Raw genomic sequence first — 55,338 nt, 5'->3', positions numbered from 1 at the left:
CGGAACTCGCGCTGCATGCCGGGGACCACGCCCAGGTAGCTCAGCCCGAGCAGCACGACCAGCGTGCCGATGACGATCTCCAGCGTCCGCTCGTGGTCGAAGAAGACGCGGCCGAAGCTGGCGAAGAGGATCGCGGTGGCGGTGAAGACGACGGTGAAGCCGGCGATGAAGAGCAGCGTTCCGGCGAGCACCCGCCCCTTGACCGCCGCCGCCGGCCGGGCGGCCACGGGCGTCGCGACGGCCACTCCGCCGCCGGCCGCGCCCGCGTCCCCGGGGGCCGCGTCGCCAGCCGGGGGCTCCTCGGCCCGCGCCCGCCCCTCCAGGTCCGCGCCGGCGAGCCCGGTCACGTACGACAGGTAGCCGGGCATCAGCGGCAGCACGCACGGGGAGAGGAAGCTGACCAGTCCGGCGAGCGCCGCCGCCCCGATCGCCAACAGCAGCGGACCCGACTCGGCGACCTGGCGGAACGTCTCGCCCATCAGCGGGAACCGGCGGGCGGCTGCTCGGCCGCGATCCGCTCGACGATCGGTTGCAGGCCGTCCTGCTTGACGGCCGCCCGGATCACGGTGGCGACCCGGCCGTCGCGGTCGAGCACGACGGTGGCCGGGACGGTGTTCGGCGGGATCTCCAGGGCGAGCGCGAGCCGGCTCGCCGGGTCGAACAGGCTCGGGTAGGTGACCCGACCCTCCTCGAAGGCGACCGCCTTGTCCCTGCTGTCCTGCACGTTGATGCCGAGGAAGGTCACCCCGGCGGCCTTGGTGGCCTGGTAGGTGGCCTCCAGGTCGTCGGCCTCGGCCCGACAGGGCGCGCACCACGAGCCCCAGAAGTTGAGCACGACCACCTGGCCACGGGCCTCGGAGACGTCGTACCGGCCGCCGGTGAGCAGCTCACCGGCGATCTTCGGGGCGGCCGAGCGCTGGTCCGGCGCGCACGCGACGATGCCGCCGTCGTTGGCGCAGCGGCTCTCCCCGTTCTCCGCGGAGCAGCCGACCAGCGCCGCCCCGGCGGTGACGGCGGCGAGCAGGACGGCGATCGGCCTCCGGGAACGCATCAGGCCCCCTTGGCCGTCCGGGCTGTCGTCGACATCGCGATCAGGTGCGCGGCGGGCTCGCTGTAGCCGATCCCGGTGACCTTCGCGCCGTCGAAGTGGAACGAGGTGAGGCTGGCCAGGCCGCACTGCCGGCGGCGCGGGTCGTGCCAGAGCCGCTTGCGCTCGACGTGGCGGCGCAGCGTCCAGATCGGCAGCTGGTGGGAGACCAGGACGGCCTCGCGCCCCTCGGCGGCGACCCGGGCGGCGTGCAGCGCGGCGAACATCCGCTCGGCGATGGCCTGGTAGGCCTCGCCCCAGGAGGGGGTGACCGGGTCGCGCAGCACCCACCAGTTGCGCGGGTCGCGGAACGAGCCGTCGCCCGGCGAGACCTTCTTGCCCTCGAACCAGTTGGCGCTCTCGATCAGCCGCTCGTCGACCCCGACGGGGAGCCCGAACTGGGCGGCGATCGGCTCGGCGGTCTGCTGGGCGCGCTCCAGCGGGCTCGCCACCACGTGCACGATCTCCCGCTCGGCGAGCGCCTGCGCCGCCGCCTTCGCCATCTGGATGCCCAGCTCCGACAGGCGGAAGCCGGGCAGCCGCCCGTACAGGATCTGGTCCGGGTTGTGCACCTCGCCGTGCCGCAGCACGTGGACAACCGTTGCGCTCACGTTCCCTACCCCCCGTGCCCCGCCGCTGCCGCCGCGTTCGCCGCCGTCGGCAGCGCGGCCGCGATCTGCTCCAGTGCGGCGTCGTCGATCGCCGCCGAGACGAACCACGACTCGAACGCGCTCGGCGGCAGGTAGACGCCGGCGGCGAGCATCGCGTGGAAGAACGCCTTGAAGGCGGGCACCTGCTGGGTGCGGGCGCTGTCGTAGTCGCGCACCTCGGCGTCGGTGAAGAAGATCGAGAACATGTTGCCCGCGGACGACAGGCGGTGCGGGACCCCGGCGGCGGCCAGCGCGTCGGCGGCGAGCCGGCCCACGGTGGCGGCCGTCTGGTCGAGCCGGCGGTAGAGCGCATCGTCGGCGAGCCGCAGGGTGGCCAGGCCGGCGGCGCAGGCCAGCGGGTTACCGGAGAGGGTGCCGGCTTGGTAGACCGGGCCGGCGGGGGCCAGTCGATCCATGATCTCGGTGCGCCCACCGAACGCGGCGGCGGGCAGGCCGCCGCCCATGACCTTCCCGTACGTCCACAGGTCGGCGTCGGACGGGTCGAGCCCGTGCCAGCCGGCGCGGGAGACCCGGAAACCGGTCATCACCTCGTCGACGATGAGCAGCGCGCCCTCGGCGTGGGCGATCGCGGCGAGCCGCTGGTTGAAGCCGTCGCGCGGGGCGACCACGCCCATGTTGCCGGCGGCGGCCTCGGTGATCACCGCGGCGATGTGCCGGCCCTCGTCGGCGAAGACCTTCTCCACCGCCGTGATGTCGTTGTACGGCAGCACGATGGTGTCGCCCGCCGCCGCACCGGTGACGCCGGGCGAGTCGGGCAGGCCGAGGGTGGCCACGCCGGAGCCGGCGGCGGCGAGCAGCCCGTCGGAGTGGCCGTGGTAGCAGCCGGAGAACTTGATGATCTTCGAACGGCCGGTGAAGCCGCGGGCCAGCCGGATCGCCGACATGGTGGCCTCGGTGCCGGAGTTGACCAGCCGGACCTGCTCCACCGGGGTGCGGTCGACGATCTCCGCGGCCAGCTCGACCTCGCCGGGCGTCGGCGTGCCGAAGCTGGTGCCCTTGCCGGCGGCCTCCCGGATGGCCTCGACCACCTCGGGGTGGGCGTGACCGAGGATCAGCGGGCCCCAGGAGCAGACCAGGTCGACATAGCGCCGGCCGTCGACGTCGTAGAGCCAGGGGCCCTCCCCCCGGACCATGAAGCGCGGGGTGCCACCGACGGCACGGAAGGCGCGCACGGGGGAGTTCACCCCGCCCGGCACGATGGCCTTGGCGCGGTCGAACAGGGCCTCGGAGGCCGGCGCGTCGGCCGGGTAGCGGCCGGATCCGGCGGAAAATATGTCGGTCACGATGTCGCCATTGTGTCAGCGCCGAACGGCCAATCGGCAGCCACCCCGGGGCGGGGTTACCAGACTCACCCCGGCGCGCGCGCCCGGCGGCCGAAGAGGTCTCACCGGGCCAGGGCGTCGAGATCGCGATAGGGTGGCCGGGTGGATCGTGCCGAACTGTCCATCACGGTACACCGGACGGGCGATGAAGTGGTGCTTCGCCTGGCCGGTGAGATCGACATGCTCACGGCCGGCCAGCTGTCGACCGTCGTCAACGAGGTGCTCGCCGACCCCCCGCCGCGGATCGTGCTCGACCTGGGCGGCGTGACGTTCTGCGATTCCCAGGGGCTCGGCACCCTGGTCGTGCTCAGCCGCAAGGCCAGCCACGCGCGGACCCTGCTGGTGCTCAGCAACGTCGGTGACTTCCTGCTCCGCGTCCTGGACATCACCGGGCTGCGCTCCGCCCTGATGATCCGCAACGAGACCGCCCCCTGACCGTCGCCGCGACCCTGAGGTGGACGGCTCAGCCGCCGCCCACCTCACGACCGCATCAGATGGTCGGGACGTCGCGGCGGCGGAAGCCGGTCAGGCCCGCCACGGCCAGCAGGACGGCCAGGGCGGTGAGGGCCAGCAGCGGGGTGGCGGTCCACGAGCCGCCGAGCACCTGCGGGGTGTGGGTGAACGGGGAGACGTCCAGCAGCCACTGGCTCAACTCCAGCACCGCGCCGATCTGACCGAGCAGCACGCAGACCACGAGCACCCCCCAGGCCACCAGCGCGAACCGGGGCAGCAGCCCGTAGAGCAGCACCGCCAGGCCGGCCAGCACCCAGGCCGCCGGCACCTGCGCCAGCCCCGCGCCGAGCATCCGGGGCAGCTGGCCCGGCACGTCACCCACGCTCAGCCCGTAGGTGAGCCCGGTGGCGAGCCCGGAGACGGCCAGCACCACCACCGGCCCGACCAGGGCGAAGAGCAGGTGCGAGGCGAGCCAGCGGGACCGGTGCACCCCGGTGGCCAGCAGCGGCTCCGCCCGACCGGCCGCCTCCTCCATACGCATCCGCAGCGCGGCCGCGATGCCGTAGCCGGCGGCGGCCAGGCCGACGAAGGCGAGCGTGCTGCCCAGGTACGCCTCGGCGAGCGCGGACGACCCGCCCAACCGGGCCATGATCTCCTCGAGCTGGGCGTTGCCCTCGACCGACCGGCCGGCCGCCTCGGCCGCGCCGCCGAGGATCAGCCCGAGCAGCCCGAAGCCGACCGACCAGCCGAGCAGCGCACCCCGGTGCAGTCGCCAGGCCAGCCCGAACGGTCCGGACAACCCACCTCCGGCGTGCGCCGGACCGAGCCGGGGTGGCAGCAGCCCGGCACCCAGGTCACGGCGCACCGACAGCGGGTACGCGAGTGCGCCGAGCAGCCCGGTCAGCGCGACGGGCAGCGCCAGCACCCACCAGCGCTCGCCCTCGTACGCCTGGATGCGCGGGGCCCAGCCCAGCGGCGAGAGCCAGCTCGGCCAGTCCCGCTCCGCGGTGTCACCGGCGAGCCGGAGCGCGAAGGCCAGGCCGAGCACCCCGACGGCGATCCCCCGCGCGCCGCCGGCCGTCTCGGTGAGCTGGGCGGCGAGCCCACCCACGGTGGCGAAGACGACCCCGACCAGCGCGGTCGACAGCCCGTAGGAGAGCGAGCCGGCCGCCGGGAGGCCGGTGGCGGCCAGGCCGGCCGCGGTGAGCAGGCCGAGCAGCAGGTTCGCCGCGTAGGTGACGGTCAGCGCGGCGGTCAGGCCGGCGTACCGGCCGAGCACGGTGGCGCCGAGCAGCTCGCCGCGGCCGGCCTCCTCCTCGGTGCGGGTGTGCCGGATGACGGTGAGCAGGCTGATCAGCCCGACGATCAGGGTGAGGAAGCCGCCCCGCTGGGCGGTGAGCGCGCCGACGCTGTCGCCGTACACCGGGCCGAGCAGGGCGACGATCGAGGGGTTCGTCGCGGTGCCGGTGGCGTACGCGGCCCGGTCGGCGGCGGTCGGGAAGAGCTCGAAGAAGCTCGTCGCGTACGTCATCGGCAGCACCGCCAGCACCAGCACCCAGAGCGGCAGCAGGATGCGGTCCCGGCGCAGGATCAGTCGGACGAGGTGCCGGGTGCCGGTGAGGGTGCTCATCGGTTCGCCCCGGCCGGCTCGTCGGCCGTCCCGTAGTGCCGCAGGAACAGCTCCTCCAGCGTCGGCGGTTGGCTGACCAGGCTCCGTACGCCCAGCTCGGCCAGCCGGCGCAGCGCGGCGTCCAGCGCCGGGTTGTCCACGTCGAAGCGCACCCGGCTGCCCTCCACCCGCAGGTCGTGCACGCCGGGGAGGTCCGCCAGGCCGTCCAGCGGGGCGGAGATCTCGGCGTCGATGGCGGTGCGGTGCAGGTGGCGCAGCTCGGTCAGCGTCCCGGTCTCCACGTTCCGCCCGTTGCGGATGATGGTGACCCGGTCGCAGAGCGCCTCCACCTCGGCGAGGATGTGGCTGGAGAGCAGCACCGTCCGGCCGTCCTGCTTGGCCCGGCGCACCCACTGCTGGAAGACCTCCTCCATCAACGGGTCCAGCCCGGAGGTCGGCTCGTCGAGGATGAGCAGCTCGACGTCGGAGGCCAGCGCGGCGACCAGGCCGACCTTCTGCCGGTTGCCCTTCGAGTAGGCCCGGCCCTTCTTGCGTGGGTCCAGCTCGAAGGATTCCAGCAGCTCGGCGCGGCGCTTCGGGTCGAGCCCGCCGCGCATCCGGCCGAGCAGGTCGATCACCTCGCCGCCGGAGAGGTTGGGCCAGAGGGTCACGTCGCCGGGGACGTACGCCAGCCGGCGGTGCAGCGCGACCGCGTCGCGCCACGGGTCGCCGCCGAGGAGCCGGACGGCCCCCGCGTCCGCCCGCAGCAGGCCGAGCAGCACCCGGATGGTGGTGGACTTGCCGGAGCCGTTGGGCCCGAGGAAGCCGTGCACCTCTCCGGCGCGGACGCTGAGGTCGAGGCCGTCGAGCGCCCGGATCCGGCCGTAGGTCTTGACCAGGCCGGTCACCGCGATGGGAGTTTCCATACATCAGAAGCTACACTCGTTTCACAAACTCGTGAAGACTGTGAGATCCGAGGCATAGTCGACGTCCGACCCGCAGTGAGGAGCACCCACCGATGACCGACGACCGCTGCGCCGCCCCCGACGTCGAGGAGGTCCACCTCTTCGTCGAACGGATGGCGATGGCCTTCGCCGAGGTCGGGTTCCCCCGGATGGCCGCCCGGGTGCTGTTCACGGTGATGAGCGCCGACGAGCCGCTGACCGCCGGCGAGATCGGCGAACGGCTGGGGGTGAGCGCGGCGGCCGTCTCCGGCGCCGTCCGCTACCTCACCCAGTTCGGCATGCTGCTGCGGGAGCCGGTGCCCCGCTCCCGCCGGGACCGCTACCGGGTGCCGGACAACCCCTGGTACGAGGCCACCATCACCAAGACCGGCATCTACAAGAACCTCATCGACGTCGCGACCGCCGGGGTCGACGCCCTGCACGGCCCGGCCACCCCGGGCGGCGAGCGGGTCGCCGAGATGCGCGACTTCTTCGTCTTCGTCCAAGAGGAGATCGACTCCCTCGGCGAACGCTGGCGCGCCCGCCGCGCCGCCACCGGCCACCCCCCGCGCTCCAACTGACCGCACTTACCGAGAAAGAGTGGCCATTCGCGCGGGAACGGCCACTCTTTCCGAGAAAAGTGCGCGGATCTTCGAGGGGTCAGGCGGTGTTGCCCCAGCGGGCCTGCTCCAGGATCTCCACCGCCCGGTCGCGGGTCTCCAGGTCGTCGTTGGCGCGCAGCAGCGAGGACGCCTCGTCCACCGCGTCGGTGAGCACCCGCCACTGGGCGTCCCGCTCCCGCACCAGGTCGGACTGCGCGGCGAGCTGCCGGGTCTTCACCCACAGCTCCACGAAGACCGACACCTTGGCCCGCAGCACCCACGGGTCGAAGGGCTTGGTGAGGTAGTCGACCGCGCCCACCGCGTAGCCGCGCAAGGCGAGCTGCGCATCCTTGTCGGCGGCGGTGAGGAAGATGATCGGCACGTGCCGGGTCCGCTCCCGCCGCTTGATGTGGCTGGCGGTCTCGAATCCGTCCATGTCCGGCATCTGAGCGTCCAGCAGGATCACCGCGAAGTCGTCCACCAGCAACTGCTTCAGCGCCGCCTCACCGCTCTCCACGGCGACCGACTGCACCGGAAGGCCCTGGAGAATGGCCTCCAGGGCCATCAGGTTCTCCCGCCGGTCGTCCACCAGCAGCGCCTTGGCTGTCTGCGTCACGAACTCTCCTCGCCTCGGCTGCCGCTGATCCACGACGCCATCCGCTCGATCAACTCGTCCAGGTCGACCGGCTTGGTGATGTAGTCACTGCCCCCGGCCGCCAGTGCCGACTCCCGGTCACCCGGCATCGCCTTCGCCGTCAGGAAGACGATCGGCAGGTCCGCGAAGCGGTGGTTGCGGCGGATCTGCCTGGTGGTCTCGTATCCGTCCTGATCCGGCATCATCGCATCCATCAACACGATGTCCACCTCCGGATGTTCGGCCAGCAGGCGGACCCCGTCCGCCCCGTTGTCCGAGTACAACACGGCCATGCCGTGCAACTCCAACGCGGAGGTCAGCGCGAACACGTTCCGTACGTCGTCGTCGACGATCAGCACCGTGGCGCCGTCGAGCTGCCGGGTCGCCGGGGCCTCCGCCGGCTGGGGCAGCAGCTCCATCGGCGGCATCAGCAACGACGAGGGCAGGCCGGCGCGCTGCGGCGACGGGGGCTGCGGCGCCACCACCGCGTCCGGCGCCAGCACGTCGGGTACGAAGAGGGTGAACGTCGAGCCCTGACCGGGCGCCGACGTGACGGTGATCGTGCCGCCCAGCAGGCGGGCCAGGTCCCGGCTGATCGACAGCCCCAGCCCCGTCCCGCCGTAGCGGCGGCTGGTGGTGCCGTCGGCCTGCTGGAACGCCTCGAAGATCAGCGACAGCTTGTCGTCCGAGACGCCGATGCCGGTGTCGATCACGGTGAACGCGATCACCTGCCGCGCGTTGGTCAGCGCCGGCACGTCGAACACCGCGTTCTCCGGCGCCGGCGCGATCCGCAACGTCACCGCGCCGTTGTCGGTGAACTTGATCGCGTTGGAGAGCAGGTTGCGCAGCACCTGCTGCAACCGCTGGGCGTCGGTGACCAGCGCCGGCGGCAGCTCCTTGGCCACCCGTACCTGGAAGTCCAGGCCCTTCTCCTCGGCCTGCGGGGCGAACGCCTGCTCGACGTACCCGCGGATCTCGTCGAACCGGATCTCGGTCGGCTGGACGTCCATCCGGCCCGCCTCGATCTTGGACAGGTCCAGGATGTCGTCGATCAGGGAGAGCAGGTCCGAGCCGGCGCTGTGGATGGTGCGGGCGAACTCGATCTGCTTGCGGCTGAGGTTCTGCTCCGAGTTCTCGGCCAGCAGCCGGGCCAGCAGCAGCAGCGAGTTCAGCGGTGTCCGCAGCTCGTGGCTCATGTTGGCCAGGAACTCCGACTTGTACGCCGAGGCTCGGGTGAGCTGCTGCGCCTTCTCCTCCAGGCCGAGCCGGGCCAGCTCGATCTCGCGGTTCTTGGTCTCGATGTTGCCCTTCTGCTCGGAGAGCAGCTTGGCCTTGTCCTCCAGCTCGGCGTTGGTGCGCTGCAACTCCGCCGACTGGTCCTGCAACTCCAGGGCCAGCCGCTGCGACTGCGCCAGCAGCTCCTCGGTCCGCCGGTTGGCCTGGATCGTGTTGACCGCGATGCCGGTGGTCAGCACCAGCCGCTCCAGGAACGCCAGGTGCAGCTCGGAGAAGCGGGCCACGCTGGCGAACTCGATCACGCCGAGCAGTTCGCCCTCGAAGAGGACCGGGAGCACGACCAGGTCGGCCGGGGGCGTCTCGGCCAATCCGGAGCGCAGGGTGAGCCGCCCGTCGGGCAGCGCGTTGACCCGGATCGTGCGGCGGGACAGCGCGGCCTGACCGACCAGCCCCTCCCCGGGGCCGAAGGTCACGTCGTGGCCGCGCGCCACGTAGCCGTACGAGGCGGTCAACCGCAGCCGCATCACGCCCTCGGAGGTGTCCGCCAGGAAGAACGCGCCCAGTTGCGCGTCGACCAGCGGGGTCACCTCCATCATGATCATGCGGCAGACCTCGCCGAGGTCCCGCTGGCCCTGGAGCAGGCCACCGATCCGGGCCAGGTTGGAGTCGAGCCAGCCCTGCTCGGCGTTCTTCTTGGTCGTCTCCCGGAGGGTGACGATCATCTGGTTGATGTTGTCCTTCAGCTCGGCGACCTCGCCCTGCGCCTTGACCGCGATCCGCTGGGTCAGGTCGCCCCGGGTCACCGAGGTGGACACCTGGGCGATCGCCCGCAGCTGGGTGGTGAGCGTCGAGGCGAGCTGGTTGACGTTCTCGGTGAGGTCCCGCCAGGTGCCGGAGACGCCCTTCACCTGGGCCTGACCGCCGAGCTTGCCCTCGATGCCGACCTCGCGGGCCACCCGGGTCACCTCGTCGGCGAACGAGGAGAGCTGGTCCACCATCGTGTTCACCGTCGACTTCAGCTCCAGGATCTCGCCCTGCGCGTCCACCGTGATCTTCTGCGACAGGTCACCCTTCGCCACCGCCGTGGTGACCGAGGCGATGTTGCGCACCTGCGACGTCAGGTTCGACGCCATCGAGTTCACGTTGTCGGTCAGGTCCCGCCACGTACCCGAGACGCCCTTGACCTGGGCCTGACCACCCAGCTTGCCCTCGGTACCCACCTCGCGGGCCACCCGGGTCACCTCGTCGGCGAACGAGGAGAGCTGGTCCACCATCGTGTTCACCGTGGACTTCAGCTCCAGGATCTCGCCCTGCGCGTCCACCGTGATCTTCTGCGACAGGTCACCCTTCGCCACCGCGGTGGAGACCTGGGCGATGTTGCGCACCTGGGCGGTCAGGTTCGACGCCATCGAGTTCACGTTGTCGGTCAGGTCCCGCCAGGTGCCGGCCACGCCGCGCACCTGGGCCTGACCACCCAGCTTGCCCTCGGTACCCACCTCACGGGCCACCCGGGTCACCTCGTCGGCGAACGACGACAGCTGGTCCACCATCGTGTTCACCGTCGACTTCAGCTCCAGGATCTCGCCCCGGGCGTCCACCGTGATCTTCTGCGACAGGTCACCCTTGGCGACCGCCGTGGTGACCGAGGCGATGTTGCGCACCTGCGACGTCAGGTTCGACGCCATCGAGTTCACGTTGTCGGTCAGGTCCCGCCACGTACCCAGGACGCCCTTGACCTGCGCCTGACCACCCAACTTGCCCTCGGTACCCACCTCGCGGGCCACCCGGGTCACCTCGTCGGCGAACGAGGAGAGCTGGTCCACCATCGTGTTGACGGTGTTCTTCAGCTCCAGGATCTCGCCCTGCGCGTCGACGGTGATCTTCTGGCTCAGGTCACCCTTCGCGACCGCCGTGGAGACCTGCGAGATGTTGCGGACCTGGCTGGTCAGGTTGCCGGCGAGCTGGTTGACGTTCTCGGTGAGGTCCCGCCAGGTGCCGGAGACCCCACGCACCTGGGCCTGGCCACCCAGCTTGCCCTCGATGCCCACCTCGCGGGCCACCCGGGTCACCTCGCCGGCGAACGACGACAGCTGGTCGACCATCGTGTTGACGGTGTCCTTCAGCTCCAGGATCTCGCCCTGTGCCGCAACGGTGATCTTCTGCGACAGGTCACCCCGGGCCACCGCCGTGGAGACCTGGGCGATGTTGCGCACCTGGGCGGTCAGGTTCGACGCCATCGAGTTGACGCTGTCAGTCAGGTCCTTCCAGGTGCCGGCGACGTTCGGCACCTCCGCCTGACCGCCGAGATTGCCCTCGGTGCCCACCTCGCGGGCCACCCGGGTCACCTGCTCGGCGAAGAGCCGCAGGGTGTCGGTGAGGGAGTTCATCGTGTCGGCCAGCTCGGCCACCTCGCCGCGCGCCCCGACGGTGATCTTCTGGGACAGGTCGCCCTTCGCCACCGCCGTCGCCACCTGGGAGATCGACCGCACCTGGCCGGTCAGGTTCGACGCCATGGTGTTCACCGAATCGGTGAGGTCCTTCCAGGTGCCGGCGACGCCCCGGACGTCGGCCTGGCCGCCGAGCTTGCCCTCGGTGCCCACCTCCCGGGCCACCCGGGTCACCTCGTTGGAGAAGGACGAGAGCTGGTCGACCATCGTGTTGACCGTGCGGCCGATGCGCAGGTACTCACCGCGCAGCGGGCGGCCGTCGATCTCCAGCGCCATATGCTGGGAAAGGTCGCCGTCGGCCACCGCCACGATCACCCGGGCGATCTCGGTGGTCGGCCGCCCCAGGTCGTCGATCAGCGAGTTGATCGCCCGCTGCCCCTCCGCCCAGGAACCGTCGAACCCCTCCTCGTCGAGGCGTTCGGTGAGCCGGCCGTCCCGGCCGACGATCCGGCTGATCCGGCGCAGGTCCAGGTGCTGCCGCTCCTGGATCGACACCACGTCGTTGAAGGCGTCCGCCACCTCACCGGCCGCACCCGCGCGCCGGGGCAGCCGGACCTTGAAGTCGCCGCCCCGCACCCGACGCAGCGCCTCCGCCAGCTCGACGAGAAGCGCCGCGTGCTCGGAAGCGGACGGATCCGCGGTCACCGACTGTTTCGCGCTCATCATTCCTCGCTCAGCTCGGGGCCACCGGCGCTTGCCGACACGCCGCCATCCCATCATTGTGCCCGCGCGGGTGTCGATGCCACGGACGCGAAGTGCGCCGCGCGCCCGGTGTGGCGCCGTCCGTGTCGCGCCGTCCGGCTTGGCACCCGGCCGGCGGCGATGGAGGATACGAGGGTGTCAGCGGAGACGGGGCCCGCGTCGGACGGGGGCCGGGACGAGCACGTCCGGCGCGTCCGGCTGCCCGCCGACCGGCGTACGCCCGCCGCCGCCCGGGCGCTGGTCCGCTCGGTGCTGGCCGAGGCCGACCTCGACGACCTGCTCAACGAGGCGCTGCTGCTGACCACCGAACTCTCCACCAACGCGGTGGAGCACGCCCGCACCGAACTGGACATCGAGGTCGTCACCGACCCGGTCGGGCTCACCGTGACCGTCTCCGACTTCGCCACCGGCCCGGTGGACGAGCTGGTGGTCGGCATCCGCAGCGACACCGAGAACATCGACGAGGTCTCGGAGCGGGGCCGCGGGCTGCTGCTCGTCGACCACTTCGCCAGCCGCTGGGGGACGACGTACCTGCCCACCGGCAAGGGGGTCTGGTTCCGGCTGGACCGCCCCGGCGCCGCCCCGGCCGGCCCGGTGGCGCTGGAGCACGTCCCCGCGAACGGCGGGGAGGGCACCGTGGCGGCGAGTTCCGCGCCGAGCGCCGCCGCGATGAGCGAGCTGACCCAGACCAGCCCCGACCCGAACGCCGACGACCCGCTGCCCGACTTCGCCGCCGACCTGCTCACCCGGGTCGCCGAGATGGTGGGCGCGGCCGGCGGGGTGATCCGGCTGGACCGGGGCGACGGGCAGGGCATCCAGCCACTTGCTCGCTACGGCCGCCAACCCCGCCCGGGCGACGAGCTGCTCCAGGTGCCGTTGGCGGTGCACCGCCCGTACGCCGGGGAGCTGGAGCTGGACGCGGCCCCCTCGGCGTACGCGCGACCGCTCGCCGTGCTCGCCGCCGAACGGCTGTCGCTGCACCTGGAGAACGACCGGCTGCGCCGGGCGGACGTCCGCCGGCAGGCGTGGCTGACCTTCCTCGCCGAGGCGAGCGAGCTGCTCGCCCAGTCGCTGGACGTCGAGCTGACCATGGCGCTGGTCCCGCAGCTGGTGGTGCCCCGGCTCGGCCAATGGTGCGCCGTGCACACCACCGACGAGTGGGGCCGGCTGCGGCTGGCCGCCTCCAGCCACGCCGACGAGGCGATGCTGCCGCAGCTGCACAAGGTGCTCCAGGAGGTCGGCCCGGACTCGGTCCAGGCCCGGCTGCGGGAGGCGTCCCGCAGCGCCGCGCAGGTGCCGCTCGGCCCCCCGATGGAGGGCTTCGCCGTGCCGTTGATCGCCCGCGGCCAGCGGCTGGGCACCCTGGCCGTCGGCCGGCACCTGCGGCACCGGCACGACCCGGACGAGGTCGCCGTGCTGGAGGACGTGGCCCGCCGGGCCGCCCTCGCCATCGAGAACGCCCGGATCCACGCCGAGCGGCGCCGGGTGGCCCAGACGCTCCAGCAGTCGCTGCTCCCGCCGGTGCTGCCGGTGGTCGAGGGAATCGGCTTCGCCGCCGAGTACGTCCCGACCGGCGACGACGCCGAGGTCGGCGGCGACTTCTACGACGTGCTGCCGCTGCCCGACGGGCGCTGGCTGGTGGTGATCGGCGACGTCTCCGGCAAGGGCGTGCAGGCGGCGGCGGTCACCGGGCTGGTGCGGGACGTGATCCGGGTGCTGGTCGGCGACGGCAAGCCGCTGCCCGAGGTGCTGGCCCGGCTGAACGAGACCCTGGTGGAACGCGGCGGCGGCCGCTACTGCACCCTCGCGCTCGCTGCCGTCGGGCCGGGCCGGTACGGGCAGCTCGACGTCTCGCTGCACCTGGCCGGCCACGACCGCCCGGTGCTGCTGCGCGGCACCGGGGGCGCCGCCTTCGTCGGCACCGGCGGCACCGCGCTGGGGCTGATCGACACGATCACCTCGCCGACGGCGGAGATCCCCCTCGGGGCCGGCGACTCGCTGGTCTTCTACACCGACGGGGTGACCGAGCGCCGGCGCGGCCGGGAGCTGTTCGGCGTCGACCGGCTCCGGGACGCGGCCGCCCCGCTGGCCGGGTACTCGGCCGACGTGGTCGCCGCCCGGCTGCGCGCCACCGCCATCAACTTCTCGGTGGAGGCGCCCCGGGACGACATCGCCATCCTGGTGCTCCGCAACGACGCCCTCTGAGCCCGTCGCCCGGCCGCCGGGCCGGTAGATCAACGGCGAGGGACATTGCACGCATGTCGATGCGAGTACCGTGACGGCATGTCGGATGTCGCGGGTGTCAGCGAGGAACGCCGGCCACGGGTCGGCGCCATCCTCACCGGGCACCTCGTGCTCGCCGGGGCGCTCGTCGTGCTGGTGGCGGCCTACCTGGGTCGGATGGCCAGTGCCGGGGTGGGCCCGGCGGAGATGGTCACCGGGCAGTACGACCCGAAGGACATGGTGCCGTTCGGCATCAGCGGGGCGAACCCGTTCGCCTGGCTCTACCTGGCCGTGTCCCTGCTGTACCTCGCGGGAGTCGTGCTCGGGCCGGCGCTGGCCCTCTACACCGCGGCGGTGCTGGCCCGGGATCAGGACCGGCTGCCGCCTCGCGCCCGGGCCCTGCTGCTCGCCGCCACGCTCACCACGCTCGCCCTGACGGTGCTGCGCTTCACCCCGGTGCTGCACGACATGCACCGGTGGTGGCTGGACTGACCCCGGCGCTCAGAGACCGCCGGGCAGGCGGCCCGGGGCGAGCCGCCGGTGCGGGTCGAGATGGTCCTTGGCCGCCCGGAGCCGGGGAATCACCGCCGCCTCACCCCACACGTCGACGGCCTGCCGGACGGGCTCGGGTGCGTTGACCACCACGCACCGCCCCCGGCGGGCGAGCAGCACCCCGCGGACGGCGGCGAGGATCGAGGCGACCCGCTCGCCGGACAGCGCCCCGGGCAGGGCCGCGTGCACCACGCCCAGGCCGGCGGAGCCGCGCACCGGGACCGGAGCGCCGGCCGCGTCCCGCAGCGCGTAGACCGCGGCGTGCAGGTCGGTGATCGGCACCTCGATGCGCAACGCCGTGTCGCCCGGCCCGAACGGGTAGCGCCGCCACCACGACGGGGCCGCGTCGAGCACGCTCGCCTGGCCCTCGAAGAGCGCCACCAGCCGCTCGGCCCGCTCGGTGACGTCGGCCGGGCCCCCCTCCAGCAGCACCGCCAGAGTGCCGGCGCCGCCGCGCGCCGCCGGCTGCTCGCCGCGCCGCCCGGCCATCGAGGGGTGGTTGGCGCGGGCCGCCGCCCGCGACGGGTGCACCGGCCGGTGCGACCGGGACCCGGCGGTGGGCAGGTCGAGCTCGACGGCGGCCGGGTCGAGGCGGGCGGCGAGCACCGCGCACACCAGGTCGTGCACCTCCAGCGGCGTCCACACCGGCCGGGTCACCCAGACCCGGCTGGCCGGTACGGCCTGCACCCGCAGCGTGGCCGAGACCAGCACCCCGAGCCCGCCCTGGGAGCCGCAGAGCAGCCGGCCCACGTCGAGCCCGACCGGCGCCGGTCCGGCCGGCGGCTCGGCCGCGCCCGCGCTGACCAGCTCGCCGTCGGCGTCCAGCCAGCGCAGGCCGACCAGTTGCTCGCAGGCGGTGCCGTACCGGTGGCGCAGCGGGCCGGCCTCGTCGGCGGCGAGCACCCCGCCGAGGGTGGCGCCGGGCGAGGACGGATCCAGCGGCAGCCGCCGGCCGGTGCGCTCCAGGATGGACTGCACCGCGCGCAGCGGGGTGCCGGCGCCGATCTCGGCCACCGGCGAGCCGACCGGCTGGTGACCGAGGCCGGCGAGCCGGCCGGTGTCGAGCATGACGTCGACCCGGGCCGGTGCCGCACCCCAGTCGATCTTCGTGCCGGCGCCCCGGGGCACCACGCTCAGGTCGTGCCGGGCGGCCAGCCGCAGCACCTCGGCGGCGGCCCCGGCACCGCCGGGCACCGCCACCCAGCGGGCGGCCCGCCCGGCGACCTCGTCGGCCGCCCCGGCGAAGCGGGCGAAGGAGGGACCGCAGATCGCGGTGAGCCGTCGGGTGATCTCCATTGCGCCGGTGGATCGTGCTGCTGCCGCCATGCCGGTCATCGTACACATGTTCGAAAGACCTGGCGGCGGGTCGGGCGAAGAGGCCGGGTCGCGGGCAGTGCCCGGCCGGTAACGTGACGCCCGTGACCAAGAAGACCTCCGCGCCCGTCGCGAACCGGGTGCCCGCCGAGCGCACCCACCACGGCGACACCGTCATCGACGAGTACGCCTGGCTCGCCGCCAAGGACGACCCGGCGACGATCGCCCACCTGACCGCCGAGAACGCGTACACCGAGGCCCGCACGGCGCACCTGGAAGGGCTGCGCGCGGAGCTGTTCGAGGAGACCCGCCGGCGCACCCAGGAGACCGACCTGTCGGTGCCCAGCCGCAAGGACGGCTACTGGTACTACACCCGCACGGTCGAGGGCCAGCAGTACGGCGTGCACTGCCGCCGGGCGGTCCGCGACGGCGAGACCGTGCCCCCGGTCAGCGCGGACGGCGCCCCGCTCGACGGCGAGGAGGTGCTGCTCGACGGCAACCTGATCGCCGAGGGGCACGACTTCTTCGCCCTCGGCGCGTTCGACGTCAGCCCGGACGGGCGCTGGCTGGCGTACTCGACGGACTTCGCCGGCGACGAGCGGTTCACCCTGCGGATCAAGGACCTGACCACCGGCGAGCTGCTCCCCGACGAGGTGCCCGGCACCTTCTACGGCACCGCCTGGTCGGCGGACGCCTCGGTGCTCTTCTACGTCACCGTGGACGAGGCGTGGCGGCCCAACCGGGTGTGGCGGCACGCCGTCGGCACCCCGTCGACCGAGGACGTGGTGGTCCACCAGGAGGACGACGAGCGGTTCTGGGTCGGCGTCGGCCTGACCCGCTCCGAGCGCTTCGTGCTCATCGACATCCACAGCAAGGTGACCAGCGAGGTCCGGGTCGTCCCGGCCGGCAACCCCACCGGCGAGCCGGCCGTGATCGCCCCGCGCCGGCAGGGGATCGAGTACACGGTCGAGCATCACGGCCACCGTTTCCTGATCCTGCACAACGACGGCGCGGAGGACTTCGCGCTGGCGTACACCTCGGCGGACGCGCCGGGCGACTGGGTGCCGCTGATCGAGCACTCCCCCGGCACCCGGCTGGAGTCGGTCGACGCGTTCTCCGACCACCTCGTCGTCTCGCTGCGCAGCAACGGCCTCACCGGCCTGCGGGTCATCCCGGTCGGCGACGGCGACGCCCACGACATCGACTTCCCGGAGCCGATCTACAGCGTCGGCCTGGACGCCAACCCGGAGTACCGCACCCGGGAGATCCGGCTGCGCTACACCTCCCTGGTCACCCCGGACTCGGTGTACGACTACGACCTGGTCACGCGGCAGATGGTGCTGCGCCGGCGCAAGCCGGTCCGGCCGGGGCCGGACGGGCGGGCGTACGACCCGGCCGACTACGAGCAGCACCGCGACTGGGCGCTCGCCGACGACGGCACCCGGGTGCCGATCTCGCTGGTCTGCCGCGCCGGCACGCCCAAGGACGGCTCGGCCCCCTGCGTGATCTACGGGTACGGCTCGTACGAGGCCAGCATGGACCCGTGGTTCTCCATCGCCCGGCTCTCCCTGCTCGACCGGGGCGTCGTCTTCGCCGTGGCGCACATCCGCGGCGGCGGTGAACTGGGCCGGCGCTGGTACGACGAGGGCAAGCTGCTGGCCAAGAAGAACACCTTCACCGACTTCGTGGCCTGCGCCCGCCACCTGGTCAAGGCCGGCTGGACGGCCGGTGACCGGCTGGTCGCCCGGGGCGCCTCGGCCGGCGGGCTGCTGATGGGCGCGGTCGCCAACCTGGCCCCGGACGCGTTCGCCGGGATCGTCGCGCAGGTGCCCTTCGTGGACGCGCTCACCTCGATCCTCGACCCGTCGCTGCCGCTGACCGTCACCGAGTGGGAGGAGTGGGGCAACCCGCTCGCCGACCCGGAGGTGTACGCGTACATGAAGTCGTACACCCCGTACGAGAACGTGGCGGCCGTCGACTATCCGGCCATCCTCGCGGTGACCAGCCTCAACGACACCCGGGTGCTCTACCACGAGCCGGCGAAGTGGATCGCTCGGCTGCGGGCGATCGCCCCGCAGGGCGACTACCTGCTCAAGACCGAGATGGGCGCCGGGCACGGCGGCCCGAGCGGCCGGTACGACTCCTGGCGCGAGGAGGCGTTCATCAACGCCTGGATCCTCGACAAGCTCGGCCGCGCCTGAGGCCGCCGGCTTGACCAGTCACGACGAGGGCCGGGCGGACGAGGAGCCGCCCGGCCCGGACGTACCGGCGCCGGAACCGGAACCGGGCGCGGAAGCGGAAGCGCAGGCGGGCGCGGAACCGGGCGTGGCCCGGCGCGGGCCGGCCTGGCTGATCGTCGGCGTGGTCGCCGCCACCCTGCTGATCTGCTGCTGCTCGGCGGTGGTCGGGCTGGCCCTCTCCTGGTCCGCCGGCCTCCTCGGCTCCCGCTGACCCCACCGACCCCGGCCGGTCAGCGGGAGCGGCCGGGCGGGGCCGCGCCGACCAGCGCCGCCGCCTCGCCGGTGCGGACCATCCGCTGCCAGCGCAGCCGGTTGCCGATCACCGCGGTGACCGCCGACTGCACCACCACCAGGTACATCACCTGCCGGTAGACCAGTTGCTGCAACGGCAGCGCCCACAGTGGGCCGAAGCCCTCCCGGTCCAGGCGCAGCGCGTACGCGGCGGTCAGCCCCTGGAGCAGGAGCAGCCCCACCCAGGCCAGCACCAGCGTCGACCAGGGCAGGAAGAACAGGCCGTAGACGGCGAACACGTCGACCGCCGGGGCGGCCAGCGGCAGCACGATCTGGAACACCGTCAGGTACGGCAGGCCCCGCCGGCCCAGCTTGCCCCCGGCCCCCGCCTCGCGCAGGGCGTGCCGGTGCTTCCACATCGCCTGCATGGTGCCGTAGCACCAGCGGTAGCGCTGCCGCCAGAGCTGGCGCAGCGAGGAGGGCGCCTCGGTCCAGGCGATCGCCGCCTCCTCGTACACCACCCGCCAGCCGGCCCGGAGCACCTGCATGGTCAGGTCGGTGTCCTCGGCGAGGGTGTCCGAGGGAACCCCGCCGACGGCGAGCAGCACCTCGCGGCGGAACGCGCCGATCGCGCCGGGGATGGTCGGCATGCACTCCAGCACGTCGTACATCCGGCGGTCGAGGTTGAAGCCGATCACGTACTCCAGGTGCCGCCAGCGGCCCAGCAGCCGACGCCGGTTGGCGACCTTGGTGTTGCCGGAGATCGCCCCGACGGTGTGGTCGGCGAAGCCCTGCACCAACCGGTGCACGGTGTCCGGCTGGAAGACGGTGTCCCCGTCGACCAGCACCAGCAGGTCGGCCCGGGCGGCCCGGATGCCGGTGTTCAGCGCGGCGGGCTTGCCGGCGTTGGCCTGCCGGATGACCCGCACCCCGCGCAGGCCCATCCGCTCGACGATGTCGGCGGTGCCGTCGCTGGAGCCGTCGTCCACCACGATCACCTCCAGCGCCGGGTAGGCGCTGGCCACCAGCGACCGCACCGTCGCCGCGATGTTCGCCGCCTCGTTGTACGCGGGCACTATCACCGAGACCGGCGCGGTGACCGGCGGCCGGGGGTGCCGGGGCCGGCGTACCCGGCGGACGTGCAGCTGGGCGCAGGTCACCTGTACGGCGAGCCGGGCGATGCCGAGCACCAGCGCGACGGCGAGCAGGATGTTCATCGCGGTGGCCGCCCACTCGGCCCCCGTCTGGGTCCAGCGCAGCGCGTGGCCGCTCAGCCGGGTGCCGACGCCGGCCGGGACGGTCGACGGCGGCGCGTCGACGCCCGCGGAGACGGTGGTGAACCGGTAGCCCTGCTTCGACAGCCGGGTGAGCAGCTGGTCCACGGCCGCCACGGTCTGGCCGCGGTCACCGCCGCCGTCGTGCATGAGCACCACCGCGCCCCGCCCCGGCTGCGGGGTCGCCGCCCGGACGATCGCGGGTACGCCGGGGCGCTGCCAGTCCTTGGGGTCCAGGTCGGCGAGCACGGCCACGTGCCCGCTGCCGGCGGCGGCCCGCAGCGCGTCGTACCCGGCGGCGGTCAGCGACGGGGTGGTGGACGAGAAGGGGGGCCGGAGCAGGGTGACCTCCCGGCCGGTGGCCGCGGCGATCGCCTTGCGGGTCAGCGACAGCTCCAGGTCGGCCCGCCAGCCGGAGACCGTGGCGAGGTCGGCGTGGGTGTAGGTGTGCGAGCCCAGCTCGTGCCCCTCGTCGAGGATCCGCCGGACCAGCTCGGGGTGCGCGTTGACCCGGGAGCCGACCACGAAGAAGGTGGCGTGCGCCCCGTGCCGGCGCAGCACGTCGAGCAGCTCGGGCGTCCACCGCGGGTCCGGCCCGTCGTCGAAGGTGAGCGCGATGGTGCGGTCCGGCATCCGCCGGCTGACCGGTTCGGGCTGGTCCAGCCGCAGCACCGGCCCGCCGTCGGTGACCGTCCTCGGCCCGGGCACGTCCGGGGCGGCGGACGGCCCGGAGCCGCCGGCGAGCCCGGTGACCAGCCCGTTGACGGTCAGCGCGGCGAGCAGCAGGAACAGGCCGAGCAGGAGCAGCACCCAGTGGGCCCGCGGGTCGCGGCGGGCTACGTGACGCGCCACGGTCAGTGCGGCTTGCCGGGCGAGCGGCTGGGCTTGCCGGTACGCCGCACATCGCCCTGGCCGGGCACGCTGGCGGACGGCTGGGGCCCCGGGCGTGCGGTCGTGGCGGGCGGGCCGGCCGCCCGGGTGGGCGTCGGCGCGGCGGTGCTGGCCACCGGCGACGGTCGCGACGAGGCCGCCCGGTTGCCCGGCTCACCCAGTTCCTCCGGGGTGTCCACGCCCGCTTCGATCGGCGGCCGCGCCCGGGGGTCGGTCCAGCCCGGCAGCGGGACGGTGCTGTCGCCGAAGAGCCCGGCCAGGATCAGCCCGATGCTGGTGAGCAGGCCGAGCCCCATCGCGGTGCCGGCGATCGTCATGAGCCGGCGCCGCTTCCCGGTCCGGTCGACGAACACCGGCGGCGCACCGCCCGGCTGGTTGTGCATCTGGTGATCTCCCTGCCCCGCCGCCTGCGGTTCCACCCCCGCTGGCGGGCTTCCGGAGTCACAAGCGCCGTGGCCGTACCTGGTGTTACACCCCTCAGGCCGTGCGCAGCTCCTCGACCGCGGTGCTGGCCCGCAGGAGGAGCAGGCCGACCGCGACCGTCACCAGCACCGCGACCAGGGCGCCGCCGCCGACCAGGGCCAACTGCTCCAGCGGTACGCCGGGCGTGACTGTCACCTCGGGCACCCACAGAGTCCGCAGGTACTGCGCCCGGGTCGCCGGGTCCGCGCAGAGCAACTCGGGTCCGTCGCAGAACTCGGTGGAGTAGCCGCCTCCGGTCACTCCACGACCGGCGACGCCCCGGCTGAGCAGCAGGCCCACGGTGAGCGCGAGCGCCACCGCCGGCACCGCCGGCGCCAGCGCCTGCCAGGCGATCGACCGGGCGAGCGTCCCCCGGGGCACCCCGGTGGCGACCAGCGCCGCGTACGCCCGCCGTCGGGCGACGATCCCCTCGACCAGGGCGACGATCAGCCCGCCGGCGGCGATCGCCATGGCCACGCCGACCGCCAGGTCGACGAGGTCCACCGTGCGCAGGTAGAAGCCGTCGCTGCCGCCACGGTCCTGGCCGGTGAGCCGTTCGACCTCGGCGTGGGCCTCGAACGAGGCCCGCATCCCGGCCGCGCCGGCACCCACGATCACGGCGGCCAGCAGGGCGGCGAAGGTACGGCTGCCGGCCCACGGGTCGCTGGTCAACCGCCGGGACGCCAGCAGCGCGGCCGGCCGCCGGGCGTACCGGTGCAGCAGCCGACCCGAGGTGTACGACAGCCAGCCGGTGCCGACCACCACCCCGGTCAGCGCGGCGAGCCCGCCCCCGAGCAGCAGCAGCGGCGGTAGCAACAGCGGGGGTTCCCGGTGGTGGTCCTGGTACCAGTCGAGCACCGGGTCCAGGGCGGCGAAGGCGGCGAGGCCGGCGACGATCAGCAGGCCGGCCCACGGCCCGGGCGCGCGTTCCCGGCGGACCTTGCGCACCACGCCGAACGGGGTGGCGGTGACCCGGCGCAGCAGCACCGCGCCGAGCAGCGCCGCCGCCAGCGGCAGCCCGAGCACCACCGCCACGATCACCGCGGTGGCCGGGAGGACGTCGGTGGGGAGCGCCAGCCGCCCCTGCGCGTCCGGCTCGTCGAGCAACCGCCGGCCGACCAGGAAGACGGCCAGCCCGAGGAGCGTCCCGAGGAGGCTGGCCAGGCCGGTCTCCAGCACCGCGAGCCGGGTCACCTGGCCGGGGGTGGCCCCGGCCAGGCGCAGGGCGGCGAGCCGGCGGTCCCGGCCGGGGGCCCCGAGCCGGGCGCACTGCCCGGCCAGCGCCAGCACCGGGACGGCGAGCAGGAGCAGCGCGATCGCGGTGCCGCCGCGCAGACCGGGCTCGCGGAGCAGGGCATTGGCGTACTGCTCGGAGTTGTTGTTCCCGCGGCCGCCGGGCGGGGTCGGGATGGCCAGCACGGTGAGCGCGGCCAGGCCGGCGAGGGTGGCCAGGGCGGCGCTGAGCGCGGTCAGCACCACCCGGGCGGTGTCGGTGCGGTTGCCGGCCAGGGCGAGCCGGAGCAGGACGGCGGGCCTCACCGGGCGCCGCCGGCGAACGGCAGGTCGAGTCCGAGCCCGCTGGCGTCGACCGCCCCGTCGCGGAGCATCACCTCCCGGTCGGCGTACGCGGCGATCCGCGGCTCGTGGGTGACCAGCACGACGCTGGTGCGCTGCTGCCGGGCGAGCCGGACCAGCTGGGTGAGCACCTGCTCGCCGCTGAGCGTGTCCAGCGCGCCGGTCGGCTCGTCGGCGAAGAGCACCCGGGGCTCGGTGACCAGGGCCCGGGCGGTGGCGCACCGCTGCTGCTGCCCGCCGGACATCTCGCCGGGCCGGACGTCGGCCACCTCGGCCACCCCGAGCCGGTCCAGCCAGCCGAGGGCCGCCACCCGCGCTTCTCGCCGCCCCGTGCCGGCGAGAAGCAGCGGGAGGGCGACGTTCTCCGCCGCGGTCAACTCGGCGACGAGCTGGCCGAACTGGAAGAGCACCCCGAACTCGGTACGGCGCAGCCGGGACCGGTCCGCCTCCGACCAGGTGTCGATCCGCTCGCCGCGCCAGACGACCTGGCCCGCGTCCGGGCGGAGGATCCCGGCCAGGCAGTGCAGCAGGGTGGACTTGCCGCAGCCGCTGGGGCCGGTGACGGCGACGATCTCGCCCTCGGCGACGTCGAGGGTGACGCCGCCGAGGGCGGGTGTCGGCCCGTACGCCTTCACCACGCCGCGAGCCTGAAGTTGTGTCACGAGTGCACCTCCCGGTGCCAGTCGGCGACCCGGTCCAGGGTGGTCCGCAGCCACCTCAGGTCGGCGTCGAGGTGGGCGATGGCGTAGTCGGCCGAGACCACGTCGTCGAGGGTGGCCGAGGGTGCCGTCTTGACAGCGGTGAGTTCGCGCAGCCGGTCGGTGTGCGCCCGCCCCTGCGCCACCAGGTACGAGCGGGCGGCGCTCACGTCGGCGACCAGCAGCGCCACCACCACCTTGGCGAAGAGCGTGCTGGTGACGTACGGCGCGGGTGGCTCGACGGCGCCGAGCCACCGGTCCAGCGCCTCGCGGCCCTGCCCGGTGAGCTGGTAGGACGTCCGGTCCGGGCCGGCCTCGCGCTCCTGCCCGGTGGCGACCACCAGACCGTCGCGCGCCAACCGGCCCAGGGTGGCGTAGACCTGCCCGAACGCCAGCGGCTTGGCCCGGGGCAGCCGGGCGTCGTGGGCACGCTTCAGCTCGTACCCGTGCCGGTTCCCGGCGGCGAGCAGCCCCAGCAGGACGTGCGAAGTGGACACCGGGCCACTATTCACTGAGTGAATAGCCGGTGTCAAGCGTCGTCGGTGCGGTTCAGCGACTCCAGGCCGGGTCGCGGCCGGCGCGGCCGAGCAGGCGGTCCAGCTCGGTGCAGTCCGGGCCGGTCGCCACCTCCGGCCCGAAGGCGCCCATCTGCTGGCCCATCGGGCCCATCTCGTCCAGGAACCGGTGACCGGCGGCGGTGACCTCGGGCGCCGGCTGGTACGGCTGACCGGTGGCCCGGGCCAGGTCCCAACCGTGCACGGCCAGGTCGATGACCCCCATCAGGCCAACCGTCTCCTGGGGCAGCCCCATGCCGGGCGAGGCGCCCTCCTCGGCGGCCGGGTCGGCCCACGCCTCGACCAGCCGGGCGGTCTCGTCGGCGAACCGGTCCCGCCACCCCTCGGTCAGGTGGTCCGTCTTCGCCGACCAGTCCACCTCGCGCCGCCGGGCGAGCGTCTGGAAGTTGACCACCACCTCGTACAGGTGGTTGGCCAGGTCCCGGACGGTGTAGTCCGGGCACGGCGTGGGCAGGTCCAGCTGATCGTCGGTGATCGCCCGGACCACCGCCACGGTTCGCGGTGCGGCGGCGGCCAGCAGATCGCTAGTCTTCGTTCCCATAGGGCCAGCGTACGAAGGCGGTCTTGAACGAATGCGACAGCCACGCGGGGACAACCGGGGCATCCTCGACCCGGAACGGCTGCGCCGGGAGGTGCGGTTCCGCCGGCACCTGCCGGCCCCCGCGCTGCGCCCCTGGGTCGAGCACTACTGGCTGATCGACTGGGCGCCAGAGCCGGACCCGGCGGCGACCGAGACGCTGGCGCTGGCCGAGGCGATCCGCACCGACCGCGGTGTGCTGCGGGTGGACGACCTCGCGCGCTCTAATCTGGCGGGTTCTGCTGTTCGATGTATTAGCGCAGAACGGTTAGGGGTGCCGCCGCGGACGGACCCGGCGAAGTACGAGGCTGACCAGAGCCGGTTGTTAGTGGCGAACGAGATCGGGAAACTCCTGACGCATCCGCCGGGACGATACGCTCTTGAGGCTGTTAACCAGCCGCGCCAGGGCCACCTTGGGCGGGTAGTTGACCTGCAGGTGCACGTGTTCGCCTTCGCCGTTGAACTCGATCAGCTCGCACTCGAAGTCGGCGCACACCGACCGCATCATCTCCTCCCACCGCACCAGGTGCCGGTCAGCACATACGCGGTGCCGGAACTTTGTCACGAAGACCAAGTGGGCGTGCAGGGCGGAAAGGCAATGCCTGCCGGTGCGGACGTTGCAATCTCTGTCATGGCGCAGAATCCCCCATTCTGCGGAGGCCCGCCACCGACGGGGATTCCCATGTCCGCTGCTCGGAGCAGTGTTGCGAATGAGGCAGCAGAGCAAAGGATGTGAAGGGGTGGTGGGACGGATCCAGTCGTGCGACTTTGCGTGAGGATGGTCGAAGGTCACTCTTCGTGCCACACCTGCGTGACGGGACGAGCCGTGCGGTCAGCGGCGGCGGACGGCCACCACGGCGACGTCGTCGTGGATCTCCGGCGGGGCCAGCTCGACCAGCAGGCGGTGACAGAACCGGTCGAGGTCGTCGTCCACCCGGGCGGCACACCCGGCCAGCGCGGCCAGGCCCTCGTCGATGGTGGCGTCCCGACGCTCGATCAGGCCGTCGGTGTAGAGCACCAGCGTCGCGCCGGCCGGCAGGACGAACTCCAGGTCGTCGGGGCGCTCGGCCCGTACCCCCAGCAGCGGCGCCGAATGCTGGACGAAGTCCACCCGGCCGTCGACGCTCACCAGCGCCGGCAGGTGCCCGGCGCTGGCCAGCCGGATCCGACCGCTGGGCGGGTGCAGCAACAGGATGCAGAGGGTGGCCAGCTCGTTGCGGAGCAACGTCCGCATCAGCTCGTTGAGCCGGTCCAGGATCACCCCCGGCTGGTGCCCCTCCACCGCGTACGCCCGCATGGCGTGCCGCAGCTCGGCCATCACCGTGGCGGCGTGCAGCGAGTGGCCGGCCACGTCACCGATCGCCACCAACAGGTGGCCGTCGAGCATGACCAGCTCGTAGAAGTCGCCGCCCACCTCGGTCTGCGCGCTGGCCGGCTCGTAGCGGACGGCCAGGTCCAGTCCGGCGACCTCGGGCAGCCGCCGGGGCAGCAGGCTCCGTTGCAGGGTGACGGCGATCCGGTGCTCCTCGTCGAACGACCGCTGCGCCTCCACCGCCGAGGCGACCGCCTGGGCGAGCTGCACCAGCACCGGCGTGCGCTTGGTCTGGGTCGCGGTCGGCACCACCACGTAGAGCGGGGCGCGGTCCTCGCGCAGCCGGGCGGCGGCCACGGTCACCGTGTCCCCCGCCGGCCAGGGGACCAGGCCCCACTCGGCCGGGTCGTTCACCCGTACGGTGGCCCCGGTCGGTACGCCGGTGTCGTCCACCACCCAGGGCACGATCGTCGGCTTCGCGCCCGGTCCGGTGGCGATCCCGGCCAGGCAGTCGCCGTCGAAGGTCTCGGCGATCACCGCCGCCGGGCTCTTGAAGATGTCGGCCGCGCCCGCCGCCGCGGATTCCAGCAGGCGGGCGAAGTTCGGGGCGGCGTGCACCGCGACGGTGGTGTCGGCCAGCCCGGTGAGCCGCTCGGCGAGCAACTCCGCGCGCTGCCGTGCCTGGTAGTAGCGCAGCACCGCGTGGGCGGTGGCGACCAGTTCCTCCGGCTCGATCGGCTCGGCCAGGTAGGCGTCCGCGCCCCGGGTCAGCCCCTGCGCCCGGTCCACCACGTCGACCGCGTGCGCGGACACGTGGATCACCGGCATCGCCGGGTGGTCCGCCTTGATCCGCTCGCAGACGTCGAAGCCGCTCAGGTCGGGCAGCCGTACGTCGAGCACCACCAGGTCGATCGGGTCCGTCGCGACCCGTTCCAGCGCCTCGGTGCCGGTCTCCGCCTCACGGACCGCGAAGCCGGCCCGGGTCAGCCAGCTGACCAGCAGGTAACGCTTGGTGCGACTGTCGTCGACCACCAGCACCGTCGCCTGGTCGCCGACCATCGTCAGGCTCCGCTCGCCGGTAGGACGACGGTGAAGGTGCTGCCCCGGCCGGGCTCGCTGGTCAGCTCCAGCGTCCCGCCGAGCAGGGTCACCAACCGCCGCGCGTACGGCAGGCCGAGGCCGGTGCCGCCGACCCGGCTGGCCCCCGGCACCTGGTAGAACTCCTCGAAGATCCGTTCGTGCAGCTCGGGGCGGATGCCGACGCCGGTGTCGGAGACCGACAGGCGCCACCGCGTGTCGTCCCGCTGCGCGGTCATCCGCACCTCGCCGCGCTCGGTGAACTTGAGCGCGTTGTGCAGCAGGTTGCGCAGCACCTGGGAGAGCAGCACCTCGTCCGAGCGGAGCACGGCCGGCGCCGGCGGCTCCTCCACCACCAGCTCGACGGCCGACCGGTTGGTCAGCGCCCGCAGCGTGCCGCGCAACTGGCCGAAGACCGCCCGCAGGTCGACGTCGGCCCACTCCGGCTCGATCCGCCCGGACTCCGCCTTGGCCAGATCCAGCAGGGCGTTGACCAGGGAGAGCAGGTCGGCCGCCGAGGCTCGGATCAGCTCCACCTGCTCGGACTGCTCGGGGGTCAGCGGGTCGGAGGCGGTGTCGGTGAGCAACCGCCCCAACCCGATGATCGCGGTCACCGGGGCGCGCAGCTCGTGGCTGACGTTGGCCAGGAAGCGGCTCTTCGACTCGCTCGCCGTCCGCAGCTGCGCCGACTTCTCGTCCAGCTCGGCGTAGAGCGCCACCACGCCGCGGTTGGTCTCCTCCAGCTCCTCGGAGAGCTGGGTGTAGAGCGCCATCACGCCCCGGTTGGTCTCCTCCAGCTCGGCGTTGAGCACCGCCAGCTCGTCGCGCTGGCTGCGGACCTCGTCCAGCGCGGCGATGAGCTGCTCGTTCTGAGTGGCGAGCTCGTCCAGGGCACTGCCGGGCGCGCTGTGCCCGAGCTCGGCGCGCAGCTCGGCCAGCCGCGCCTCGGTCAGCGCCTGGGCGGCGGCCGGGACACGTCGGGACATCCTCACGACCGTATCCCTCTCCTCGCTGGTCACACCCAGTGTGTCCACCAAACGCGCCACCGCGCCCGACTGGGGCTCGTACCGGCCGCCGGGCAGGGGGCTGGCCGGGGTGAGGTCGACGCGCAGCGCGCGGCGACCGTCCCGACCGTGCACCACGTGGAAGGCGACGTCCGCGCCGCCGACGGTACGCAGCAGGTCACGGGCGACCTCACTGAGCGCGGTGGCGAGCCGGACCTGGTCCTGGTGCTCCAGACCGACGGCGGCGGCGACCTCCCGGCCGCGTTGGCGGACGAGGAAGATGTCCTGCTCCACCCGCAGCGCCATCTGCAGCAGCGGCTCGCCGGCGCTCATGCCGGTGTCCTCGCCGCCAGGACGCAGGCGTCGTCGCGGCGGACGCCGGCGTCCCGCAGCAGGGTCGCAGCGAGCACCAGCGGAGATCGCCCGGTCAGCCCGGGGTAGTCGCCGATCCGCCACCGGTCGACCACGCCGTCGCTGTGCATGACCAGGGTCGCCTCCGGCGGGAAGGCGTAGTCGTACTCCCGGACGGACGGTCGCTGGTGCCCGGCGATGCCGGGCAGCGAGACCAGGCCCCGCCGCTCGTCGGCCGCCCCGAGGACGACGCCGGTGATGTTGCCGAGCCCGGCGTACCGGAGCACGCCGGCCGACGGGTCCAGCTCGGCCACCGCCAGGGCCGCGCCCCGGGTGTGCGTCATCGCGCGGTGCAGGTGCTGCACCACGGTGGCGGGCGGGGCGGCCGGCGCGGTACGGAAGGCGGCCAGTGCGGTGTCGGCGGCCGCGCCCGCCAGCGCCCCGTGCCCGAGGCCGTCGCAGACCAGCACCTGGTGGCGACCCTCGGCCACCCGTACGGCGTGCCCGTCGCCGCTGACCTGCTCGCCACTGATCGGCCGGGTCAGCCCGGCCGCCCAGGCGGGGCGCACCGGCGCGGCCTTCGGCCACACCTGCACGGCGAGGACGGTGCCCTTGCCCGGCCAGGACCAGGCGTCGTACCAGCTCGCCTGGCGGCTGATCGCGCCCAGGCCGATGCCGAGCGTGCCGGTGGTGGAGTGGCCGTCCCGGGAGGAGACGGTCAGGTCCGTCATGCCGGGGCCGGAGTCGATCGCGACCAGCTCCACACCGGCGTGGTCGCCGTCGCGGACCGGCCGCAGCAGCAGCAGTCCTTCCTCGGCGTGCTTGACCAGGTTGCTGGTCATCTCGGCGGCGACGATGGCGAGTTCGGCGACCCGGTCGGGGTGCAGGCCGAGCTGGCCGCCGAGGCGTTCGGCGGCCCGCCGCACCGAGCTGGCGGCGCTGCTGTTCTCGACCCGGAACCAGCTGCCGGGATCGGGAACAGCGTGGGTGTTCACCGGGACCACTTGGTGACGGTGATCCGGGTGCCCTCGCCGACGACGGTCTGGATGTCGAAGTCGTCGACCAGGCGTCGAGCCCCGCTGAGGCCCAGCCCGAGGCCGCCGCCGGTGGTGTAGCCGTCGGTCAGCGCGAGGTCGAGGTCGGGGATGCCGGGGCCGGTGTCGGCGAAGACCACCCGTACGCCCCGGCGCCGGCCGTCCTCGACCACCGTCACCTCGGCACCGCCGCCCCCGCCGTAGATCAGCGTGTTGCGGGCCAGTTCGCTGGCCGCGGTGACGAGCTTCGTCTGGTCGACCAGGGAGAGCTTGGCCGCCACCGCGACGGTACGGACCAGCTGCCGGACGCGGACGACGTCCTCGTCGCTGCCGATCGCCTGGGCTTTCGGGCCCAGGTCGACGCCCGCGGTCATGGTGATGTCGCCGCCGTTCCTGACTCCACGTCCTCCGGATCGTCGTCGAACCCGAGGTCGTCCGCCCGGCTCGCCGCGATCAGCTCCATGCCGCGCTCGACGTTCAGCGCGGTCCGGATGCCGTGCAGCGACAGGCCCAGCTCGACCAGCGTGATGGCGACCGCGGGACGCATCCCGACGACCACCGTCTCGGCGTCGAGCACCTTGGAGATCGAGGCGATGGTGGAGAGCATCCGCCCGACGAAGGAGTCGACGATGTCCAGCGCCGTGATGTCGATGATCACGCCGTGCGAGCCGGTGGCCACGATCCGCTCGGCCAGGTCCTCCTGGAGGGCGACGGCCGTCTGATCGGACATGTCGATCTGGATGGAGACCAGCAGGATGTCGCCGATCTTCAGGATCGGCACCCGCTCCATCACGCCTCCCGGCGCGGGTGGCGGCGAGCCGTCTCGACGCCGGTGAGCCGCAGCACGTGCCGCAGCGCGTCCGCGAGGCTGGCCTTGGTGGCGATGTCCCCGAACTCGATGCCGAGCGCGACGATGGTCTGGGCGATCTGCGGCCGGATGCCGGAGATGATGCAGTCGGCGCCCATCAGCCGGGCGGCCACCACCGTCTTGAGGATGTGCTGGGCGACCTGCGTGTCGACGGCCGGCACACCGGTGATGTCGATGATCGCGTACGGCGAGCCGGTGTCGACCAGGGTCTGCAGCAGCCGCTCCATCACCACCTGGGCGCGGGCCGAGTCGAGCGTGCCGACCAGCGGCACGGCGACCACGCCGTCCCAGATCTTGACCACCGGGGTGGAGAGTTCGAGCAACTGCTCGGCCTGGTCGGCGATCAGGCCCTCGCGGGCCTGCACGTACGTCTCGAAGGTGGACAGGCCCATCTGGTCGACCACGCCGTTGAAAGCGAGGACGTCGCGCAGCGACAGTCCGCCGTCGGCGGCGTCGGCCAATTCGACCAGCACCTCCTTGAGCGCGTAGATGCTGACCGCGGTCTCGGTGGCGGAGAAGCCCTGCCGGGCCCGATTGCGCGACAGCTCACCGAGCACGGCCCGCAGTTCGGCGGCCGACTCGGAGGAAATGTCCGCGAGCCCCCGGGCACCCGCATTGATCATGCTGCGGTGCAGCTCCTGCACCTGAAGGCGCAGTTCCGCCTGGCTGAGCCGGCCACGCAACGAGGTCGCGACCAGCTCCGTCCAGCGCTGGACGATCCGCTCGGCATGCTCAGTAAGCAGGCCGGCGAGCCGGTCACCCTCTTCCGTGGTCATCGCCATTGTTACCTCCTCTGAGCTGGGCCGGCCGGACTCTATCACCGCCGACCGGCGCGGTACTTGTCACGAGGCAAAGAAATGATCAGGCACACCTGATCCCGCTCCCGTTCTGCGTGTTCGGGCGTTCGTGGGATACCGTTCCACCGATAACAGGAGGTCCGAATGTCCTTGACGGTGCACACGGAACAGCGCGGCGACGTGGTCGTCGTCTCGGTCGCGGGCGAGCTCGACATGGCGACCGCACCGCAGCTGCAGGACCAGATCACCGACCTGCTCGACAAGGGCCGCAGCCGTCTCGTGTTCGATTTGGCCGACGTGTCGTTCTGTGACTCGACCGGCCTGTCGGTCTTCGTGCGCGCGAAGAACAGCTGCGACGAGGCCGGCGGCGTGGTCCGGCTGGCCGCCCCGCAACGCGGCGTGCTCCGCATCCTCGAGGTCAGCGGTCTGGTCGAAGTGCTGCACACGTACCCGACGGTCGAGCAGGCCGTGGCGGGCGACCCGACACCGGCCTCCTCCTGACCGGTTCTTCTCAGCGCTCGTCCTCGATGAAGCGGGGACGAGCGATCACCATGCCCGCGGTCGTCTGCACGGCCAGCGCGGCGACCAGGAACCCGAGCGGGGCCGTCCAACCTCCGGTCGCCTCGTAGAGGATGCCGACCAGCAGCGGCCCCAGGGCCGCGATCACGTACCCGGTGCTCTGCGCGAAGGCGGACAGCGCCACGGTGCCCTCGGCGGTCCGGGCGCGCAGGCCGATGGTGGTCAGGATCAGCGGGAACGCGCCCTGACCCAGGGCGAGCAGCAGGACCCAGAGCGGCGCGAGGCCGTGCGGCGCCAGGGCCAGACCGAGGTACGCGGCCGCGGAGAAGGCGGTCAGCGCCAGCACCAGCGGTCGTAGCGTCGGCAGCCGGCCGGCCAGGGTCGGCATTCCCAGCGCGACCGGCACGCCGAGCGCGGTCACCCCGGCCAGCAGCAGTCCGGCGGCCTCGGGACGGTAGCCGGCGTCGCGGAAGAGCTGGGCCAGCCAGCCCATGATCGCGTACCCGCTGAGCGACTGCGCGCCGAAGTAGACCGCCATGGCCCAGCCGAGCCGGGTGCGTTCCGGCCGGATCCGCACCCGCGCGGCGGGGGCCGCCGTCGGGGCTGCGGCCCGCCGGGCGGCGCGGGCCCGTAGCGCCAGCGGCACCCACGGGAGTACGGCCACCGCGGCCAGCCCGGCCCAGACGCCGAGCCCGGCCTGCCAGGAGCCGAAGGCGTGCGCGACGGGCACCGCGGAGGCGGCGGCCACCGTCGTGCCCACCGTCAGGGCCATCGTGTACGCCCCGGTGACCAGCCCGGTGCGGTGCGGGAAGTGCTGCTTGACCAGCATCGGCAGCAGGATGTTCGCCACCGCGATGCCGGCCAGCGCGAGCGCGCTGGTGAGCACGAAGACCAGCGCGGAGTCGGTGGCCACCCGGAGCACCTGCCCCACGGTGAGGGCGAGCATCGCCACCACCAGCACCCGGGCCGGCTGGTAGCGGCGGACCAGCCACGGGGTGAGCGCGCCGAGACCGGCGAAGGCGATCGTCGGCAGGGTGGTGACGAAGCCGGCCATCGTGCCGGAGAGCGCCAGTCCGGTGCGTACCTCGTCGAGGAGGGCGCCCAGGCTGGTCACCGCGGCGCGGAGGTTCAGCGCGACCAGCAGCATCCCGACCAGCACCAGCGCACCGCCGCGGGCCGCCGAGGGCCGGCCGGCCGGGGGCGCGACGGCGGCCGGCGCGGGCACCGGCGTCACGTCGGCGGTGGGCGCGCCCGGGTCGGCGACGGACCGGTCGGCGGCGGGGGCCTCGGCCTCGGTGCGGGTGGGTGGCGGGGTCATGACCTCGAACCTACAATCATGGGATGAATTTCGGCAGCAGGTGTAACTGGTGACACCCACCGTCGATTCCGTCGCCGTGCCCCCGCGCGGCCACCGCGTACGCCAGACGATCGAGCAGCTCAGGGAGCGGATCCTCGGCGGCGAGTGGCCGGTCGGCGGGCGGATCCCGACCGAACCGCAGCTGGTCGCCGCGCTCGGGGTCGGGCGGAACACCGTCCGCGAGGCGGTCCGCGCGCTGGTGCACGCCGGGGTGCTGGAGTGCCGACAGGGCTCCGGGACGTACGTGGTCTCCACCGACGAACTGGCCCCGGTGGTGGCCCGCCGGCTCACCGACGACCGGATGGCGGAGGTGATCGAGGTCCGGCGCGCCTTCGAGGTGGAGGCCGCCCGGCTGGCCGCGCTGCGCCGTACCCCGGCAGACCTGGCGGCGCTCGACGCCGCGCTCGCCACCCGCGAGGCCGCCTGGCGCTCGGGCCGGGTGGCGGACTTCGTGGAGGCCGACGCGGCGCTGCACACCGCGGTGGTGGCCGCCGCCCACAACGGCATGCTCGCCGAGCTCTACGCCTCGGTCGGCACGGCGCTGCGCAGCACGGTCGCGCACGCCATGGGGGACGCCCTGGAGCCCGAGCGGTACGTCGACCACGGTCGACTCGTCGCCGCGATCCGGGACGGCGATCCGGCCCGCGCGGCGATCGAGGCCGGTGCTTTTCTGGAGCCGCCCTCCGGGGCATAGGTTGTCCCGGACGCAGAATCGGACAGCACGGGAGTACGGATGCTCAAGGGCTTCAAAGACTTCATCATGCGCGGCAACGTCGTCGACCTCGCGGTCGGTGTCGTCATCGGTGCCGCGTTCACGGGCGTGGTCACGCAACTGACCAAGTCGTTCCTGGAACCACTGGTCCGGGTGTTCATCGCGCTGCTCACCGGCAGCAAGAACGGCCTCACCGGGTCCACCCCGACCTTCCGGGAGATCCCGTTCGACTGGGTGGCCTTCGTCAACGCGCTGATCACCTTCCTGCTCACCGCGGCGGCGCTCTACTTCCTCGTCGTCTTCCCGATGAATCGGCTCGCGGAGCGCCGCAAGCGGGGCGAGGAGCCGCCGCCCTCGGCGCCGAGCGAGGAGGTCAAGCTGCTGACCGAGATCCGGGACGCCCTGGTCGCCGGCGGGCACACCACGCCGGCGCAGCAGCGGGGCGCGCTCGACGACGTGCTCGGTCGGCGTACGGAGCCGCCCGCGCCGCGCTGACGCGCCGCATGCACACCGGCCCCTGTGGGAATCCCACAGGGGCCGTCCCGTGTCGTACACATGTTCGATAGAGTCCGGCCATGGAACAGCGCAAGCACTGGTGGAACGGCAAATGGGGGCGGCTGGCCCGGCGGGACGTCCTCCTCCGGGTGGACGCCGACCGCTGGCACGTCGAGCAGCGGGCCGGCGGTGCGGAGGGCGTCTCCCAGTTCTACGAGTACGGCAGCGCGGAGGAGGCCGAGGAGACCGTCCGGGCCCTGCTGGAGGGGACCGACGGCTGGCGGGAGCTCTCCCCGCGCCCGCCGAGCGCCTGGGCCCCGCCGAGCGACGGCGTTTAGCGGCGCGCCGGCCCGGGAACCGCCCGGGAATGAAGCAGCAGGGCACCGAGCAGCAGGCGGCCATCTCCCGGGTCACCACCGGCATGCGGGTCATCGACACGGCCGGCGTCGAGGTCGGCACCGTCGACCTCGTGCAGCGGGGTGACCCGAACGCGGTGACCGTGCAGGCGCCGACCGCCGACCCGGGCGGCAGCCTCGACGAGCTGATCGAGTCGGCCGCGGTGGAGGAGCCGGACGTGCCCGCCGACCTCGCCGCCCGGCTGCTGCGTACCGGCTATCTCAAGGTCTCCACCGAGCTGGCCCGCACCGGCGCGGTCTACGTGCTGGCCGACCAGATCGCCGCCGTCACCGACGGCCAGGTACGCCTCGGCGTCGGCGTCGGCGACCTCCCCCCAGAGGAGTGACCGCCCCGCTCGCAGCGACGCGGGGACGTGAGGAGCCGACCGCGGTTTCCGGCGTCCGCCACTCGGTGAGTCGCCTACGTCATCAGGTCGATAGCGAGTTCGGTAGGCACGCGGCGCCCGAGGCGGCCCCGCCCCGACATGCCAACAGACCCGGGCGCCACGCTCCGGCGGCCGGACATGCGCGGCCCGCGGGCGCGGACACACCGCCCTAGTGTGGACCGATGTACATGGTCATCGGGGAACAGCGGATGCCCGGCGGCGGGCCGGAGGAACGGCGGGCGCAGTACGCGCACATGGCGGAGGTGGTCCGGCAGAGCCCGGGGTTCGTCCGCGGCTGGTGGGGACCGGACCAGGCGGACGCGGAGACCGGACACGCGCTGGTCCTGTTCGACACCCTGGAGCACGCGATGGAGTTGGCGGCGACCGTCGAGCGCTACGTCCCCGGCGTGCGGGTGCGGGTGATGGCGGTGGACGTGACGGTCAGCGCCTCGTGACCTCGCCGGCCTCGGCCGGCGCGGCCGGATGCGACCCGCTCCCGACCGAGCCGCTCTCGGCCGAGCCGGGCCGGCTCGATCCGTTCTCCGCCGCGCGGGGGGAGGGCGCCAGCACCGTGGCCGGGGCGGCGGGACCGGCCGGCGGCGACGCGGCACGCCGGCGGAAGAGCAGCAGCATCAGCCAACCGGCGAGCAGGCCCCAGAACGCGCCGGCCACCCCGAGCAGGCTCACCCCCGAAGCGGTGACCACGAAGGTCACCACCGCCGCCTCCCGGCTCTCCGGCTCGGCGACCGCCGCCGCGACCGCCGTGGCCAGCGCGCCGAGCAGTGCCAGCCCGGCCACCGCCTCGATCAGCACCGGCGGGGAGAGCAGCACCAGCGCGGTCGCCACCCCCGCTCCCAGTCCGAGCAGCGCCAGCCCCAGGCCGGCGGTGACCGAGGCGATCCAGCGCCGCTCCGGGTCCGGGTGGGCGTCCGGCCCGGCCGCCAGGGCGGCGCTGATCGCTGCGAGGTTCACCGCGTGCCCGCCGAGGGGCGCGCCGAGCGCGCTGGCCAGCCCGGTCACCCGCAGCGCCGCGTTCAGCGGGGGCTGGTAGCCGTAGCCGCGCAGCACCGCCGTACCGGGGACGTTCTGGGCGGCCATGGTGACCAGGAAGAGCGGCAGCGCCAGCCCGACCAGCGCCGGCACGGTGAACGCCGGCGCGGTCAGCTCGATCACCGGCCGGAACCCGCCGACGCCCCCGGCCGGCGAGGTGAGCGCGATCGTCACCGCGGCCACCACCAGCGCCGCCGGCACGGCCCAGCGCCGGGCGAACCGGTGCAGCACCAGCCAGCTGACGATCACCGGTACGGCCAGCCGGGGCACCTCGACCAGCGCCCGCACCGGGGCGGTGCAGAGCGGCAGCAGCACCCCGGCCAGCATCGCCGCCGCCACCGGGCCCGGGATCGCGGCGACCGCCCGACCCAGCACGGGAAAGAGACCCGCGGCGACGATGAGCACCCCGCAGAGCAGGAACGCGCCGACCGCCGCGGGCCAGCCGCCGGGGACCGGGCCGGTGGCGACCAGCAGCGCCGCGCCCGGGGTGGACCAGGCGATCGCGATCGGCATCCGGTGCCGCAGCCCCAGCCAGAGGGCGCAGAGCCCGGACGCGACGCTGACCGCGAGCAGCCCGGAGGCGGCCTGGGCCTCGTCGGCGCCGACCGCCCGCAGCCCCGCCAGCACCACCGTGAACGAACTGGCGAAGCCGACCAGGGCGGTCACCACGCCGGCCAGCACCGGTTGCAGCCGTCCCGCCATCACCGCACCCCCCGTCGTCGCGGCCACCCTAGCGGCGGCCCACCAGCAGGCCGCGCCCGTCCACCGGCCCGCCCAGGAGCCGGGAGCCGGGCTGGCCGGTCGGTGCCGCGGCCACCGTAGCGGCGGCGACCACCGGCTCTACCGGCCCGCCCACCAGCCGAGAGCCGGGCGGCCACCAGCGAGCCGCACGGCGGACCGGAGCCGGGGCACGCCGACCGAGGCAGGCGACCGGACCGCTCAGCCCAGCGGGCGGGACGGGACGCGGTGCCGCACCGCCCACAGCGCCGCCTCCGTGCGCGACGCGGAGCCCGTCTTGCGCAGCAGATTCGACACGTGCACGGTGACCGTGCGGACCGAGATGCCGAGCGCACGGGCCGCCTGCTTGTTGGACATCCCGGCGACCAGGCAGCCGAGCACCTCCACCTCCCGCCCGGTCAGCTCGGCGTCGGGCGGGGCGGCCGGGCGCGGCGCCGGCGGCCGCAGGTGCTCCGGCAGCGGCCGCTCGGCCAACGCCTCCAAGCCCCGGCCGGCGTGCGCGGCGAGCAGCTCGGTGAGCGCGTACGGGTTGCCGCCGGTGCGCCGCCAGACGGCGGTGGCGATCCGGTCGGCGGGGCGGGTGCCGTCGTACACCTGGGTCAGCACCTCGGCCACCTCGGGCACTCCGAGCGGGCCGAGGTGCTGGCGCACGGCGCCGCGTACCCCGCAGAGCCGGGACAGGACGCGGACGGCGAGGTCCGGCGCGACCGCGTCGGCCGGCGGCCAGCTCGCCACCACCAGCAGGGCCGGCAGGTCACCGGCGGTGGCCAGCTCGCCGACCAGGTTGAGGCTGGCCGGGTCGAGGGCGTGCAGGTCCTCCACCACCAGCACCGCCGGGCCGGCGCCGACCAGCCGCCGGACGGTCCGCACGGCCAGCCGCAGCAGGGTGCCGGGGGCGTAGCGCTCGCGCGGCGCGGTGGGCTGCTGGGCGAGCCAGGCCAGCGCGTCCGGCGGCAGATCGAGCCCGCTGGTGTCGCGGCCGCTGAGCACCGCCGCCAGCCAGTCGTACGGGGCCGGGTCGTGCAGCCGGGCAGCGCCGGACAGGACCACCGCCGGGCGGGGCGAGAAGCCCTCCACGGCCGCCGCGACCAGCAGACTCTTGCCGACCCCGGCCGCCCCGGTGATCACCGTGACGGCGGGCGAGGGACGGCCCGCGCCGACCACGGTGGACCACGCCCGGTCGAGCTCGGCACGCTCGCCGGCGCGTCCGACCATGGACACCGGCATCATTTCTGCCACCCTACGCACTAGTGCGTAGAGACGGATCAAGGGTGTTCTTGGCAAGCTGGTGGCATGACGCTGATCCTCCGCTCGGCCATCCTCAACGACGTCGGCCTGGTCCGCACCAACAACGAGGACTCCGCCCTCGCCGGTGACCGCCTGCTGGCGGTCGCGGACGGCATGGGTGGGCTCCCCGCCGGTGAGGTGGCGAGCGAGATCGTCATCCGCATCCTGGACGAGCTGGTCCCGCCGACCGTCGCCGACGAGGCCGCCGAGGCGCTGCGCGCCGTGGTCGCCACCGCCAACCAACGCATCCGCGCCGCCATCTCCGCCGATCCGACGCGCGACGGCATGGGTACGACGCTGACCGCCGGCCTGCTCGCCGGGGACACGCTGGTCCTCGCCCAGGTCGGCGACTCCCGCTGCTACCTGCTGCGCGACGGCGAACTGACCCAGCTCACCCGGGACGACACCTTCGTGCAGGCGCTGGTCGACCAGGGCGCGCTCTCCCCCGACCAGGCCCGGCACCACCCGCAGCGGTCCCTGGTGACCCGCGCCGTGCAGGGCGCGGACGCCCCACCGGCGATCGGGGTGCTGACCATGTTCGTCGGCGACCGGTTGCTGCTGTGCAGCGACGGCCTCTCCGACTACGTGGAGGACGCCGCGATCCACGCCGCGCTGACCACGTACGGCGACCGCCAGCTCTGCGGCGAACAGCTGGTCAAGCTCGCCCACCAGGCCGGCGCGCCGGACAACGTCACCGTGGTCGTCTCCGACCTGACGGAGGGCTGAACCGGACCAATCGGGTTGCGGCGGACCGCCGGCCGGGTTGGGATGGACGGATGCTCATCCGTCGCCTGGCCGCCGAGGAACGCCTGACCACCAGCTTCCCGCTCCAGGCGTACGCCTTCGAGGCATCCCCGCTGAGCAGCGAACGGGTGGAGGCGTTCCACCGGTACCTGCCGTACAACAAGGGCAACCGGACGCTCGTCGTCGACGAGGGCGGCGAGACGCAGGCGGCGGCGAGCGCCATCCCGATGCGGCAGAACCTGCGCGGGCGGGTGCTGCCGATGGCCGGCGTGGCCGGCGTGGCCACCCACCCGCTGGCCCGCCGGCGGGGTCACGTCCGGGCGCTGCTGCACCAACTCCTCGACGAGATGCGCGACGAGGGGCACCCGCTGACCGCGCTGTACCCGTTCCGGGCCGGCTTCTACGAGCGCTTCGGCTACGTCGGGCTGCCCCGGGCGCGGACCGCCCGGTTCTCCCCCGCCGACCTGGACCCGCTGCTCCGGGCCGAGCTGCCCGGCGAGGTGACCTGGGAACGGATCGGCGCCGGCTACCCCGGCTACCGGGCGTTCACCGAACGCTGCGTACGGGAGCGGCACGGCTTCGCGATCTTCCCGGAGTTCCGGGCCGTCGGGCTGCGCGACCGCGACGACCGCTGGCTGGTCACCGCCCGGATCGACGGTACGACGATGGGCGCGCTCACCTACCGCATCGACGACCACGGCGGCGAGCTGCACGGCGACGACCTGCTCGTCACCGACCCGTACGCCCGGGCGCTGCTGCTGCAGTTCCTCGCCCGGCACGTCGACCAGGTCGACCGGATCACCCTCCAGGTGCCCGCCGACGAGCTGCCCGAACTCTGGCTGACCGACCTGGCCGTACACGTCGAGGCGCGGGTCTCCCGCCCGGGGTCACCCGCCCCGATGGCCCGCCTGCTGTCGCTGGACGCGCTCGCCGGTCTCCCCGCCGGCCCGGGCCGGGTCCGGGTCGAGCTGGCCGGCGACCGCTGGCTGGCTGGCACCCACCTGCTCGACGGCACCACCGGCCACCTGGAGCTGACCACCGGCGGCCCGGCGCCGTCGGCGGCCCTCACCGCCGCCGGGCTCTCCGCCCTTGCTTACGGGGTCCTGGACCCGGCCGAGGTGGCCGTCCGCGGGCTGGGCTCGATCGCTCCGGACGCCGCAGCCGAACTCCGCCGCCTCTTCCCCCGCGCCCTTCCCTACCTTTTCGCGGACTTCTGATGCCACGGATGGTGGGAGGCGGGGATCTGGGTTAGGGGTGGGTTAAGACCGGCGCGCGGATTGGGTGTCGGGGGTGGACGACTCCTAGCATCGGGCGGTGCGCTTGAAGCTCGTTGCCGTTCTGCTCCTCCTCGGTGTCGCCACGGCCACGCTGCCCGGGTGCGGCGGTGCGACCGACGACCGCCAGCCCGTGACGGCCGCCGCCACCGGCACCGCGACCGCTCCCGCCCCAGCGACCGGCACCCCGGGCGGGCGGTCCGGGCTCGGCGGTCCGGGGAAGAGCCCGTCGCCGAAGCCGTCCCCGTCGACCGGCGCGGTGCTCAAGGCGGGGAACCCGAACGGCGGCGCCACGGTCCCGGCCGAGGCGCGGGCGGTGGACACCTCCCGTCCGACCAGGACGGTGGGCACGGGTACCCCGGCGAGCTGCACCTCGGACGCGGTGGTGCGGGCGGTCGCGGCGGGCGGGATCATCACCTTCGACTGCGGCCCCGAGCCGGTGACGATCCGGATGAAGGCCACCGCGAAGGTTCGTAACAAGGCCGGCGCACGGATCGTGCTCGACGGCGGCGGCAAGGTCACCCTCTCCGGCGGGGGCCAGCGGCGCATCCTCTACCTGAACACGTGCGACCCTGCGCAGGGCTTCACCACCTCGCACTGCCAGAACCAGGACCACCCGCAGCTCACCGTGCACACCCTGACCTTCGCCGACGGCAACTCCACCGGCGAGCGGACCGAGGGCGGCGGGGGCGGTGCGATCTTCGTACGCGGCGGCCGGGTCAAGGTGGTCAACTCCCGCTTCACCGGCAACCGTTGCAACCGGACCGGTCCGGACCTGGGCGGCGCGGCGCTGCGGGTGCTCAGCCAGTACGACAACAAGCCGGTGTACGTGGTGAACAGCACCTTCACCGGCGGGGTCTGCGCCAACGGGGCGGCACTGAGCAGCATCGGCGTCTCCTGGACGGTGCTGAACAGCGTCTTCACCGGCAACAAGGCGATCGGCAGCGGCGCCAACCCGGCCCGGTCGGGCACCCCCGGCGGCGGCAGCGGCGGCGCGATCTACTGCGACGGCAACGAGTTCACCGTGCGGATCGCCGGCACCCTCATCGAGAACAACCACGCCAACGAGGGCGGCGGCGCGATCTTCTTCGTCAGCAACAACCGCACCGGCACCATGAAGATCGAGCGCTCGACCCTGCGCCGCAACCCCAGCGAAGGCTTCGAGACCCAGGGCCTCCCCGGCATCTTCTTCCTCGGCGCCCGCCCACCCACCATCACCTCCTCCCGCCTGAGCTGACCCGCCCGCCCAACCCCGCCACACCCTGTTGATCAAGAAGTTTGCGTCGCCAGAACGGCCGATCCTGACCAAAACTTCTTGATCACCGGGGCCGGGCACGGATCGCGGGGTGCCGAGCCCCCGGAGGCGGGCCGGTCGGAGGCGGGGCGGGAATCAGTAGGGGTTGCCGTGGCCGGGGGTGCGGGCCTTGAGGAGGCCGCCGGGGCGGCCGGGCAGGTCGGGGGCGGCGGACATGGGCGGGGCGGTGGTGCCGGCGCGGGCGGCCATGCCGGCGAAGAGGTCCTTCAGGGCGGTGAGGGCGTCCACCCTCGGGTGCCAGCCGAGTTCGGTCTCGGCGCGCTCGCTGGACATCAGCGGCGCGTTCAGGCCCAGCTCCACCCAGCCGACGTCGATCGGTTGCAGCCGGAACCGCCAGCTCAGCGCGGCGGCGGCGCGCAGCACCGGGGCGGCCACCGGGATCGTCCAGCCCTTGAAGTGCCGGGCCACCAGCTCCGGAGTCAGCACCGGGTCCGCAGCGACGTTGAAGGCGCCGCGCGCCTCACCCAGAACCGCCCTGGCGTACGCGTCGGCGACGTCGTCCGCGTGCACCGCCTGCATCCGCAGCCGGCGGTTCGCGGGTACGACCGGGATGCGCCCGAAGCGCAACAGCCGGACCGGGGCGAGCGGCCCGAGGAAGTACCGGCTGATCTCGGTGCCCGCGTCGCGCTGGAAGGTCAGCCCGGGCCGCAGCCGCACCACCCGCAGCGTCGGATACTCGGACTCGAGGCGGTCGAGCATCGCCTCCACCTCGGCCTTGTCCCGGCTGTACGACGATCCGGGCACCCCGGTCGCCGGCCAGCGCTCGCTGATCGGGTGGTCCTTCGGGCCGGGCGCGTACGTGCCGACCGACGAGGCGTACACCAGGCTGGGAACGCCGGCCCGGACGATGCCGTCGATCACCGCGCGGCTGCCGCCGACGTTGGTCCGGTAGAGCGTGCGCTGGTCGTGGCTGGGCTGGATCTGCCAGGCCAGGTGCACGACGGCGTCGGCCCCGGCGAAGAGCGCGGCGAGCTTCCCGTCCGCGCCCGGCGCCCCGATGTCGCAGGAGTGCCACTCCACCCGGTCGTACGGCTCACCGGCGTCCGGACCGGGCAGCCGCCGGGCCACGCCGACCAGTTCCAGCCCCGACTCCGGGCGCAGCCGGCGCAGCAGCGCGGTCCCCACGTTGCCGCTGGCACCCACGATCACAATCCGCATGCGGGCTGCCGTACCCGTTGAACCGGACTCCAACCCCCGCACCGGTCAGGGGCGGGGCGACTGGCGTACCCAGCTCTTCTCCTGCTTGCGGCGGCCCGGGGTGGCGGCCAGGCAGCGCGGGCAGACGAAGCCGACCGGGTCGGCGTCGGTGAGCACGTCGGTCGAGGTGTAGTCGAACGGCACGTGCGGGAAGCGGCGCAGCCGGGTGCGGCTGAGCTGGAGCCCGCAGACGGTGGAGTTCTGGCCAGGCTGCCACGCGTGCACCTCACCGCCCGGCACCCGCGCCCCGTCCGGCCCGGTCTCCTCGCTCGACGCCACCACGGCCGGGGTGCTGCTCATCCTCATCCCGTCCCGATTCCCCCCTCCCGCCGTTTCAGACCCGCCGGGACACCAGCGCGGCCACCAGGCAGGCGAAGGCGGCGACGTTGGTGACCGTGCGGGCCAGGTTCCACCGCACCCAGGTCGCCTCGAAGCTCTCCCGCACGGCCGCCAGGTCGGCGACCTGGTCCACCGGCCCGGCGGCGTCCAGCCGGTCGTTGAGCGGAACGTTGAACCGCATGGTGATCAACAGCGTCGCGCCGTAGAGCACCAGCGCGGCGACCGTCCAGGCCAGCACCGGGCCGCCGGCGGTGAGGTGCAGCGCCACCGTTAGGGCGATCAGCAGCACCGCGCCGAGGAAGGCCGCCAGGAACCACCCGTTGAGGACGCGCCGGTTGATCGACTGCATGGTCCCGACGAAGGTCCGGTCGTCGACCGCGGCCAGGCCCGGCATGACCGAACACGAGTACGCGAAGAAGAGCCCCGCCATGAGTCCGGTGACTCCGGTGGCGGCGGCGAGGGCGATAGTTCTCATGCCTGTCAGCCTCGCCCGGCACGCCCCCTGTTGACCATGGTCGAGCGGCTCGGGGGCATGCGTGAGCGTCTGGGTGCGCGGGGTATCGACGGGCGGCCGGAAGCCGGAAGGCCTCGCCGGCCAAGGTCCGGTAGCCTGAGGGCTCGGGGCCGCTAGCTCAATGGCAGAGCTGTGGACTTTTAATCCATAGGTTCAGGGTTCGAGTCCCTGGCGGCCCACTCTTCCGCAGGTCAGCGGCTCTCTGTGGGGCCGCTGTTGCCGTGATCCGGGCCGGTACAGCAGCAAAGTACAGCAGTAGCCGCTTCACCTCGCCATCGCTTGGCCGAGCCGCTTGAGGGCGACGCGGGTGGCCGCCGACGAGACCACCGTGTAGATCTCCATGGTGATGGCGAACTGCGCGTGCCGAAGGATCTGCATCGCCACCCGGGGGTGGACGTCCAGGTCGGCAAGGAGTGAGGCGCAGGTCCGCCGGGCGTCCCGGACGGTGATGCGCCGGACCCCGGCCGCGTCGCAGCGCCGGTCCCAGAAGCGGTTGAAGTTCCTTGGCTCGACCGGCCTGCCGTAGCGGGTGGTGAGGACGAGGTCCGACGGCTGCCAGGCCGAGCCGGCGGCGTCCCGGGCGGCGGTCTGGGCTGCGCGGCGGCGGCCAAGGGCCACGGTGCAGATGGCCGGCAGCGGCAGGGTGGCGTCCGAGGCGCCGTCTTCGTCTCTCGATGCAGCAGTTCGGCACCGACCCGCTGGAGCTGCCGGTCGATGGTCAGCTCCCCCGCGTCGAGGTCGAGGTCAGCCCAGGTGAGTCCCAACATCTCGCCCTTGCGCAGACCGAGCACCAGGACCAGGACGTACGCAGCGTTTACCGGGCGTTCGGGGGGCGCGACGCGGCGTCGTCAAGGTGGAGAGCCAGAGCCGTCACTCATATCCCATGGCCGGGATGACCTTGCCGAGTGCTTCTTCGATGAACTCGCGGGTTTCGTCGTCGAATTGGTCGTTGCGGTTCGTCAGCTTGTGCGACTGAAACGTTGAAGGGGTGGCGAAGTCGTCGACGTCGAGCCGTTCGAACAGGGCGCGGCGCTGCCCGGGCCAGTCGGCTGCGAGATCTTCTGCTTTCACCTCGATGTATCGCCTGCCCGTCAGGTCGACCGTGTTCTTCCAGGTGAGCCATCGGTGGTAGACCGGCTTGAGGTAGGCGAGCGCGCCGTCGACGGTGGGCGGTGCCCATGGCTGGGCCAGGTGGGATGCGAGCACTGAGACCGGGTGACGCTTGATGTGCACGATGGTCGCTTCGGGGACCAGTTCCCAGAGGAACTCCATGCACAGCAGGTTGAACGGTGTCTTCTCGCACCAGGTCGGCTTGCCCGCGTCGGCGGCTGCTCCGCCGAACATGGTGTCGATCAGGCCCCGCAAGATTCCGAGCAGTTCGCCCCGGTCGCTGAAATACCTGGGAAGTACCCGCCGGCGGCTCAGCGGCTCGAACGGCCCGGCAGGCCGGTCGGCGTTCCCGAAGCCTTCCGCGGGCGCAGGTTCGTCGTATGTGTACGCGATCAACTGCGGCCAGAGCTGTTGCACCGCGTCCCGGTAGCGCCGCTCGCCGACCAGCTCGGGAACGGTTTTGCCGCGATCGTCGCGCCGGCCGGGCACTCGTACGGTGAGGAAGTCGCTCAGCCGGTGCAGGGCGTCCTCACCGACGGTGGGGTCGTATCGATCGGTGAGCGCGTCGGCCAGGTCCCGCAGGCCACCCGGGTCGATGAGGAACCGGGTCTCCATGGGAATCCGATGGATCAGCGGATGTTCGCCGATGATGTCGGCAATCCGTGACGTTCCCGAACGACCCGTACCCGCAACGAAGATCGGTGAGGGGAAAGGCATGGCGAGCAGTCAAACTCTCAGCCCTGCGCCTGTGCAAGCCATTTATCCCCTTCACCCGCTGCTACGGGCCGGACCCGCACCCGCCGCGCCGAGTGCGTGCCGGACGGCCGCCTCCAACAAGCGAGCAACGAATTATCGAAGCTCACAAAGTCGTCCCACTGGTCGAGCGGTGCGACCTCCCGAGCGACGTCCATCCACAAGCGGCGACTCTTCAACGCTTCAGCGATCGAGTAAGGCACGAAGCCTGGCGGGATAAGCCAACCGCCGTCGGCCTGAAGGCCAAAATGCGCCCCGTCGGCGTGCAACCACCAGGCCCGCTCGCAGAAAGCCGGGCAGCAGGACGGCTGCGCGGGTGAACTCGCCGCGGCGCATCTTCAGGAAGTAGCGCTCCCCGTCGGACGTGTCGACCCGGTACGCCCATGCCTGCCCGTCCAGCCCGACCGGCATGAACACGAGACTGGCGATGTCCACGGCCCAGGCGGCGGCCACCTCAGCCGCCAGCAACCGTTCGTCGACGCCAGGCTTGTCGATCACGCTCGGAGCGTTGCAGCCGGCAGTCCGGCCGGCAAGGCGTTTTCGCCAGCACTGAGTCTCGTACGCGCGACGCGTCCGTAACTCGCCCGGGTCGCCGCCTCGCTGCGCCTGTCAGCCCTCATCCTCGTGTCGTGGTCCGACCAGCCGCCTACTTCAGGCGCCGGGACGAGATGTTCTCCTGAGCCAACAGTCGCAGCGACGCGACGAGGTTCTCGCCGAGGATGGTTCCGATCACCACGCTCTCGGCGACCTGGTCGGGATCGGTCCGCGAGGCGACCGCGGCGACCTCCAGGTCGGTGAACCGCTCAACCGCCTCCGCGTAGGGGTCCAGGAGGTCGACCAGGTGATCCTGGCCGAGCGATCGCAGGACGCTGATGGTTTCGACCAGGGTGGCGATCGCAGGTGAGTCCGGCTCGACGGCCCAGCCTCGCCGTTGGATGAGTTCCTGCACCTGCGCAGCGGCGGCCGTGCGTGCGCTGTCGCCTGTGGTCAGTTGCCGACTCGGGGTGATGGCCCGGTGCACCACCCCGATTCGTTGGTGCAGGGACAGGGTGTCGGAGTCGAGCGCTTCCAGCACGGCTCTGACTCGGGCTACGGGAACCTGGGCCAGGTCGATCATGGCTCGGATCAGGCGAAGTCGATTCAGGTGATGCTCGTCGTAGCTGGCCTGGTTGGGGCTGGTCAGCTCGCCGGGCGGCAACAGGCCCTCCCGCAGGTAGTACTTGATCGTCGGTACCGCAACCCCTGACCGCCGACTCAGCTCCGCGATGCGCATCCCTTGACTTCCCCTCTTTTCTGATGGAGAGTAGCACTATCCATAAGCAGATAGCTGCGCTATCCATTGAGAGAGAAGATCATGCTCGAAGTGATTCTGGTGACGGCCCTGCTGGGCTTCCGCCTACTGGGTGCACTCGGTGTGCGTCGGTTCGCCACCTGGGCGGCCAGCGCGGCACACGCGATGGCGGTCGTGCTCGTCGTCACCGCGTCCGCGCACTTCGTTCCGCCGAGCGTCACCGTGATGCCGACCCACGCCGACCTGGTCCGGATGGTGCCGCCGGTCGTGCCGTTCGCCGATGCGATGGCCTACCTGACCGGCGTGCTGGAGCTGCTGGGCGCCGCGGGCCTGGTGTTGACCGCAACCCGCTGGGCGGCCGGGATCAGCCTTGCCGCGCTCTACGTGCTCCTGCTTCCGGCGAACGTCTACGCCGCCGTCAACGATGTGCCGTTCAACGGGGATGAGCCGACTCCGCTGTGGCTGCGAATCCCCCAGCAGGTCCTCTACATCGCCATCGCTGTCTGGGTGACCCGATCGGCCGACAGCACCGTGGCCCGACGCGTCCTGCGCCTGCCGCGCTCGGGCGTCGCAAGATCAGCGACCGTTGCCCGATAACCCCTCGTCAATCTGATCGGAAAGGAGTTCGCCGTGCAGACCATGGCTCTCAGTACCGAGTCCCGCATGATCGCCGGGGTGGTTCTCCTCACCATCGTCACCATCCAGGTCGGCGGCTGGTTCATGACCCGAATCGCCCGGGGCGCCGTGCCGATGACCGACTTCCAGCGGTCCTTCGCGCGCGCCGGGCACGGCCATGCCGGCGTACTGGTGATCCTGAGCCTGGTCGGCCTGCTCTATGCGGACGCCACGGGCCTCACCGGCGCCTTGCTGTGGATCGCCCGGTTGGGATTGCCCGTCGCCGCGATCCTGATGCCCGCCGGGTTCTTCGCCTCTTCCGCCGGCAGGAACGCCACCGGACCCAACAGGCTCGTCTGGGTGCTGTGGATCGGCGCGCTCTCCCTGACCGCGGGTGTGATCAGCCTCGGCGTCGGGCTGCTGACCGCCTGACGAGAACCCGGTGCAGGAGTTCGGGTAGCCGGGTTCCGGCTACCACTCCTACCCCCACTCCCGGCGCACCGGAGGCTCCTCCGGCTCCTCGTGCGCAGGCTCGGTGTCTTTCGTCTCGACCTGCTCCTCCCGCTCGACCCGGCGCGGCAGCTTCCCGAACCTGTCGTGTCGCTGGGCTTTGAACTCCTCGTCCGCCGCCCGGTCATCGCCTTCCCGGTCCTCGCTCATCGCCGACCCCCCTCGTCGAGTCCCATTGTCCCCGCCGAGGCCGTCAGAGGTGCGTAGAGCCGGTGTCGCAGACCCGGACATCGAGGTGTCGGGAAGGTCCCGCGGCCGGGACGACGGCACCGCTCAGCCGAGCCACAGAACGGAACCGAGTGTCGGGTCGTGTGTCAAGCAGAGCGGAGCCCTGGACGCAGCGAAGATCACCGATGCTTTCGAGCGACAGGTGTCGACGGTCCGGGCGTTACCGGCCGTGGGGGAGGAAATGGTCGCCGCTTCGCCACCTGTCGGCGGCGCCCGGCCCCTGGTCTTCTTAACGGCGAAAGATCACCAGAGAGAGCAGGGCTGACATGTCGATCCTCCGCCGTTCCCTCGCCGTCACGGGCGCGGTCCTCGCCGCCGGCGCCGTCGCGCTGGTCGACGCGTCGCCGGCGCTGGCCAGCACGCCGTCGAGCTGCGCCAGCGTCCGCCAGATCGGCACCACCCGGGTGCTCACCGTCGGTGGCATGCAGGCGGCCTCGGTCAAGCAGTACTACGGCTGCGGCTACAACTACGCCTACATCTACGTCTGGGAGCAGTACCGCAACACCCACTCGAACTGGGACCTCTACGTCCACGTGATCAACGAGTCGGACAGCGGCACCGACTACGGCGTGGGCCGGCTGAGCAACACCACCCGGGCCGAACTGTGGGGCGCGCCCGCCAACACGGCGTCGTACTGCACCCACGTGACGGGCTACCTCAACAGCACGGGTGGTTCGACCAGCACCGTCTGCTGACCGCTGACCCACGACGCGGCCCGCCGGAGACAGCCGGCGGGCCCGTCCGGGCGTCCCGCACCGCAGCGGGGGCGCCCCACCACGGGAGATGTCCTGCAGTGCGAACGGCCGACACCGCGTTGGCGACCCATCGGTAGCATTCAGCGGCGATGGTCCACAGCGAGCAGTCGGTGACGCACGGCCCGGGCACCGCCCTCGGGGTCGACGGCTGCACCGACGCCGTCGAGGTGGGGCGGGGCGGCTTCGGCGTCGTCTACCGGGCCTGGCAGCCCGACTTCGCCCGCTGGGTGGCGGTCAAGGTGCTCGCCGCCGACTGGCACGGCCCGTCCCGCGCCCGCTTCGAGCGGGAGCTGCGGATGCTGGGCCGGCTCTCCGACCACCCGCACATCGTCACGCTGCACCAGGCCGGCCGCACCGCCGCCGGCAACCCGTACCTGCTGATGGCGTACGAGGAGGGCGGCTCGCTGGGTGACCGGCTGCGCGACGGCGCGGCCGGCGACTGGCGCGAGGCGATCGCCGGCGGCATCGCGGTGGCCGGCGCGCTGGAGACCGCGCACCGCGCGGGCGTGCTGCACCGCGACGTCAAACCCGAGAACATCCTGATCTCCGGGTACGGCGAGCCGAAGCTGGCCGACTTCGGGCAGGCCCGGCCCCGCTCGGCCCGCCCGACCGGCGCGGACCGGAGGGTGACCGCGAGCGTGCTGCACGCCGCGCCGGAGGTGCTGCGCGGCGAGCCCCCGTCGGTGGCCGCCGACGTCTACGCGCTCGCCTCGACCGTGCTGCACTGGATCCGCGGCGCCCCGCCCTTCGCGCCCGCCGACGGGGAGTCGGTGGACTCGCTGCTGTGCCGGATCGCCGTCGATCCGGTGCCGGACCTGCGCCCGCTCGGCGTACCCGACGGGGTGTGTGCGGCGGTGGAGCGCGCGCTGGCCAAGGATCCGGCGCGGCGGCCCGCCACGGCCGCCGCGTTCGCCGAGGAGCTGCGGGCGGCGCAGGTGGCGGCGGGCCTGCCGGTGAGCCCGTTCGTCCTCGGCACGGGTGGTGACCCCGCCGGGCCGTGGCCGCCGCATCCCGGCGGCGAGGCCACGCCCCTGTCGCTGTCCGACCGCCGCCGAGCCGCCGTGGCGCTGTCGGCCACCGTCACGCGCCGGCCGTCACGGGTACGCCGGCACGCGCTGACCCGCTCGCTCGGGCTGCTCGTCGCCCTGGCGGCGGTGCTGGCCGCCGGCGGTTCGCGGGCGCTGCCCACGCCCACCCCGGTCGAGCTGCCGGCCCAGGTGCCCTTCGGCGAGCTGGAACTCAACGCCGAGTCGCCCGAGCAGGTGGTGGCCGTCGGCAACCGCGCGGACCGGCCGGTGCGGTTGACCGGGTTGACGCTGACCGGGCCGTCCCGGAGCGAGCTGCGGATCGTCGCGGACGGGTGCACCACCCGACCGCTCACGCCGGGCGACCGGTGCGCGGTGCGGCTGGTCGCCGTCCCGCGCGCCGCCGGGCCGATCCGGGCGTCGCTCGAGCTGACCGTGGACGGCCGGCGGCTCGCCACCCCGGTCGTCGGCACCGGCCGACCCCGGTCCGCCAGCCGTGACGACGCGCCGCCCGGCCCCTGCTACGCCGACGCCTACCAGGTCGGCGCGTCCGCGTACGGGCACGCGGGCGGGCTGCGGGCGATCTCCGTCAAGCAGTACTGGTCGCCGAGCTGCCGGGCCACGATGGCGTACGTCTGGGTGTGGAAGCAGTACCGGGACAACGCGGCCACCAGCGGCGGCACCTGGACCGTCGACCTGGGGGTACGCGCCGACCGGCCGACGACCGCACGGCAGCGCGCGGTCGGGCAGCCGTACGAGCTGTGGACCGAGCCGTACCCGTCGGCGGGGCGGTGCACCACGGCGACGGCGACGGTCACCGCCGACCGGTCGAAGGTGGCCACCACCGCGACCACCGAGCCCTGGTGCGACCGGTGACCGCCGGATACCTCGAGGTCCACGGGGTGGGCGCGGTCCGGCTGGTGCCGCTGACCACCGACGCGTTGACCATCGGCCGGGCGCCCGGCAACGAGCTGCCCATCGACAGCAAACTGGTCTCCCGGCTGCACGCCCTGGTGGAACGGTTCCCGTCCGGCTGGACGATCCGCGACCTGGGCAGCACCAACGGCACCACGGTCAACGGCACCACGGTGCGGGAGGCTCGGCTGCTGCGCGACGGCGACCGGGTGGAGATCGGCCCGGCCCGGCTGCTGTTCCGCGCGCCGGCGGAACTCACCGGCACCCGGACGGTGGGCGTCGAGCCGCCGCCGGCGCCCCCGGCGCTGACCCGGCGGGAGCAGGAACTGGTCGAGGTGCTCTGCCGCCCGTACGTCGAGGGCGGCAGCGCCTTCCCCGAGCCGCCCACCGTGCGGGCGCTGGCCACCGCGCTCGGCGTCAGCGAGAGCGCCGTGAAGAAGCACCTGACCAACCTGTACGACAAGTTCGGGCTGGTCACCAACGACGAGCGGCGCCGGTCCCGGCTGGCCGGCGAGGCGGTGCGCCGGGGGGCGGCGGGGCTGCCCGGCTGACGTACGCGTGCCCTCCGGACCACGTCCCACGCGGCCCGGAGGGCACACCCCCCTGTTTCCTCCAGGCGTGTCGGGCCCCGCGAAGGGTCCGCCGAGGTCGCCGGCGCACGCCTCCCCCGGTGCGCCGGGCGCCGGGCCGGAGGACGTGGCCGACAGCGCCCACCAGGAATCACACCAGGCCGGGCGGCCCGCCGACAGGTGTCCGAACGGGGAGGGTTTCCGCCCGGGAGCGCTACGCTGACCGGTCGTGTCGGTGATCCGGCTGCGGTGCGCCGGCGGCTGCCGTACGACGGGGGCACGACCGTCGCCGAGGAGGCACGCGATGACCCGTCAGCGGGAGACCGCCGAGGTCGATCCGATCCTGTTCCGAGCCGTGTACGACTCGCCCGCCGCGCTGCCCGGACGGCACCGGTGGGTCACTCCGGAACACGACGTGCGCCGCATCGAGAAGCTGCTCGGGATGCCGCCGGCGAGCATCGGGGCGCCGCTCTGGGTCAGCGGCGACGAGCCGGACTGTCCGAAGTGCGGCCGCCGGCAGACCTGGTTGGACATCATCTCCTCGGCGCTCAAGGGCGTGCACGACAAGGCGATGATCGCCACCGTCATCCTCGGCGACCGCAAGTACGTCAACACCGAGGTGCCGGACGGGATCGCCGGGGTGCACTGCGTCGACTGCCACACCCCGATCGAGGGGCTGCGCAGCTTCAAGTGCCACAACTGGGCGTACGCCTTCGAGGCGCTGGAGGCGGTGCGGGAGCGGATGGCGAACGGGGTCAGCCGGCCAGTTCCCTGACGTGGCGCAACCCGGGCTGGCCGTCGAGCAGCACCTCACCGACCGGCGTGAAACCGGCCCGGCGCAGCACCGTCAGCGAGCCGGCGTTGTCCAGCGTCGCCGAGGCGGTCAGCCGGACCAGCCCGTACGCGTCCCGGGCCAGGTCGCAGACCTGCCGTACGCCGGCGGTGGCCAGGCCGCGCCCGGCGGCCCGTTCGGCGACCCGGTAGCCCAGGTCGGCCGCGCCGTCGGCGACGTCGACCAGGTTGAACCGGCCCAGCACCTCACCGTCGTCGTCGACCAGGAGGTGGAAGTGGCAGCGGCCGGTCTCCTGCTCGGCGAGGAGCGCCGCGTGCCGGGCGTCGAACCCGGCGAAGTAGTCGTCGCCCCGGTCCGGCACGCTGCGGGCGAAGTACGCCCGGTTCTCCCGCTCGAACTTCAGCAGCGCGGGAGCGTGGTCGGGCGTCAGGCGCTGGAGTGCGGGCACCCGCGCCACCCTAGCCGGCCGAGCGGCGGGCGGGACGCCGGCCGGCCGGGGAGGGCGGCTCGGGGCCCGGGTCCGGCACCGGCGGCATGGGCCGGGTCACCGCCGTCCGACCGGTGACGGTCACCGGCTCCCCGGCGTGCCGGAGCGTGACCTCGACCTCCAGGGCGGCGTCGGGCAGCTCGTAGCGGGCCTCGTCCCGGGTGAGGGTGACCCGCAGCCGCTGCCCGCGCCAGCGCAGGCCGAAGGACAGCCGGTCGAGCCGGGCCGGCAGCCGGGGGTCGAAGGACAGCTCGCCCCGCTGGTCGCGCAGCCCGCCGAAGCCCTCCACCACCGCCGTCCAGGCGCCGGCCAGCGCGGCCAGGTGCAACCCGTCGCTGGTCTTGTCCCCCAGGTCCGCCAGGTCGTGCAGCGCCGCCTCGGCGAACAGGTCGTACGCCAGGTCCAGGTGCCCGATCTCGGCGGCGAGCACCGCCTGCGAGGCGGCGGAGAGCGACGAGTCGCGGACGGTCCGGGCCTGGTAGTAGGCGAAATTCCGCCGCTTCTCCTCGGCGGTGAACTCGCCGGGACAACGCTGCATGGCCAGCACCAGGTCGGCCTGCTTGACCACCTGCTTGCGGTAGAGCTCCAGGTAGGGGAAGTGCAGCAGCAGCGGGTAGTCGTCCTCGGTCAGCGCGGCGAAGTCCCACTCGGGCTGCTCCGTGAAACCGGCCGCCTGCTGGTGCACGCCCCGCTTGCGGTCGTACGGGAGGTGGACCGCGTCGGCGGCGGCCCGCCAGCCGGCGACCTCGGCCGGGCTGACGCCCAGCTCCTCGGCGCGCCCGGGGTGCCGTTCGGCGGCGTCGGCGGCGCCGAGCAGGTTGCGCCGGGCCATCACGTTGGTGAAGAGGTTGTCGTCGACCAGGGCGGCGTACTCGTCCGGGCCGGTGACGCCGGTGATGTGGAAGGCGCCCTCGTCCGACCAGTGCCCGAAGCCGTGCCAGAGCCGGGCCGTGGCGACCAGCAGCTCCAACCCGACCCCGGCGAGCAGGTCGTCGTCCCCGGTGGCCGCGACGTAGCGCAGCACCGCGTCGGCGATGTCGGCGTTGACGTGCAGGGCGGCGGTGCCGGCGGGCCAGTAGCCGGAGCACTCCCGGCCGCTGATGGTCCGCCACGGGAAGGTCGCGCCGGGCAGCCGCAGCTCGACGGCGCGCTCCCGGGCCTCGGGCAGGTGGGCGTGCCGCCAGCGCAGCGCCGACCGGGTCACCTCCGGCGCCAGGTACGTCAGCACCGGCAGCACGTAGCCCTCGGTGTCCCAGAGGACGTGCCCGTCGTAGCCGTTGCCGGTGAGTCCCTTCGCCGGAATGGTCCGGTCACCCTCGGCCCGGCCGGCCTGCAGCAGGTGGAAGACGGCGAACCGGATGGCCTGCTGGAGCTCGGGGTCGCCGTCGAGTTCCACGTCGGCGGTCTGCCAGTGCCCGTCGAGGGCGGCCCGCTGGTCGGCGAGGAGGGCGTCGAAGCCGTACTCCCGGGCGGCGTCGGCCTCGGCGACGACCAGGTCGGCCAGCTCGTTCGCCGCCATGCCGGCGACGGGGGTGCACTCGTGCGCGGCGTACTTGGTGATCCGCAACCGCTGGCCGGGGCGCAGCCGGCCCTCGACGCACCTCCGGAGGCGGTCGGCGGTGCAGTCGTCGGAGGTCGCGAAGCCCTCCGGTATCTCGGACTCGTGGGTGACCGCGACCGCGACCCGCTGGGCGCTGCGGTCGGTGCGGTGCACCAGCACGCCGGAGCCGCCGTCGCAGCGGTGGGCCTCGGCGTTCAGCGGGTCGCGGATCACCGAGGCGGCCCGGGGGTCGTCGGGGCGCTCCGGCACCCGCTCGTTGGCCTGCACGTCCGAGCAGAGCCGGAGTTCGACCGGCGCGTCGCCCAGCGGCTCGACCTCGTAGCGGACGGCGGCGATCGGGTGCCGGGGCAGCGACACCAGCCGGGTGCTGCGGACACGGACCCCGTGCCCGCCCGGCGAGATCCACTCGGTGTCCCGGCGCACCACGCCGGCGCGCAGGTCGAGCACCCGCTCGTGGGCGCGCAGCGTCCCGGTACGCAGGTCCAGCGCGTCACCGCCCACCCAGAGCCGGATCAGGGCGGCATTGGGCGCGCTGACCACGGTGTCGCTGCGCTGCGGGAAGGCGTACCCGTCCTCCGGGTAGCTGAGTTCGCGCTGCTCGTGGAAGCCGTTGAGGTAGCTGCCGGGCATCCCGTACGGCTCGCCCTCGTCCAGCGTGCCGCGCCAGCCCACCCAGCCGTTGCTGAGCGCGAAGACCGACTCGGTCTCGCCGAGCCGGTCGCTGTCGGCCGCGGTACGCCGCACCAGCCAGTTCTCGTCACTACGCACGGAACTCCCGTTACCCGTGGTCGGCGGCCGCCCAATCCGACCGGGGCTGTGAAGTCGCTGAGACGAAGGTCAGGGCCAAACCCTCACCATCGCACGATGCCGGCCGCCTCCGTGATTCGTACCGTCTGCCCAAGGTAAACGGGGTATGAACATTTGGTGAGGTGAGGCATGATGCAGGCCGGCACGACGGATGTTCCCGACATCAGCCTGGAGTGGTACCGGGAGATCACCGAGGTGGCTCACGCCACCCCGACGCCGGTGCAGTGGTTCGCGGTGCACTTCACCGAGGCGGCGATCCTGCTGCTCGGCGCGCTGTTCCTGCTGGCCGCCGCGCCCCGGCTGCTGCGCGGTAAGCCGTGGGACCGGGCGGTCGCGCTGGTCGCGCCGGTCACCGTGGTCCTCGCGTACGCGTGCAGCGAGGCTCTGAAGACGGTCTTCGACGAGGCACGGCCCTGCCGGGGAGCCGCGACCGTGGTGGCCGGGCACTGCCCGCCGGTCGGCGACTGGTCCTTCCCGAGCAACCACGCCACCATCGCCGGGGCACTCGCCGCGACCACCCTGCTGCTCTCCCGCCGGCTGGGGCTGGTCGCCGTGCCGCTGGCGCTGCTGGCCGCACTCTCCCGCGTCTTCGTCGGCGTGCACTACCCGCACGACGTGGCCGCCGGCCTGTTCCTCGGCGCCCTGGTGGCGCTGGCCGGCACGCCGCTGATCGCCCGACCCGTCGCCGACCTGCTGGCCCGCCACACCACCCACCCGGACCGACTCCCCGCCACCGCCGACCACCCCTAATGGGAGGTGTCGGGTCGGCTGGGAGGCAGACTCGACGTCCGGTAGCCGCGGGCGAGTGAGCACTCCCACCCCTTGGACCGGTGAG

Annotated in this window: 55 protein-coding genes, 1 tRNA gene and 2 pseudogenes (1 of these 58 only partly in view); 23 read left to right on the top strand and 35 right to left on the bottom strand. The window is 73.3% G+C overall.

Annotated elements, in window-relative coordinates; all coding sequences use genetic code 11:
* The 4 genes in view from M2302_RS22980 to hemL are tightly spaced (at most 5 nt apart) and all read right to left on the bottom strand, a layout consistent with a single transcriptional unit that may run on beyond the window.
* Positions 1–479 carry the 5' portion of a cytochrome c biogenesis protein CcdA gene (locus tag M2302_RS22980; protein WP_280839914.1) on the bottom strand. Its footprint begins 376 nt before the window's first position, so the window shows 479 of its 855 coding nt (coding positions 1–479); its start codon is at positions 477–479; its stop codon lies off the left edge, out of view.
* Positions 479–1,051 (bottom strand): TlpA disulfide reductase family protein, encoded by a 573-nt coding sequence (locus tag M2302_RS22975; protein ID WP_280839913.1) that lies wholly within the window; start codon positions 1,049–1,051, stop codon positions 479–481. Before M2302_RS22975 ends, M2302_RS22980 begins: the two co-directional genes overlap by 1 nt.
* Positions 1,051–1,698, bottom strand: a complete 648-nt coding sequence (locus M2302_RS22970) for a histidine phosphatase family protein (protein ID WP_238451630.1) — start codon at positions 1,696–1,698, stop codon at positions 1,051–1,053. Before M2302_RS22970 ends, M2302_RS22975 begins: the two co-directional genes overlap by 1 nt.
* Positions 1,699–1,703: 5 nt before the next feature.
* Positions 1,704–3,041: a glutamate-1-semialdehyde 2,1-aminomutase gene (gene hemL / locus M2302_RS22965; protein ID WP_280839912.1), complete on the bottom strand. Its 1,338-nt coding sequence runs from the start codon at positions 3,039–3,041 to the stop codon at positions 1,704–1,706.
* A 141-nt stretch (positions 3,042–3,182) separates the two neighbouring features.
* Here hemL and M2302_RS22960 point away from each other — a divergent pair, with 141 nt between their 5' ends.
* Complete coding sequence (locus tag M2302_RS22960) at positions 3,183–3,515, top strand: STAS domain-containing protein (RefSeq protein WP_154940461.1); 333 nt, start codon at positions 3,183–3,185, stop codon at positions 3,513–3,515.
* Between the two features lie 55 nt (positions 3,516–3,570).
* On the opposite strand, the gene M2302_RS22955 is transcribed toward M2302_RS22960, so the two are convergent.
* Together M2302_RS22955 and M2302_RS22950 are read right to left on the bottom strand one after the other, a co-directional pair.
* A complete protein-coding gene (locus tag M2302_RS22955) occupies positions 3,571–5,163 on the bottom strand; it encodes an ABC transporter permease (RefSeq protein WP_280839911.1) in 1,593 nt (530 codons plus the stop codon).
* On the bottom strand, positions 5,160–6,068 hold the full coding sequence (locus M2302_RS22950; protein ID WP_280839910.1) for an ABC transporter ATP-binding protein: 909 nt from the start codon (positions 6,066–6,068) through the stop codon (positions 5,160–5,162). Before M2302_RS22950 ends, M2302_RS22955 begins: the two co-directional genes overlap by 4 nt.
* A gap of 92 nt (positions 6,069–6,160) precedes the next feature.
* On the opposite strand from M2302_RS22950, the gene M2302_RS22945 reads away from it, so the two are divergent.
* On the top strand, positions 6,161–6,667 hold the full coding sequence (locus M2302_RS22945; protein WP_280839909.1) for a MarR family transcriptional regulator: 507 nt from the start codon (positions 6,161–6,163) through the stop codon (positions 6,665–6,667).
* A 79-nt stretch (positions 6,668–6,746) separates the two neighbouring features.
* On the opposite strand, the gene M2302_RS22940 is transcribed toward M2302_RS22945, so the two are convergent.
* Both M2302_RS22940 and M2302_RS22935 read right to left on the bottom strand, forming a co-directional pair.
* Entirely contained in the window at positions 6,747–7,304 is a 558-nt protein-coding gene (locus M2302_RS22940; RefSeq protein ID WP_088959338.1) for a response regulator, read from the bottom strand.
* Complete coding sequence (locus M2302_RS22935) at positions 7,301–11,671, bottom strand: HAMP domain-containing protein (RefSeq protein ID WP_280839908.1); 4,371 nt, start codon at positions 11,669–11,671, stop codon at positions 7,301–7,303. Before M2302_RS22935 ends, M2302_RS22940 begins: the two co-directional genes overlap by 4 nt.
* A gap of 156 nt (positions 11,672–11,827) precedes the next feature.
* Here M2302_RS22935 and M2302_RS22930 point away from each other — a divergent pair, with 156 nt between their 5' ends.
* Entirely contained in the window at positions 11,828–13,912 is a 2,085-nt protein-coding gene (locus tag M2302_RS22930; protein ID WP_280839907.1) for a SpoIIE family protein phosphatase, read from the top strand.
* 78 nt (positions 13,913–13,990) lie between these two features.
* A complete protein-coding gene (locus M2302_RS22925; protein WP_280839906.1) occupies positions 13,991–14,422 on the top strand; it encodes a hypothetical protein in 432 nt (143 codons plus the stop codon).
* 9 nt (positions 14,423–14,431) lie between these two features.
* Here the strand turns inward: M2302_RS22925 and M2302_RS22920 are convergent, their stop codons facing one another.
* Positions 14,432–15,808 (bottom strand): FAD-binding oxidoreductase, encoded by a 1,377-nt coding sequence (locus M2302_RS22920; RefSeq protein ID WP_280839905.1) that lies wholly within the window; start codon positions 15,806–15,808, stop codon positions 14,432–14,434.
* Between the two features lie 92 nt (positions 15,809–15,900).
* Here M2302_RS22920 and M2302_RS22915 point away from each other — a divergent pair, with 92 nt between their 5' ends.
* Both M2302_RS22915 and M2302_RS22910 read left to right on the top strand, forming a co-directional pair.
* Positions 15,901–17,997, top strand: a complete 2,097-nt coding sequence (locus tag M2302_RS22915; RefSeq protein ID WP_280839904.1) for a S9 family peptidase — start codon at positions 15,901–15,903, stop codon at positions 17,995–17,997.
* Positions 17,998–18,007: 10 nt separating this feature from the next.
* On the top strand, positions 18,008–18,247 hold the full coding sequence (locus M2302_RS22910) for a hypothetical protein (protein WP_280839903.1): 240 nt from the start codon (positions 18,008–18,010) through the stop codon (positions 18,245–18,247).
* 19 nt (positions 18,248–18,266) lie between these two features.
* Here M2302_RS22910 and M2302_RS22905 read toward each other — a convergent pair whose 3' ends face one another.
* The 13 genes and pseudogenes from M2302_RS22905 to M2302_RS22845 all read right to left on the bottom strand — a co-directional run bounded on the left by M2302_RS22905 (position 18,267) and on the right by M2302_RS22845 (position 30,747).
* Positions 18,267–20,393: a bifunctional polysaccharide deacetylase/glycosyltransferase family 2 protein gene (locus tag M2302_RS22905; protein ID WP_280839902.1), complete on the bottom strand. Its 2,127-nt coding sequence runs from the start codon at positions 20,391–20,393 to the stop codon at positions 18,267–18,269.
* Between the two features lie 2 nt (positions 20,394–20,395).
* The gene (locus M2302_RS22900) at positions 20,396–20,815 is read right to left on the bottom strand and encodes a hypothetical protein (RefSeq protein ID WP_280839901.1); all 420 of its coding nucleotides are present in this window, start codon (positions 20,813–20,815) and stop codon (positions 20,396–20,398) included.
* Between the two features lie 94 nt (positions 20,816–20,909).
* Positions 20,910–22,433 carry an FtsX-like permease family protein gene (locus M2302_RS22895; RefSeq protein ID WP_280839900.1) on the bottom strand — a complete coding sequence of 508 codons (1,524 nt, stop codon included), beginning with the start codon at positions 22,431–22,433 and terminating at the stop codon, positions 20,910–20,912.
* Positions 22,430–23,131 carry an ABC transporter ATP-binding protein gene (locus tag M2302_RS22890; RefSeq protein ID WP_280839899.1) on the bottom strand — a complete coding sequence of 234 codons (702 nt, stop codon included), beginning with the start codon at positions 23,129–23,131 and terminating at the stop codon, positions 22,430–22,432. The genes M2302_RS22895 and M2302_RS22890 overlap by 4 nt, the downstream gene beginning before the upstream one ends.
* A complete protein-coding gene (locus tag M2302_RS22885; protein WP_210777669.1) occupies positions 23,128–23,664 on the bottom strand; it encodes a PadR family transcriptional regulator in 537 nt (178 codons plus the stop codon). The genes M2302_RS22890 and M2302_RS22885 overlap by 4 nt, the downstream gene beginning before the upstream one ends.
* 52 nt (positions 23,665–23,716) lie before the next feature.
* Complete coding sequence (locus tag M2302_RS22880; protein WP_280839898.1) at positions 23,717–24,283, bottom strand: TIGR03086 family metal-binding protein; 567 nt, start codon at positions 24,281–24,283, stop codon at positions 23,717–23,719.
* Positions 24,284–24,573: 290 nt separating this feature from the next.
* A pseudogene (gene tnpA, locus M2302_RS22875) lies at positions 24,574–24,959 on the bottom strand (IS200/IS605 family transposase).
* Between the two features lie 192 nt (positions 24,960–25,151).
* Positions 25,152–26,690 (bottom strand): SpoIIE family protein phosphatase, encoded by a 1,539-nt coding sequence (locus M2302_RS22870; RefSeq protein ID WP_280839897.1) that lies wholly within the window; start codon positions 26,688–26,690, stop codon positions 25,152–25,154.
* Positions 26,691–26,692: 2 nt separating this feature from the next.
* Positions 26,693–28,045, bottom strand: coding sequence for a sensor histidine kinase (locus M2302_RS22865; RefSeq protein WP_280839896.1), 1,353 nt, complete (start codon positions 28,043–28,045; stop codon positions 26,693–26,695).
* A complete protein-coding gene (locus tag M2302_RS22860; RefSeq protein WP_280839895.1) occupies positions 28,042–29,067 on the bottom strand; it encodes a SpoIIE family protein phosphatase in 1,026 nt (341 codons plus the stop codon). The genes M2302_RS22865 and M2302_RS22860 overlap by 4 nt, the downstream gene beginning before the upstream one ends.
* Positions 29,055–29,471: an ATP-binding protein gene (locus tag M2302_RS22855; RefSeq protein ID WP_088959353.1), complete on the bottom strand. Its 417-nt coding sequence runs from the start codon at positions 29,469–29,471 to the stop codon at positions 29,055–29,057. Before M2302_RS22855 ends, M2302_RS22860 begins: the two co-directional genes overlap by 13 nt.
* Positions 29,468–29,887, bottom strand: a complete 420-nt coding sequence (locus M2302_RS22850; protein ID WP_280839894.1) for an STAS domain-containing protein — start codon at positions 29,885–29,887, stop codon at positions 29,468–29,470. The genes M2302_RS22855 and M2302_RS22850 overlap by 4 nt, the downstream gene beginning before the upstream one ends.
* On the bottom strand, positions 29,887–30,747 hold the full coding sequence (locus M2302_RS22845; RefSeq protein WP_280839893.1) for an STAS domain-containing protein: 861 nt from the start codon (positions 30,745–30,747) through the stop codon (positions 29,887–29,889). The genes M2302_RS22850 and M2302_RS22845 overlap by 1 nt, the downstream gene beginning before the upstream one ends.
* Positions 30,748–30,906: 159 nt before the next feature.
* Between M2302_RS22845 and M2302_RS22840 the strand changes: the two genes are divergently transcribed.
* Positions 30,907–31,263, top strand: coding sequence for an STAS domain-containing protein (locus tag M2302_RS22840; RefSeq protein WP_088959356.1), 357 nt, complete (start codon positions 30,907–30,909; stop codon positions 31,261–31,263).
* 10 nt (positions 31,264–31,273) lie between these two features.
* Here M2302_RS22840 and M2302_RS22835 read toward each other — a convergent pair whose 3' ends face one another.
* Positions 31,274–32,599 carry an MFS transporter gene (locus M2302_RS22835; RefSeq protein WP_280839892.1) on the bottom strand — a complete coding sequence of 442 codons (1,326 nt, stop codon included), beginning with the start codon at positions 32,597–32,599 and terminating at the stop codon, positions 31,274–31,276.
* Positions 32,600–32,648: 49 nt separating this feature from the next.
* Here M2302_RS22835 and M2302_RS22830 point away from each other — a divergent pair, with 49 nt between their 5' ends.
* The 5 genes from M2302_RS22830 to M2302_RS22810 all read left to right on the top strand — a co-directional run bounded on the left by M2302_RS22830 (position 32,649) and on the right by M2302_RS22810 (position 35,081).
* The gene (locus M2302_RS22830; protein ID WP_280839891.1) at positions 32,649–33,332 is read left to right on the top strand and encodes an FCD domain-containing protein; all 684 of its coding nucleotides are present in this window, start codon (positions 32,649–32,651) and stop codon (positions 33,330–33,332) included.
* Positions 33,333–33,371: 39 nt separating this feature from the next.
* Positions 33,372–33,845: a large conductance mechanosensitive channel protein MscL gene (mscL, locus tag M2302_RS22825; RefSeq protein WP_280839890.1), complete on the top strand. Its 474-nt coding sequence runs from the start codon at positions 33,372–33,374 to the stop codon at positions 33,843–33,845.
* Positions 33,846–33,925: 80 nt separating this feature from the next.
* Complete coding sequence (locus M2302_RS22820) at positions 33,926–34,183, top strand: hypothetical protein (protein WP_280839889.1); 258 nt, start codon at positions 33,926–33,928, stop codon at positions 34,181–34,183.
* A 29-nt stretch (positions 34,184–34,212) separates the two neighbouring features.
* Positions 34,213–34,587 (top strand): hypothetical protein, encoded by a 375-nt coding sequence (locus tag M2302_RS22815; RefSeq protein WP_179802673.1) that lies wholly within the window; start codon positions 34,213–34,215, stop codon positions 34,585–34,587.
* A 221-nt stretch (positions 34,588–34,808) separates the two neighbouring features.
* Positions 34,809–35,081 (top strand): hypothetical protein, encoded by a 273-nt coding sequence (locus M2302_RS22810; protein WP_280839888.1) that lies wholly within the window; start codon positions 34,809–34,811, stop codon positions 35,079–35,081.
* Here the strand turns inward: M2302_RS22810 and M2302_RS22805 are convergent.
* Both M2302_RS22805 and M2302_RS22800 read right to left on the bottom strand, forming a co-directional pair.
* Entirely contained in the window at positions 35,068–36,378 is a 1,311-nt protein-coding gene (locus tag M2302_RS22805; RefSeq protein ID WP_280839887.1) for a benzoate/H(+) symporter BenE family transporter, read from the bottom strand. The two genes, M2302_RS22810 and M2302_RS22805, sit on opposite strands and share 14 nt — an antisense overlap.
* 237 nt (positions 36,379–36,615) lie before the next feature.
* A complete protein-coding gene (locus M2302_RS22800; RefSeq protein WP_280839886.1) occupies positions 36,616–37,644 on the bottom strand; it encodes a LuxR family transcriptional regulator in 1,029 nt (342 codons plus the stop codon).
* 63 nt (positions 37,645–37,707) lie between these two features.
* Here M2302_RS22800 and M2302_RS22795 point away from each other — a divergent pair, with 63 nt between their 5' ends.
* The 3 genes from M2302_RS22795 (at position 37,708) to M2302_RS22785 (ending at position 40,956) form a co-directional block, all read left to right on the top strand.
* Positions 37,708–38,427 carry a protein phosphatase 2C domain-containing protein gene (locus tag M2302_RS22795; RefSeq protein WP_280839885.1) on the top strand — a complete coding sequence of 240 codons (720 nt, stop codon included), beginning with the start codon at positions 37,708–37,710 and terminating at the stop codon, positions 38,425–38,427.
* 50 nt (positions 38,428–38,477) lie between these two features.
* Entirely contained in the window at positions 38,478–39,662 is a 1,185-nt protein-coding gene (locus tag M2302_RS22790; RefSeq protein ID WP_280839884.1) for a GNAT family N-acetyltransferase, read from the top strand.
* Between the two features lie 97 nt (positions 39,663–39,759).
* A complete protein-coding gene (locus M2302_RS22785; RefSeq protein ID WP_280839883.1) occupies positions 39,760–40,956 on the top strand; it encodes a hypothetical protein in 1,197 nt (398 codons plus the stop codon).
* A gap of 153 nt (positions 40,957–41,109) precedes the next feature.
* Here M2302_RS22785 and M2302_RS22780 read toward each other — a convergent pair whose 3' ends face one another.
* The 3 genes from M2302_RS22780 to M2302_RS22770 are packed head-to-tail and all read right to left on the bottom strand — an operon-like array spanning position 41,110 to position 43,045.
* Entirely contained in the window at positions 41,110–42,192 is a 1,083-nt protein-coding gene (locus M2302_RS22780) for an NAD-dependent epimerase/dehydratase family protein (RefSeq protein WP_280839882.1), read from the bottom strand.
* A 45-nt stretch (positions 42,193–42,237) separates the two neighbouring features.
* A complete protein-coding gene (locus M2302_RS22775) occupies positions 42,238–42,531 on the bottom strand; it encodes a hypothetical protein (protein ID WP_280839881.1) in 294 nt (97 codons plus the stop codon).
* Between the two features lie 34 nt (positions 42,532–42,565).
* The gene (locus M2302_RS22770) at positions 42,566–43,045 is read right to left on the bottom strand and encodes an anthrone oxygenase family protein (RefSeq protein WP_280839880.1); all 480 of its coding nucleotides are present in this window, start codon (positions 43,043–43,045) and stop codon (positions 42,566–42,568) included.
* 146 nt (positions 43,046–43,191) lie between these two features.
* Here M2302_RS22770 and M2302_RS22765 point away from each other — a divergent pair.
* Positions 43,192–43,263: transfer RNA gene (locus M2302_RS22765), tRNA-Lys, on the top strand.
* Positions 43,264–43,348: 85 nt separating this feature from the next.
* Here the strand turns inward: M2302_RS22765 and M2302_RS22760 are convergent.
* The 4 genes and pseudogenes from M2302_RS22760 to M2302_RS22745 all read right to left on the bottom strand — a co-directional run.
* Positions 43,349–43,911: pseudogene (locus M2302_RS22760) on the bottom strand (site-specific integrase); the annotation flags it as partial.
* Positions 43,912–43,954: 43 nt separating this feature from the next.
* Positions 43,955–44,911, bottom strand: coding sequence for a sulfotransferase (locus M2302_RS22755; RefSeq protein WP_243420464.1), 957 nt, complete (start codon positions 44,909–44,911; stop codon positions 43,955–43,957).
* A gap of 219 nt (positions 44,912–45,130) precedes the next feature.
* On the bottom strand, positions 45,131–45,445 hold the full coding sequence (locus M2302_RS22750; protein ID WP_280839879.1) for a hypothetical protein: 315 nt from the start codon (positions 45,443–45,445) through the stop codon (positions 45,131–45,133).
* 148 nt (positions 45,446–45,593) lie between these two features.
* Positions 45,594–46,220: a MerR family transcriptional regulator gene (locus M2302_RS22745; protein WP_280839878.1), complete on the bottom strand. Its 627-nt coding sequence runs from the start codon at positions 46,218–46,220 to the stop codon at positions 45,594–45,596.
* A 66-nt stretch (positions 46,221–46,286) separates the two neighbouring features.
* Between M2302_RS22745 and M2302_RS22740 the strand changes: the two genes are divergently transcribed.
* Both M2302_RS22740 and M2302_RS22735 read left to right on the top strand, forming a co-directional pair.
* Positions 46,287–46,835: a hypothetical protein gene (locus M2302_RS22740; RefSeq protein WP_280839877.1), complete on the top strand. Its 549-nt coding sequence runs from the start codon at positions 46,287–46,289 to the stop codon at positions 46,833–46,835.
* Between the two features lie 42 nt (positions 46,836–46,877).
* Positions 46,878–47,285, top strand: a complete 408-nt coding sequence (locus tag M2302_RS22735; protein WP_280839953.1) for a hypothetical protein — start codon at positions 46,878–46,880, stop codon at positions 47,283–47,285.
* Between the two features lie 48 nt (positions 47,286–47,333).
* Here M2302_RS22735 and M2302_RS22730 read toward each other — a convergent pair whose 3' ends face one another.
* Positions 47,334–47,513, bottom strand: a complete 180-nt coding sequence (locus tag M2302_RS22730; protein ID WP_280839876.1) for a hypothetical protein — start codon at positions 47,511–47,513, stop codon at positions 47,334–47,336.
* Positions 47,514–47,857: 344 nt separating this feature from the next.
* Between M2302_RS22730 and M2302_RS22725 the strand changes: the two genes are divergently transcribed.
* The 4 genes from M2302_RS22725 (at position 47,858) to M2302_RS22710 (ending at position 51,630) form a co-directional block, all read left to right on the top strand.
* The gene (locus M2302_RS22725) at positions 47,858–48,286 is read left to right on the top strand and encodes a hypothetical protein (RefSeq protein WP_280839875.1); all 429 of its coding nucleotides are present in this window, start codon (positions 47,858–47,860) and stop codon (positions 48,284–48,286) included.
* A gap of 149 nt (positions 48,287–48,435) precedes the next feature.
* Positions 48,436–50,247: a serine/threonine-protein kinase gene (locus M2302_RS22720; protein ID WP_280839874.1), complete on the top strand. Its 1,812-nt coding sequence runs from the start codon at positions 48,436–48,438 to the stop codon at positions 50,245–50,247.
* On the top strand, positions 50,244–50,837 hold the full coding sequence (locus tag M2302_RS22715; RefSeq protein WP_280839873.1) for an FHA domain-containing protein: 594 nt from the start codon (positions 50,244–50,246) through the stop codon (positions 50,835–50,837). Before M2302_RS22720 ends, M2302_RS22715 begins: the two co-directional genes overlap by 4 nt.
* A 322-nt stretch (positions 50,838–51,159) precedes the next feature.
* Complete coding sequence (locus tag M2302_RS22710; RefSeq protein ID WP_280839872.1) at positions 51,160–51,630, top strand: hypothetical protein; 471 nt, start codon at positions 51,160–51,162, stop codon at positions 51,628–51,630.
* Here M2302_RS22710 and M2302_RS22705 read toward each other — a convergent pair.
* Together M2302_RS22705 and M2302_RS22700 are read right to left on the bottom strand one after the other, a co-directional pair.
* The gene (locus tag M2302_RS22705; protein WP_280839871.1) at positions 51,611–52,096 is read right to left on the bottom strand and encodes a GNAT family N-acetyltransferase; all 486 of its coding nucleotides are present in this window, start codon (positions 52,094–52,096) and stop codon (positions 51,611–51,613) included. The genes M2302_RS22710 and M2302_RS22705 overlap by 20 nt on opposite strands.
* Before the next feature lie 10 nt (positions 52,097–52,106).
* A complete protein-coding gene (locus tag M2302_RS22700; RefSeq protein ID WP_280839870.1) occupies positions 52,107–54,464 on the bottom strand; it encodes a glycosyl hydrolase family 65 protein in 2,358 nt (785 codons plus the stop codon).
* A gap of 168 nt (positions 54,465–54,632) precedes the next feature.
* Here M2302_RS22700 and M2302_RS22695 point away from each other — a divergent pair, with 168 nt between their 5' ends.
* Positions 54,633–55,253 carry a phosphatase PAP2 family protein gene (locus M2302_RS22695; RefSeq protein WP_280839869.1) on the top strand — a complete coding sequence of 207 codons (621 nt, stop codon included), beginning with the start codon at positions 54,633–54,635 and terminating at the stop codon, positions 55,251–55,253.
* Positions 55,254–55,338: the final 85 nt, after the last annotated feature.

The organism is Micromonospora sp. A200 (assembly GCF_029893845.1).
Classification (GTDB): Bacteria; Actinomycetota; Actinomycetes; order Mycobacteriales; family Micromonosporaceae; genus Micromonospora; species Micromonospora purpureochromogenes.
Note: the sequence above shows the minus strand (reverse complement) of the source record. Positions and strands in the feature narration are given on the sequence as shown.

Bases quoted from the DNA above. Each gene is read 5' to 3' on its own strand.
- M2302_RS22840 (WP_088959356.1), top strand. From the start codon at position 30,907: ATGTCCTTGACGGTGCACACGGAACAGCGCGGCGACGTGGTCGTCGTC.
- M2302_RS22945 (WP_280839909.1), top strand. From the start codon at position 6,161: ATGACCGACGACCGCTGCGCCGCCCCCGACGTCGAGGAGGTCCACCTC.
- M2302_RS22725 (WP_280839875.1), top strand. From the start codon at position 47,858: ATGTCGATCCTCCGCCGTTCCCTCGCCGTCACGGGCGCGGTCCTCGCC.
- M2302_RS22800 (WP_280839886.1), bottom strand. From the start codon at position 37,644: ATGATGCCGGTGTCCATGGTCGGACGCGCCGGCGAGCGTGCCGAGCTC.
- M2302_RS22695 (WP_280839869.1), top strand. From the start codon at position 54,633: ATGATGCAGGCCGGCACGACGGATGTTCCCGACATCAGCCTGGAGTGG.
- M2302_RS22770 (WP_280839880.1), bottom strand. From the start codon at position 43,045: ATGAGAACTATCGCCCTCGCCGCCGCCACCGGAGTCACCGGACTCATG.
- M2302_RS22820 (WP_280839889.1), top strand. From the start codon at position 33,926: ATGGAACAGCGCAAGCACTGGTGGAACGGCAAATGGGGGCGGCTGGCC.
- M2302_RS22925 (WP_280839906.1), top strand. From the start codon at position 13,991: ATGTCGGATGTCGCGGGTGTCAGCGAGGAACGCCGGCCACGGGTCGGC.
- mscL (WP_280839890.1), top strand. From the start codon at position 33,372: ATGCTCAAGGGCTTCAAAGACTTCATCATGCGCGGCAACGTCGTCGAC.
- M2302_RS22745 (WP_280839878.1), bottom strand. From the start codon at position 46,220: ATGCGCATCGCGGAGCTGAGTCGGCGGTCAGGGGTTGCGGTACCGACG.
- M2302_RS22755 (WP_243420464.1), bottom strand. From the start codon at position 44,911: ATGCCTTTCCCCTCACCGATCTTCGTTGCGGGTACGGGTCGTTCGGGA.
- M2302_RS22855 (WP_088959353.1), bottom strand. From the start codon at position 29,471: ATGACCGCGGGCGTCGACCTGGGCCCGAAAGCCCAGGCGATCGGCAGC.
- M2302_RS22850 (WP_280839894.1), bottom strand. From the start codon at position 29,887: ATGGAGCGGGTGCCGATCCTGAAGATCGGCGACATCCTGCTGGTCTCC.
- M2302_RS22975 (WP_280839913.1), bottom strand. From the start codon at position 1,051: ATGCGTTCCCGGAGGCCGATCGCCGTCCTGCTCGCCGCCGTCACCGCC.
- M2302_RS22790 (WP_280839884.1), top strand. From the start codon at position 38,478: ATGCTCATCCGTCGCCTGGCCGCCGAGGAACGCCTGACCACCAGCTTC.
- M2302_RS22900 (WP_280839901.1), bottom strand. From the start codon at position 20,815: ATGCACAACCAGCCGGGCGGTGCGCCGCCGGTGTTCGTCGACCGGACC.
- M2302_RS22930 (WP_280839907.1), top strand. From the start codon at position 11,828: ATGGAGGATACGAGGGTGTCAGCGGAGACGGGGCCCGCGTCGGACGGG.
- M2302_RS22880 (WP_280839898.1), bottom strand. From the start codon at position 24,283: ATGGGAACGAAGACTAGCGATCTGCTGGCCGCCGCCGCACCGCGAACC.
- M2302_RS22865 (WP_280839896.1), bottom strand. From the start codon at position 28,045: ATGAGCGCCGGCGAGCCGCTGCTGCAGATGGCGCTGCGGGTGGAGCAG.
- M2302_RS22720 (WP_280839874.1), top strand. From the start codon at position 48,436: ATGGTCCACAGCGAGCAGTCGGTGACGCACGGCCCGGGCACCGCCCTC.
- M2302_RS22805 (WP_280839887.1), bottom strand. From the start codon at position 36,378: ATGGCGGGACGGCTGCAACCGGTGCTGGCCGGCGTGGTGACCGCCCTG.
- M2302_RS22780 (WP_280839882.1), bottom strand. From the start codon at position 42,192: ATGCGGATTGTGATCGTGGGTGCCAGCGGCAACGTGGGGACCGCGCTG.
- M2302_RS22710 (WP_280839872.1), top strand. From the start codon at position 51,160: ATGACCCGTCAGCGGGAGACCGCCGAGGTCGATCCGATCCTGTTCCGA.
- M2302_RS22870 (WP_280839897.1), bottom strand. From the start codon at position 26,690: ATGGTCGGCGACCAGGCGACGGTGCTGGTGGTCGACGACAGTCGCACC.
- M2302_RS22845 (WP_280839893.1), bottom strand. From the start codon at position 30,747: ATGGCGATGACCACGGAAGAGGGTGACCGGCTCGCCGGCCTGCTTACT.
- M2302_RS22920 (WP_280839905.1), bottom strand. From the start codon at position 15,808: ATGGCGGCAGCAGCACGATCCACCGGCGCAATGGAGATCACCCGACGG.
- M2302_RS22955 (WP_280839911.1), bottom strand. From the start codon at position 5,163: ATGAGCACCCTCACCGGCACCCGGCACCTCGTCCGACTGATCCTGCGC.
- M2302_RS22735 (WP_280839953.1), top strand. From the start codon at position 46,878: ATGGCTCTCAGTACCGAGTCCCGCATGATCGCCGGGGTGGTTCTCCTC.
- M2302_RS22775 (WP_280839881.1), bottom strand. From the start codon at position 42,531: ATGAGCAGCACCCCGGCCGTGGTGGCGTCGAGCGAGGAGACCGGGCCG.
- M2302_RS22950 (WP_280839910.1), bottom strand. From the start codon at position 6,068: ATGGAAACTCCCATCGCGGTGACCGGCCTGGTCAAGACCTACGGCCGG.
- M2302_RS22935 (WP_280839908.1), bottom strand. From the start codon at position 11,671: ATGATGAGCGCGAAACAGTCGGTGACCGCGGATCCGTCCGCTTCCGAG.
- M2302_RS22730 (WP_280839876.1), bottom strand. From the start codon at position 47,513: ATGAGCGAGGACCGGGAAGGCGATGACCGGGCGGCGGACGAGGAGTTC.
- M2302_RS22795 (WP_280839885.1), top strand. From the start codon at position 37,708: ATGACGCTGATCCTCCGCTCGGCCATCCTCAACGACGTCGGCCTGGTC.
- M2302_RS22810 (WP_280839888.1), top strand. From the start codon at position 34,809: ATGTACATGGTCATCGGGGAACAGCGGATGCCCGGCGGCGGGCCGGAG.
- M2302_RS22815 (WP_179802673.1), top strand. From the start codon at position 34,213: ATGAAGCAGCAGGGCACCGAGCAGCAGGCGGCCATCTCCCGGGTCACC.
- M2302_RS22835 (WP_280839892.1), bottom strand. From the start codon at position 32,599: ATGACCCCGCCACCCACCCGCACCGAGGCCGAGGCCCCCGCCGCCGAC.